Raw genomic sequence first — 54,977 nt, forward strand, 5'->3', positions numbered from 1 at the left:
GGCCGGCTACCCGTCGTCGCCTTGGTAGGCCATCACCCCACCAACAAGCTGATAGGCCGCGGGCTCATCCTGCACCGCCGGAGCTTTCAACCCACTAAGATGCCCCAGTAGGTATTATCCGGTATTAGACCCCGTTTCCAGGGCTTGTCCCAGAGTGCAGGGCAGATTGCCCACGTGTTACTCACCCGTTCGCCACTAATCCACCCGAAGGCTTCATCGTTCGACTTGCATGTGTTAAGCACGCCGCCAGCGTTCGTCCTGAGCCAGGATCAAACTCTCCGTGAATGCCACCGGGATATCCCGGAACAACACGCAAGAGCGGCGCGACCGGGAGGAATAATCCCAATCGCGCACAGCGTCCTCGCTGTGTTTTTGTTCTTCAAAGGAACCACGCCCCACGAACCACAATCGGTCCGCGAAGACGGGGTATCAACATATCTGGCGTTGACTTTTGGCACGCTGTTGAGTTCTCAAGGAACAGAAGCTTCCTTCAGACCGTTTCACCGGCCCTCCGGGCTTTCCCTTCGTGTTTCCAACCCTACCAGATCCGCTGTGCGTTTCCGGCCCCTGATTGGATCGGGGTTTGTTTCCCGCCTTTCGGCGTGTCCACTACGTTAGCCCATTTCCCGGGCGACTCATAATCGAGTCCATCGAATTGGATTTTGGCGCACCAAAATACGGCCCGATGATCGGGAAGACGTAGGTAGTGAGTGGCCGCCCGGTGCGGTAGGGGCTGATGTGAACCATCCCCACCGTTTTGGCGGCTTGGACTACGTTACGCACGAGCGGCGACCGAGTCAAGCTCGGCCGCCGCTCAAACGTAGATTTCCAGCCGTGTCAAGCGAGTTCGACCGCTCCGAGGTTCTTCTTGCCCCGGCGCAGCACCAGCCAACGACCGTGGATCAGATCGGAGTCGGCGGGAACCGCGTCCTCGCTGGTCACCTTGGTGTTGTTGAGGTACGCGCCGCCCTCCTTGATGGTGCGGCGGGCGGCGGACTTGCTCGGGACCAGCTCGATCAGGGCCAACAGGTCGGCCACCGAGGCCAGTTCACTGACCTGTGCCTTCGGGAGTTCGCTGAGCGCGGCGGCCAGGGTGGCCTCATCCAGGTCGGCGAGTTCGCCCTGGCCGAAAAGTGCCTTGGAAGCGGCGATCACGGCGGCGCACTGGTCGGCGCCGTGCACCAGCGTCGTCAGCTCCTCGGCGAGGGCGCGCTGGGCCGCGCGGGCCTGCGGGCGTTCCTCGGTCGAGCGCTCCAGCTCCTCGATCTCCGCCCGCGAGGCGAAGCTGAAGATGCGCAGGAAGGTGGCGATGTCACGGTCGTCGGCGTTCAGCCAGAACTGGTAGAAGGCGTACGGCGTGGTCATCTCCGCGTCGAGCCAGATGGCGCCGCCCTCGGTCTTGCCGAACTTGGTGCCGTCCGCCTTGGTGATCAGCGGGGTGGCCAGCGCGTGCACCGAGGCGCCCTCGACGCGGTGGATGAGGTCGATGCCCGCCGTGAGGTTGCCCCACTGGTCGCTGCCGCCGGTCTGGAGCGTGCAGCCGTACCGCCGGTACAGCTCCAGGAAGTCCATGCCCTGGAGGATCTGGTAGCTGAACTCCGTGTAGCTGATGCCCTGGTCGGAGTTGAGTCGGCGGGCCACGGCCTCCTTGCTGATCATCTTGTTCACCCGGAAGTGCTTGCCGATGTCGCGCAGGAACTCGATGGCCGACAGGCCCGACGTCCAGTCCAGGTTGTTCACCATGGTCGCGGCGTTGGGCCCCTCGAAGGAGAGGTAGGGCTCGATCTGGGCGCGTACCCGCTCGACCCACTCCGCGACGACCTCGGGCGCGTTCAGCGTGCGCTCGGCCGACGGCTTGGGGTCGCCGATCAGACCGGTGGCACCGCCGACCAGTCCGAGCGGGCGGTGGCCGGCGAGCTGGAGGCGGCGGATGGTCAGGATCTGGACCAGGTTGCCGAGGTGCAGGCTGGGCGCGGTCGGGTCGAAGCCGCAATAGACCGTGACAGGGCCGTCCGCGAACGCCTTGCGCAGTGCGTCCTCGTCAGTGGAAACGGCGATCAGCCCTCGCCACCGCAGCTCGTCGACGATGTCCGTCACGGGTCTCGTGTCTCCCTCTTGTGGGTGCTGGGGGTCGGATACGGCTTCGCGTACCCGGTGCGTGAAGCGTGTCCGAGGGTACGCGGTTCCGGCCAGTCGTTTATCGACGCTTGCGCGGGGCGTGGGCGCGGTAGGGGCTGACGGTGGGGTCGCCGTCGATCCAGTAGCGCCAGGGGTGGTCGGCGCCCGCGCCGCCGACGCCGGTGCGCGGGCCGGTGCGGACCAGGGCGGGCGGGGGCGGGGTCCCGGTGAGGACGCGCAGCGGTCCGCCGGGGCCGCAGGCGTCGGCTCCGTTGAGCGAGCGGTCGACGGACAGTGCGGTGGCGAGCCGGGCGGGGCCCTGGGCGAGGTCGCTGTCCTTGCGGGAGGTGGGGCGGTGGGCGCGGGCGAGGTCGGCGCCGGTGGTGATCTCGCCGCCGCGCAGCAGGACTCCGCTGGGGGTGCCTTCGGGGCCGCAGACCAGGTTGAGGCAGAACCACATGCCGTAGGTGAAGTAGACGTAGGTGTGTCCGGGCGGGCCGAACATCACGGCGTTGCGGTCGGTGCGGCCCCGGTAGGCGTGGGAGCCGGGGTCGTTGGGGCCGTCGTACGCCTCGACTTCGGTGAGGCGCAGGGTGACCGGTCCTTGGTCGGTGGTGCGGACCAGGGTGCGGCCGAGCAGGTCGGGGGCGATGTCCAGGACCGGCCGGTCGAAGAACGCCCGGTCGAGCGGGACCTGTTCGGGTGGCGTGATCACGGTTCAGGAGCGTAGTGGAACCGGACGGGGCGTCCCGGCGTTCGTAGAGTTCGCACAGCGTGAGCCAGTGGATGCGGTCAGGGAGAGTGCGTATGGGGTTCAGGAAGATGATGGCGAGTCTCGGGGCCGGCGGGGCGTCGGTGGAGACGGAGCTGCACCAGGCCGATGTGGTGCCCGGCGGGGTGGTCGAGGGTTCGGTGCGGGTGCAGGGCGGTTCGGTCGAGCAGCGGATACAGGGGCTGACGGTCGGGTTGCAGGCGCGCGTCGAGGTGGAGCGCAGGGACGCGCAGGGCAATGAGACGGAGTCCTTGCAGAACATCGAGTTCCATACGCAGCAGATCGCCGGCGAGTTCATGGTGCGGGCGGGGGCGGTGCACGATGTGCCGTTCTCGTTGGAGGTGCCGTGGGAGACGCCGGTGACGATGTTCATGGGGCGGCAGCTCACGGGGATGAACGTGGGGGTGACGACGGAGTTGCAGATCGCCCGCGCGGTGGACAAGGGGGATCTGGACCCGGTGAACGTCCACCCGCTGCCCGCGCAGGAGGCGCTGCTCGACGCGTTCGGGCGGCTGGGGTTCGCCTTCAAGAGCGCGGATCTGGAGAGGGGGACGATGCGGAACACGCGGCAGCGGCTGCCGTTCTACCAGGAGATCGAGTTCCGTACGCCGGAGCAGTACCGGGGGCTCAAGGAGGTCGAGCTGACGTTCGTCGCGGACGGCGAGGAGATGGATGTCGTCCTGGAGATGGACAAGAAGCCGGGGCTGTTCGGCGGCGGCAGTGACACGTACCGCTCCTTCACGATGAGCATGCACTCCTTCGAGGAGACGGACTGGGCGGCCTATCTGCACCAGTGGCTCGCCGAGGTGGGCGGCAAGCGGAACTGGTTCTGACCGGGGCCCTAGGCTCGGGGCGGAATCAATCGTGTGCGATCAGGAGGTGTCGAGGTGACCGAGCAAGCGCGACGGCCGCTCCCCCATGACTTCCACCCGCAGGTGCCGGAGTTCACCGTGGTGAGCGACGACGTGGTACCGGGCGGGGTACTCAAGGACGATCAGGTGTACGCGGCGGGCAATGTCTCGCCGCAGCTTCGGTGGGAGGGGTTCCCGGCCGGGACGAAGAGCTTCGCCGTCACGTGCTACGACCCGGACGCGCCGACCGGCAGCGGTTTCTGGCACTGGGTGCTGTTCGACATCCCCGCGTCGGTGACGGAGCTGCCGCGCGGTGCGGGTTCCAGTGCTTTCCCGGGGCTGCCCGCGGGCGCGACGCACGCGCGGAACGACTACGGGACGCGGGATTTCGGTGGCGCGGCGCCGCCGCCCGGTGACGGGTCGCACCGGTATGTGTTCACGGTCTACGCGGTGGACACCGAGAAGCTGGGCCCGGACGCGGACGCCTCGCCCGCGTTCGTCGGGTTCAATCTGCGCTTCCACACGCTGGGCAGGGCGCAGTTGATCGGTGAGTACGAGGTGCGGGCCGGAGGCTGAGCCCGCCGGGTCTGTCGCGCTGAGCGCTCGGGATATTACGTTGCGCTCCGCCGTTCCCCGTCGCACAGTGGTGCGTGCCTGACGACGTGACCACCGTCCTCAGGCTGTCGGCACCGCGGTGGCGGGGGCGGCCGGGCGTCTGCGTCCGCCGTCTGCCGGAGTTCGGTCTGCGGGCCGGGCGTCCACGCCGACGGACGCGCTCCGGGTGCCCGTTCTACACGGGGGACGGCACCCGGAGCGCAGACCTTTCCCCGGGACGAGCCCCCGGCCGAGCCCGGAGGGACGCGGGGACGTGCCCCGGCGCGGAATCCGGGATGAACAGGACCTTTCCACCTGCCGATCTTCCGGTTGCGGCCGTGAAATTGCGTTGTCGGCGGCCGTGTCCCGGGGCCACAGTGGATCCACTTCGCCATGGGGGCGGGGCAGGGCCCGGGAGGTGGGCGGGATGCGTGAGACGCTGGTGCTGAATGCGAGCTTCGAGCCGCTGTCGACGGTGTCGCTGCGGCGTGCTGTCGTGCTGGTGATGCAGGACAAGGCCGTCGTGGAGCAGGCGCATCCCGGGCTGCGCATCCGTGCCGCCGCGGTGGAGGTTCCGGTGCCGCAGGTGATCAGGCTCTGCCGGTACGTGCGGGTGCCGTTCCGACAACGGGCCCCGTGGTCGCGGCGCGGTGTGCTGGTACGTGACCGGCACCGGTGCGCGTACTGCGGGCGCAGGGCCACCACGGTCGACCACGTGCAGCCGAAGTCGCGCGGGGGCGGTGACACCTGGCTGAACACGGTGGCCGCGTGCGGCGAGGACAATCAGCGCAAGGCGGACCGTACTCCCGAGCAGGCGGGGATGCGGCTGCTGGTCCGGCCGTTCGAGCCGACGCCGGCGGACACGCTGCTGTTGGCGCTGGGGGTGCGGGACGGGTTCGGGCTGCCGGAGTGGCTGCCCGTTCCGGCGTCGGCCTGAGCGCCCCTTCGCGTGCGGGGAATCGAGGTCGTGGGGCCGTGAGGTCCCGACGGGGCGGGGCCCTTCCCTTCGGGGAGGGGCCCTATTTCAGCAGGAGTTGGACGATCGCGGCGGTGCCGACGACGACGATGAGTCCGCGCAGGGCGGCGGGCGGGAGGCGGCGGCCGACGCGGGCGCCGATCAGGCCGCCGATGACGGCGCCGCCCGCGATGAGGCCGACGGCGGTCCAGTTCATGTGGGCGACGATGATGAAGAAGAGGGCCGCCACGCCGTTGACGACGGCGGCGAGGACGTTCTTCATGCCGTTGACGCGTTGCAGGGACTCGTTGAGCACCAGGCCCATCAGGGAGAGGTACAGCACGCCCTGGGCGGCGCCGAAGTAGCCGCCGTACATGCTGGCGAGCAGCATGCCGACGACGAGGGCGGTGCCGCCGTGGGCGGGGGCCTGGGTGCCGGTACGGTCGCGGCGGGCCTGGACGGCGCGGGCCAGGCAGGGTTGCAGCACGACCAGGACGAGTGCGATGGCGATGAGGACGGGGACGATCGCCTTGAACGCCGTGGACGGCAGGGTGACGAGTAGGACGGCGCCGATGAGTCCGCCGACGAGGGCGACGGCGCCGAGCCGCAGCAGGCGCGGTCGCTGGCCCTGGAGTTCACCGCGGTAGCCGATGGCGCCGGTGATCGAACCGGGCACCAGGCCCAGTGAGTTGGACACGTTGGCCGTGACGGGCGGCAGTCCGACGGCGAGCAGGACGGGGAAGGTGATCAGTGTCCCCGAGCCGACGATGGTGTTGATGGTGCCCGCGCCGATTCCGGCCGCGAACACGGCGAGGGCTTCCGGCAGAGTCATGCGTCGTCTCCATGATCTTCGCGCGTCCTCCCCGCCGTCGAGGTCGAGGGGTGCGCGGCGATCATGTCATAGGGGGCTGCGGCGGGCTTCCGGGCCGGGGCGGTCCTCGTCAGTGCTGGTCAGTGCTCGTCAGCGCTGGTCAGCGCTGGTCAGTCCTTGTCGAAGGGCGGGGACTCGCGGCGCGGGGCGGGCGCGGTGGCGGGCTCGCGTGAGCCGTTGCCGGGAGCGCCGGGGGCGCCCGGGAGGTTGACGATGCCGCCGAGGCCCTTGAGCGCGTCGTTCAGCTCGCTGGGGATGATCCACAGCTTGTTGGCGTCGCCCTCGGCTATCTTCGGCAGCATCTGGAGGTACTGGTAGGCGAGGAGCTTCTGGTCCGGGTCGCCCGCGTGGATCGACTCGAAGACCGTGCGGATCGCCTGGGCCTCACCTTCGGCGCGCAGCGCGGCGGCCTTGGCGTCACCTTCCGCGCGCAGGATCGAGGACTGCTTCTCGCCCTCCGCGGTGAGGATCTGGGACTGCCGGATGCCTTCCGCGGTGAGGATCGCGGCGCGCTTGTCACGGTCGGCGCGCATCTGCTTCTCCATCGAGTCCTGGATGGAGGTGGGCGGTTCGATCGCCTTCAGCTCGACGCGGTTGACGCGGATGCCCCACTTGCCGGTGGCCTCGTCCAGGACGCCGCGCAGTGCCGCGTTGATCTCCTCGCGGGAGGTCAGGGTCCGCTCCAGGTCCATGCCGCCGATGATGTTGCGGAGCGTGGTGACGGTGAGCTGCTCGATGGCCTGGATGTAGCTGGCGACCTCGTACGTCGCGGCGCGGGCGTCGGTCACCTGGTAGTAGATGACGGTGTCGATGTTGACCACCAGGTTGTCCTGGGTGATCACCGGCTGCGGCGGGAACGGCACGACCTGCTCGCGCAGGTCGATGCGGTTGCGGATGGTGTCGATGAACGGCACCACGATGTTGAGGCCGGCGCTGAGGGTCCGGGTATAGCGGCCGAAGCGCTCGACGATGGCGGCGCTGGCCTGCGGAATCACCTGGACCGTCTTGATCAGCGCGATGAAGACGAGCACCACCAGGATGATCAGGACGATGATGATGGGCTGCATGTCCACTCCCCGCGCGGGTCGGCTGCGGGAGTACGACGTACTCCGGCATGATCAATTCTGGCAGAACAGCCGCTTGTCGCGGGCGGGTTCGGTGATTTCCCGGCCCTCGTCGGCGACGTTCGGATGTCGGGTGTTCGGATGTCGGGTGTTCAGGTGTCCGGAGGCCGGGTGTTCAGATGACGACGGCGGTCGCTCCGTCGATCTCCACCACGTCCACCTGCTGCCCCGGGTCGTAGACCCGGCCGTGCTCCAGGGCGCGGGCCGACCAGACCTCTCCGCCGAGTTTGATCCGTCCGTTGGCACCGCCGTCGACACGTTCCAGGACGACGGCCTGCTTGCCCTTGAGGGCGTCGACACCGCTGCGCTGTTCCGGGCGTTGCCGGTTGCGATACGCGATAGGCCGTACGAAGACCAGCAGCGCGACCGAGACGACGACGAAGACGATCACCTGGGCGACGATCCCGCCGCCCATTCCGGCCGTGACCGACCCGGCCACCGCTCCGACGGCGAACATCCCGAATTCGGGCATCGCCGTGATCACCAGCGGTATCCCGAGACCCACTGCCGCTATCAGCCACCACACCCATGCGTCCACGTCGCCAATCGTAGGCGTGCGGAGGGCAGTTGCGGCAGTACGCAATGGAAACCCGGACGAAAACCCTTCAGGACAGCGGCAGTCCGGCGGCCGTCCAGCGGTCGCCGCGGCGCTCGACGACCAGCGGGAGGCCGAAGCAGCGGGACAGGTTGCGGGAGGTGAGTTCGAGGTCGATCGGTCCCGCGGCGACGACCTTGCCCTGCTGGATCATCAGGACGTGGGTGAAGCCGGGGGCGATCTCCTCGACGTGGTGGGTGACCATGATCATCGAGGGGGCGATGGGGTCGCGGGCCAGCCGGCCGAGGCGGCGGACCAGGTCCTCGCGTCCGCCGAGGTCGAGGCCGGCGGCGGGCTCGTCGAGCAGCAGCAGTTCGGGGTCGGTCATCATCGCGCGGGCGATCAGGGTGCGCTTGCGCTCGCCCTCGGACAGGGTGCCGAACTTGCGGCCGAGGTACTCGCTCATCCCGAGCCGGTCGAGGAACGCGCGGGCGCGGTCCTCGTCGACCTGCTCGTACCCCTCGTTCCAGGTGGCGGTCATGCCGTACGCGGCGGTGAGGACGGTCTCCAGGACCGTCTGCCTGCGCGGCATCTTCTCGGCCATGGCGGCGCCCGCCATGCCGATCCGCGGCCGGAGTTCGAACACGTCCACGTTGCCGAGCTTGTCGCCGAGGATCTGGACGGTGCCGGTGGTGGGGAAGAGATAGCTGGACGCGACATTGAGCAGGGTGGTCTTGCCCGCCCCGTTGGGTCCGAGGATGACCCAGCGTTCCCCCTCGGCGACCGACCACGACACATGGTCCACCAGAGCCCGTCCGTCGCGGACCACGGATACGTCCACCAGCTCCAGCACATCGCTCATGAGCGCGTTGTCTCCCATTGCAGTCTCGGCTGTCTGCCGTGTGCGCGGGTAGGCACCGGCAGAAGGATCCCCCGGGGAAAACTTACGCCACCGCGCGACGGGTCCGTTCCATAGGCTGGGGGCATGCTTGATGAACCTCGCTCAGGGCGGCTGACCGCGTGGGGAAATGCCCTGCTTGCCGGACTTGCCGCCCCCGATGACGTCGCACAGGAGATCACGGCGGACGACGCCGTGCACCGGATCTCGGGGCTGCCGGGTGAGCATGTCCCGGTGGGGCTGACGCTGGGGCTGGGCAGGCTGCGCGCGCTGGGCGTGACGGGGCTGCGGCTCGCGCTGCCGGTGGCCGGGCATCCGCTGGGGCTGAGCGGGCCGCCGGAGTTCAACGCGCGGGCGCTGGCCGCGGGCGAGGCGGTGGTCACCGTCGGCGGCGCGGCGCTCGGTCTGGTGCCCGAGGTCCGCGAGGCGGGCCCGGCCGGCGATGTGCACGTCGAGGTCGAGTGGCGGTGCCTGCCGGTACGGGACGCGCCGCCCGCCGACGTACCGTCGCTGAGCGAGGCCGAGCGGGAGCTGGCCGAGGCGCTGCGGGACGCCACGAACGCGCTGGCGCGGCTGGACGTGGCGGGCGCGGGTCCGTCCGCGCACGCGGCGCTCGAGGCGTACCGGGCGCGCGCCGAGCGCGGCGGCGAGGTGCTCGCGCCGGGGTATCCGCCGCGCGCGGTACGGGTGCTGGCGCTGGCGCAGCGGGTCGCGGCGCTGGTGGAGATCGCCTCCGACGGGCACGGCGCGGCGGTGAGCGCCTCGCAGATCGCGGCGCGGGCGGAGCTGCTGCGGCCGGTGGAGCGTACGGCGCGCAGGGCGCAGGTGGCGGCGTACAACGCGTATGTCGAGGAGGCGGAGCGGCGCAGGACCTGACATCCCGCGCGGGGCGCGGCACGGGACCTGACGTCCCCACGGCGCGGCGCGGCGGCGCGTGGGGAGGCCCCGCGGCTACGGGGAGGGATCCCGTGCCGCGGGGCCTTCCGCGAGGCGGGCCGGAAGTCCGCGTCGTCCGTGGTTACTTGTTGACGGCGACGTTGCCGAACGCCGGGTTCAGCAGGCCGATCACGTTCACCGAGTTGCCGCTGAGGTTGACCGGGATGTGCACCGGAACCTGCACCAGGTTACCGGAGCCCACGCCCGGGGACTTCACGGCGGTGCCGCACGCGTCGGCGCCGCTGGCGGCGGAGGCCACACCGGTACCGGCGACGGCCAGGCCGCCCGCCACGAGGGTGACGGTCGCGGCCTTCTTGAGGTTCATCACTTCGAACTTCCTCTTTGCTGGGGGCACCTCCCAGCCGTGGCTGGGGGTGCACCGCGGCAATCCGCCGCGGTACGCCCTGCAGAACGGGTCAGCGTGGATCAGGTTGCGCCGTTCGGACGACATACACCCGACAGTATGAATCTCACTCCGCCGAACGGATGCCCGCACGGACAGGTGGACGGCGGCCCGCACGGGCACGTGGTGGTCGGCCCGCACGGACAGGTGGACACGGTGGCGCCGCGAGCGGTCCCGTCAGTTCCCCACGCCGTTGCGCACCGCCCACAGCGCGGCCTGGGTGCGGTCGGCGAGGTCGAGCTTCATGAGGATGTTGGAGACGTGGGTCTTGACCGTCTTCTCGGAGAGCACCAGCGCGCGGGCGATCTCCCGGTTGGAGCGGCCGTCGGCGATCAGGCCGAGGACTTCGCGCTCCCGCTCGGTCAGCGCGTTGCCCCGGCCCTGGCCGGTGCCGCCCTGCTCCTGGGAGAGCAGCGCGCCCGCGACCTCGGGCTGGAGCAGGACGTGCCCGGCGTGCACGGAGCGGATGGCGTCGGCGAGCGCGACCGGGTCCACGTCCTTGTAGACGTATCCGGCGGCGCCCGCCCGCAGCGCGGGCACGACGGTGCGCTGTTCGGTGAAGCTGGTCACGATCAGCACCCGTGCCGGATTCTCGGCGTCGCGCAGCAGCCGCAGCGCCTCGATGCCGTCGACACCGGGCATCTTGACGTCCATGAGGATCACGTCGGGCCGCAGTTCCTGGGCGCGGGCCACGCCTTCCTCTCCGTCGCCCGCCTCGCCGACCACCTCGATGTCGCCCTGCACCTCGAGGAAGGTGCGCAGCCCCCTGCGGACGACCTGGTGGTCGTCGACCAGCAGCACGCGGATGGTGTTCTCAGCCACCGGGCACCTCCATCTCGATGACGGTGCCCTTGCCGGGCTCCGATTGCACGGTGAGCCGGCCGCCGACGCCGCCGGCCCGGTCCCGCATGGAGACCAGTCCGAGGTGTCGTCCGGCCCGGCGGACCGCGGTGGGGTCGAAGCCGCGGCCGTCGTCGCGGATCCGCAGCAGCGCGCCCTTTCCGTGGCCTTCCAGGATGACGTCCACGGCGTCGGCGTGCGCGTGCCGCAGGGCGTTGTGCATCGCTTCCTGGGCGACCCGCAGCAGCGCCTCCTCCTGCGCGGCGGGCAGCGCCCGCACCCGGACGGCGTGGAAGGTGACGTCGGCGGAGTGGACGCGGTCCAGGACGTCGGCCTGGGTGCGCAGGGTGGCGACGAGGCCGTCCTCGTCCAGGGCGGCCGGGCGCAGTTCCACCACGACGGCGCGCAGTTCGTCGGCGGCCTCGGCGGCGAGCGCCGCGACCTGCTTCAGCTCACCCTTGGCGCGCGCCGGGTCGCAGTCGACCAGCGCGGCGGCGGCCTGGGCGGTCAGCCGCAGCGAGAAGAGTTTCTGCGAGACGGCGTCGTGCAGTTCGTGCGCGATCCTGGCCCGCTCCCCCGCCAGCGTCAGCTCGCGGCTGCGCTCGTAGAGCCGGGCGTTGGTCAGGGCGATCGCGGCGTGGTCGGCGAGAATCCGCAGCAGGTCCTCGTCGTCCTCGGTGAAGCCGCAGGTGCCGTCGGCGCCGCGGGTCCCGCCGGGGCCGCACTTCTTGTTGGCGAGGAAGAGCGCGCCGAGGATCTCGTCGCCGTCGACCACCGGCATGCCGATGAAGTCGCGCATGTCGGGGTGGTGCTTGGGCCAGCCCTGGAAGTCCTCGAAGGTGCGGACGTCGGCGAGCCGCAGCGGGGTCGCCTCGTGCAGGATCGCGGCGAGGATGCCGTGCTGCCGGGGCAGCGGGCCGATGGCCTTCCACTCCTCGTCGCTGACGCCGTCGACCACGAACTGCGCGAAGCCGCCGTGGTCGTCGGGCACGCCCAGGGCCGCGTATTCGGCGTCGAGCAGCTCGCGGGCGGACGCGACGATCGTCTGGAGGACGTCGCGCACCTCCACCTGGCGGCTCATCGCCAGGACCGCGGCGCTGACCGCTTCGATTCCGCCTCGTGGCGGCCGGATGGGCATGTCTCCACCGTACCGGCGCCGGGTGACGGTCCGTATGCGCCGCCGGACCGACCGTCCTCGGTCGTGTGGCCTAGTTCCAAGTGACCGTGAGGCGTGCGGCGGCCGGCCGAGGCGTGTGCGGCCGGGGCGTTCCTACGGTGAGGGCACGAGGTGGTCCGGCGGACGGCCGGGCCCCGGTGCGGAGGGCTGGATCATGCCGGTAGCGATCATCACGGGAGCGTCGCGCGGACTGGGGCGGGCGCTGGCCGCCGAGCTGGCGGGGCGCGGCTGGGACCTCGTACTGGACGGGCGGAACGCGGACGCGCTGCGGTCGGCCGCGGCGGACCTGGAACGGTACGGCCCGGATCACGCCGGGGGCGCGGCGGTACGGCCACGGGTGCGGGCAGTGCCGGGCGACGTGACGGCGGCGGGGCACCGGGCGGAGCTGGTGGCGGCGGCGCGCGAGCTGGGCGGGGTGGATCTGCTGGTGAACAACGCGAGCGCGCTGGGCGCTGAGCCGCTGGTGCCGCTGGCCGAGCTGCCGGTGGCGGGGCTGCGGGAGGCGCTGGAGACGAATGTGACGGCGCCCTTCGCGCTGGTGCGGGAGGCGCTGCCGCTGCTGCGGGCGGCGGGCGGCGCGGTGCTGAACGTCAGCTCGGACGCGGCGGTGGAGGCGTATCCGACCTGGGGCGGGTACGGGGCGAGCAAGGCGGCGCTCGACCATTTGTCGGCGGTGCTGGCCGAGGAGGAGCCGGGGCTGCGGGTGTGGTGGGTGGACCCGGGCGATCTGCGGACCGGGCTGTACGCGGCGGCCGTGCCCGACGACGCGGACTTCGCCGCCCGGCCGCTGCCGGAGTCGGTGGTCCCGGCCTTCCTGCGGCTGCTCGACGAGGCCGCGCCCAGCGGGCGCTACAGCGCCCCGGTGCTGCTGGAGGCGCGATGAGTGCGGTACGGGAGGGCGCGCAGGCGGCGCGGCCCGCGAAGGACTCCGGGCGGGGGTCCGCGAAGGACCCCTATATAAAGAGGACAGGAGCGGGCAATAAGGACATCGGGCGGGGTAGGGGCCCGGCCGGGGCTCCGCGGGCCGGGCTGGCGGGGCTGCGCGTCCCGGACTCGCTGCTCGCGACGGCCCCGGCCGCCCGCCGGGACACGGTACGGCTGCTGGTCGGCGAGCAGCGCACCGGCGCGGTCACCCACCACGGCTTCCGCGACCTGCCGAAGCTGCTGCGGGCCGGTGACGTCCTGGTGGTGAACACCTCGCGGACGCTGCCCGCGGCCGTGGACGGGCGGCTCGACGGACGGCCGGTGGTGGTGCACTGGTCCACCCGCCGGGACGACGGCCGCTGGGTGGTGGAGGTCCGCGACCCGGACGGGCACGGCTCGACGGTCCGCAGGGCCGGCGGTCCCGCGGGCGCGGTGGTCGAGTTGCGCGCCGGGGCCCGGCTGGTGCTGGAGGAGCCGCTCGACCCGGCCGGGGACCGGCTGTGGGTGGCCGCGCCCTCACTGCCGGACCCGGTCGCGTACATGCGGCGGTACGGGCGGCCGATCCGGTACGGCTACACCGACCGGGACCAGCCGCTGGCGGCGTACCAGACGGTGTTCTCCGCCCGGTCGACGGACGGCCTCGGCTCCGCGGAGATGCCGAGCGCCGGGCGGCCCTTCACCACGGCGCTGGTGACGGAGCTGGTCTGCCGGGGCGTGCAGGTCGCGCCGATCACGCTGCACACCGGGGTGGCGTCGGTCGAGGCGCACGAGCCGCCGTACGCCGAGCCGTACACCGTGTCGGCGGCGACGGCCTGGCAGGTGAACGCGGCGCGCGCGGCGGGCGGCCGTGTGGTGGCGGTGGGGACGACGGCGGTACGGGCGCTGGAGTCGGTGGCGGACGAGCGCGGTGTGGTGCGGCCGGGCGGCGGCTGGACGGAGCTGGTGGTCACCCCGGAGCGCGGGGTGCGCGCGGTGGACGGGCTGCTGACCGGACTGCACGAGCCGGAGGCCACGCACCTGTTGATGCTGCGGGCGCTGTCGGGCGACCGGCTGCTGGAGCGGGTCTACGCCGAGGCGCTGCGCGGCGGTTACCTCTGGCACGAATTCGGCGACGTCAATCTCCTGCTGCCATAAACGTCACATAAAGCACCCCCTCCGTCACCTTGGGCGACGGAGGGGGCGACGGCGTGTGAGGTGACCTATAGGACGTACGTCACATACTAAGTCGCCTAGTGGAAAGGGCGCCTCACGCCACTGTCCGGGGGAATGCCGATTCCGATTTGTCCCTCGACCGTCTACGAAAGGAGTTCGTAGGAAGGCTCGTTGACCTCCGTTTTCCGACCCTCTAAGAATTCTCGGGTCCGCAAACGGAAGAGGTTAATTCCTATGCAGCTCCCCACGATCCCGAAGATCGGCCGGCTTACCAAGACCCACAAGATCACGGCGGCCGGCGCCGTCGCCGCGACCGCTGTCGTCCTGGCCGTCACCGGTCTCCAGGGGACCGGCGGGACTGCCTCCGCCGCGGTCGGTGACCCCACCGGCTTCCAGGTCTCCACCGGCGACCAGGTCAAGAGCATCGAAGCGCAGGCCGGCATCGCCTCGGAGCGCGCGATCACCGAGGCCGCGGCGAAGAAGAAGGCCGCGGACGAGGCGGCCAAGAAGAAGGCGGCCGACGAGGCCGCCGCGAAGAAGAAGGCCGCGGCCGACGCCGCGGCGCGGAAGAAGGCGGCAGCGGACGCCGCCGCCAAGAAGGCCGCCGCCGACGCGGCCGCCAAGAAGAAGGCCGCGGCCGACGCCGCCGCGCAGCGCGCCAAGGACACGGCCGCCGCGAACCGCTCCACGACGCGTACCGCCGTGCAGGCCGCCCCGCAGGCCAGCACCGCCGCCACGACCACGTACACCAACGACCTGGACGGCTGGATCAAGCAGTCGCTGGCGATCATGGCCCAGAAGGGCATCCCCGGCAGCTACGACGGCATCTACCGCAACATCATGCGCGAGTCGAGCGGCAACCCGCAGGCGATCAACCTGTACGACTCCAACGCCGCCGCCGGCATTCCGTCCAAGGGCCTGCTCCAGGTCATCGACCCGACCTTCCAGGCGTACCACGTCGACGGAACCTCGTGGGACATCTACGACCCGGTCGCGAACATCACCGCCGCCTGCAACTACGCCGCGGCGAACTACGGTTCCATGGACAACGTGAACTCCGCGTACTGATCCGCGCGTTCGGCTCCCACAGCCGCAGCGTGAAAGGGCGGCGGGACCTTTCGGGCCCGCCGCCCTTTCGGCGTATTCGGATTCGCTACTTCCGTTTCACTACTTCCGCATGACTTCCGGCTCGTGGCGGCGCAGCAGCCGCGAGACCACGATGCCGCACACGACGCCGAGCAGCACCAGGACGACCATGTCGATCGTCCACTGGCTCGCGGTGTGCTTCCACAGCGCGTCGGGGTTGCCCGGGTCCCACGGCATGATCACGTTGAGATTCGCCGTCGTGCCGAGCGCGGCCACCGCCCACCTGGCGGGCATCAGCCAGGCGAACTGCTCGATGCCGGGCGAGTCGTAGAGCTGGAAGAGCACGCCGGTGAACACCACCTGGACGATGGCGAACATGACCAGCAGCGGCATCGTCTTCTCCGCGGTCTTCACCAGCGAGGAGATGATCAGGCCGAACATCATCGAGGTGAAGCCGAGGCCGATGATGGCCAGGGTCATCTCGACCGCGGGCTGACTCTTCATGATGACGCCCTCGGTGGGCATCGCGCGCGGCGCGAACCCGATGCCGCAGATGACGGCGCCCTGCACCGCGGTGATCAGGCCGAGCACGATGACCTTGGACATCAGATACGCCGAACGCGACAGGCCGGTGGCCCGTTCCCGTTCGTAGATGACCCGTTCCTTGATCAGCTCGCGGACGGAGTTGGCGGCGCCGGAGAAGCAGGCGCCCACCGCGAGGATCAGCAGGATCGTGCCCGCGTCCTTGTTGACGCCGTGCGCCTTGGCCGGTCCTGGGCCCAGGCCGCTGGCCGCCGGGATGACGATGCTGACCACACCGAGCACCGCGGGCAGGATGAACATCAGGGCGATGAAGCCCCGGTCGGAGGCGATCACCGACATGTAGCGGCGGATCAGGGTGACGAGCTGCGGCAGCCACGCCTGCGGCTTGGGCGGCCTGGCCACCTGGTGCGGGATGACCGGCGCCTGCTGCGGGGCCGCCTGGTCCAGGTCCGCGGCGTACATCTGGTAGTGCTGCGAGCCGTGCCAGCGGCCCGACCAGTCGTAGTCGCGGTAGTTCTCGAAGGCGGAGAAGACATCGGCCCAGGTTTCGTAGCCGAAGAAGTTCAGCGCCTCGTCCGGCGGGCCGAAGTAGGCGACCGAGCCGCCGGGGGCCATCACCAGCAGCTTGTCGCAGAGCGCCAGTTCGGCGACGGAGTGGGTGACGACCAGTACCGTACGGCCGTCGTCGGCCAGGCCGCGCAGCAGCTTCATGACGTCGCGGTCCATGCCCGGGTCGAGGCCGGAGGTCGGCTCGTCCAGGAATATCAGCGAGGGTTTGGTGAGCAGTTCGAGGGCGACCGAGACGCGCTTGCGCTGGCCGCCGGAGAGCGAGGTGATGCGCTTGTCGGCGTGGATGTCGAGCTTCAGCTCGCGCAGTACCTCGTTGATCCGCGCCTCGCGCTCCGCGGACGCGGTGTCACCGGGGAAGCGGAGCTTGGCCGCGTACCGCAGTGCCGTCCTGACCTGGAGTTCCTTGTGCAGGATGTCGTCCTGCGGGACCAGGCCGATGCGCTGCCGCAGCTCGGCGAACTGCTTGTACAGATTGCGGTTGTCGTACAGCACCTCGCCCTGGTCGGCGGGGCGGTAGCCGGTGAGCGCGCGCAGCAGCGTGGACTTGCCGGAGCCGGACGGGCCGATCACGCCGATCAGCGACTTCTCCGGTACGCCGAAGGAGACGTCCTTGAGGATCTGCTTGGTCACCTTGCCGTGCGGCACGGTGACGGTCAGGCGGCGGGCGGAGAAGGAGACCTCGCCGGTGTCGACGAACTCCTCGAGGCGGTCGCCGACCAGCCGGAAGGTGGAGTGGCCGACGCCGACGATGTCGTTGGGGCCGAGCAGATGGCGCTGGATCGGCTGGCCGTTGACGTACGTGCCGTTGTGGCTGCCGAGGTCGACGATCTCGTAGCGGCCGTCGGGGTGCGCGCGGAACTCCGCGTGGTACCGGGAGACCTGGAGGTCGGAGACGACCAGTTCGTTCTCCAGCGCGCGGCCGATCTTCATGACCCGGCCGAGGGCGAGCTGGTGGAAGGTGGTGGGGCTGCGGACGCCCTGCGGGTGTCCGCCGACGGGCTGCTGGGGCTGCGCGCGCGGGGCGGGCGGCTGCTGGACCGGCGGCTGACCCCAGCCGCCCTGGCCGCCCTGGCCCTGCTGGGGAGGCTGCGGCTGCCGCGCGTACTGCTGCGGCGGCACCTGCGCGGGCGGCTGTCCCCAGCCGCCGGGCTGCTGCTGACGCGGCGGGGCGGCGGGCGCCTGCGCGTGTATCTGCGCCTGCGGCTGGGCCTGGGCGGGCGGCTGGACGTGCTGCGGGGCCGGGGCCTGCGGGGCCCCGGCCTGTCCGACGGGTGCCGCGGGGGCCGCGGCCCGCGCCTGCGGGTAGCGCTGCTGCGGCGTCGCGTGCGCGGTCTCCGCGCTGTACACATCGGCGCCGGCCTGCGCGCCCGCGGTGAAGTTCAGCCGGGGTCCGTCCGTGGCGTTGCCGAGGTGGACGGTCGAACCGGCCCCCACCTCGGTCTGCTGGACCCGCTGCCCCTGTACATAGGTGCCGTTGGTGCTGCCGAGGTCCTCGATCACCCAACCGCGTTCCGCACGGCGGATGGTGGCGTGCCGCCACGACACCCTGGCGTCGTCGAGTACCAGATCCCCCGACGGATCGCGCCCCAGGCTGTACGAGCGGGACGCGTCCAGCGTCCAGGTCCGTCCGTTCAATTCGAGTACGAGTTCAGGCACCCCAAGCCCCATGTGTTGTCCCCCGAGTAGTCCCCCATGGGGGGAGTCTAGAGATAGCGAAGTTCGGGAGGAACTATTGCAGGCTCCTGTCTCGTAACAGAAAACAAGCCCGATGTACGTGTTCCGCAACGGACGTTGACGCGGCACCCGTCCGCGCCCGAGAGTGGGGCGCATTGGGTGCATGGGGGGACGAACGGCCTCGGGGGTCGGGATGAGTGCACGGACCACGCCCTGGACGAGCGTCATGCTCGCCGCTGTGGCGTCGGTGAGTTGGGCGTTCCTGGCGATGGCGGGCACCGCCGCTCTCGCCTTACATCTATTGGGCGCGGACACCGCCGGATCACTGGGGCCGATGACGGCAGCCGTGGTCGCGATGGCGGTGGGCGGCAAGGTGCGGCCGGGCGGTGACGTCGGCGCGTTCGGACTGAGCGGATCGCAGACCCAGGGCGCGATCGGTATCGCGCCGCTGGGTGTGGCACTGGTCGGCGCGCTGCTGCTGTCGTGGGTGTTCCTGCGCTCGCTGCGCAGGGCCGGTCCGACGGTCGGTGTCGGCGAACTGGCGGCGCGGGTCGTGACGACCGCCGTGCTGTTCCTGGCGGTCCTCGGCGGTCTCGCCTGGGCGGGGCAGGACACGGTGGCCATCGACGGCGCCGCGCTCGGCCCGTCCAAGGGCACCACGGACGACCTGCTGAGCAAGCTGCCCGGCGTGGGCAAGATCAGCGGCGGCCTCACCGACGGGTTGCAGGGGCTGATCCAGACCAAGGCGTCGATCACCTTCGAGGTCGCCACCGGGCGGACCCTGGCGGGCGGCCTGGTGTGGGTGCTCGGCGTGCTGCTGATCGCGCTGCTCGCCTCGCGCAGGACACCGCTGCCGGCCGGATGGGAGGGCGTGCACCGCGCGGTGCGGCCCGCCGTGTCCGCGCTGACCGTCGTCATGGTGGTCGCGGTGCTCGCGGGTGACGCGGCGGCCTGTTACGCGGCGCTGACCGGCGACGAACCGGGCCGGATCATGGGCGCGGCGCTGCTCGGCGCGCCCAACGGCGTATGGCTCGCGGTACCGCTCGGCCTGTTCGTGCCGTGGAAGGGGCAGGCGTCGGGGCCGCTGACGTCGTTCCTGCCCGATCCCGTCGACAAGCTGCTGGCGGGCGGGTCCGGCAAGACGATCACACCGGGCGCGCTGGCCGAACTCGACAGCCGGGTCTGGCTGCTGCCGGTCGCCATCGCGGTGATGATGCTGCTCGCGGGCGCGCTCACCGCCACCCGCACTCCGCTCGACGGTGCCGCCAAGGGCGGTTTCGTCGCACGGTGCGCGGTGCGGCTCGGCCTGGTCACGGCCGTGGCGCTGCCGCTGCTGTCGCATCTGAGCAAGGTGAAGGTCAACGCGAATCTGTCGGTCTTCGGCTTCGACGCCGTCGGCGCCGGGGTCGACCTGCACGGCAGCCTCCCGCTGGGACTGCTGCTCGGCGCCGTCTGGGGCGCGGGCATGGGCGCGGTGGGCGCGCTGCTCGCGCTGGCCACCGGGGCGGCGGGACAGCAGGTCGCGGCGCTGGCCCGGCCGGGCGGGGGCGCGCTTCCCGATACGGGGGACGGCGCCTACGACAGCGGCGGTCCGGCGCCGGGCGCCGAGGAGGGCGTGCACGTGTCCGGCTCCGCCGGGGGCGACGACGCGGGCCGTACGTATCCGGAGCTGGCCTATCGGGCGGGACCGTATCTGCCGAGCCCGGTCTACCGTCCGGAGGACGGTGAGGAGCCCAACCCGTACGCCGGGGGCGGCGGCGAGCCCAATCCCTACGCGGGGGGCGGTGCCGAGACCAATCCTTACGCGGGGGGTGGCGGCGAGCCCAATCCTTACGCCGGGCCGCGGCCCGGTGACGAGCCGAATCCGTACAAGGCCCCGCAGGCTGGCGGGGTGGACGCCGCGCCGACCATCGCGGGGCCGCCGCCGCCCGGTTTCCGTCGGCCGCGAGGCGGCTCCGGCGGGGCCGGGGCTTCGGGTCGGGCCGGGGCTTCGGGCCGGCCGGAGGAGAAGTGGCCGGAGCCGCCGCCTCCCCCGCCGCCTGCCGCGCCGCGCGGGCCCCGCTGAGCCGGCGTCCGCCGGGGGTGCGGGGATCTGCGGGGCCCGCACCCCTCGGGCTCACGGCCCGAACGCGAACATCGTCTGCCCCATGAGGGCGGCGTTCACAGCTCGCCACCGCGAGCGCTGGTCGCGCAGTTCCCCGCGCCCCTGAAAAGCCCGGTCCCGCGCAGCGCCACCGCGCCACCTGAAAAACCTGGTCCCGCGCAGTGCCACCGCGCCGCACCCCCGCTCCTGAAGGCGAGGCCCGCGGTCTTAGGGCGGTCCGCCAACCGAGACGGCCGATCATCGGGCCGGGCGGGGCGGCTACGGTGGGAGCACCATGAACGACGTCTCGCAGACCGCGCCTGTCGCCGCCGTTCCGCCGGCGGACGCGCCCACCATTCTGGTCAAGATCTTCGGCAAGGACCGTCCCGGCATCACCGCGGGGCTCTTCGACACGCTCGCCGCCTTCCGGGTGGACGTGGTGGACATCGAGCAGGTCGTCACGCGGGGCCGGATAGTGCTGTGCGCCCTGGTGACGGCGCCCTCCCCCGGCCTCGAAGGCGAACTGCGCTCCACCGTGCACAGTTGGGCCGAGTCCATCGGCATGGAGGCGGAGATCATCTCCGGCACCGGCGACAACAGGCCGCGCGGCGAGGGCCGTTCGCATGTCACCGTGCTCGGCCGCCCGCTGACCGCCGAGTCGACCGCGGCCACCGCCGCCCTGATCACCAACGCGGGCGGCAACATCGACCGCATCTTCCGGCTGGCCAAGTACCCGGTGACAGCGGTGGAGTTCGCCGTCTCCGGCGCCGAGCCCGGTGTGCTGCGCTCGGTGCTCTCGGTCGAGGCGGCGGCGCTCGGCATCGACGTGGCCGTGGTCCCCGCCGGTCTCCAGCGCAGGGCGCAGCGGCTGGTCGTGATGGACGTGGACTCCACCGTCATCCAGGACGAGGTGATCGAGCTCTTCGCCGCCCACGCGGGCTGCGAGGCCGAGGTCGCCGCGGTGACGGCCGCCGCGATGCGCGGCGAGCTGGACTTCGAACAGTCGCTGCACGCGCGGGTGGCGCTGCTGGCCGGTCTCGACGCGTCCGTGGTCGACAAGGTCCGCTCCGAGGTGCGGCTCACGCCCGGCGCGCGCACCCTGATCCGTACGCTCAAGCGGCTCGGCTACCAGGTCGGCGTGGTCTCCGGCGGCTTCACCCAGGTCACGGACGACCTGAAGGTGCGGCTCGGCCTGGACTTCGCGGCGGCCAACACCCTCGAAGTGGTGGACGGCCGCTTCACCGGCAAGGTCGTCGGCCCGATCGTGGACCGGGCGGGCAAGGCGCGCCTGCTGCGCAGCTTCGCCGAGCAGGCCGGGGTGCCGCTCAGCCAGACCGTCGCGATCGGCGACGGCGCGAACGACCTGGACATGCTGAACGCGGCCGGGCTCGGCGTCGCCTTCAACGCCAAGCCCGTCGTACGCCAGGCGGCCGACACCGCCGTGACCGTACCTTTCCTCGACACCGTGCTGTATCTGCTGGGCATCACCCGCGAGGAGATCGAGGCCGCCGACGCGCTGGACGGCGTGCCGACGCTCTGACCGCGACAATTCCCGCGCGGGGCCGGGCGCCGATACGTATCCGTACGCACGCGCACCGGTTCGCGCCGTCCCGTAGCGGCTACGGCGCTCGTACCGGCCGCGCGGGCCTCGTACCGGTCAGTCGTGCGGCGCCCAGAAGGCGGTCAGGCGGCCGACGCCGTGTTCGACGGACTTCCAGGAGCCCGAGAAGGTGACGACGGCGAAGGCGGCGGTGGGGAAGCCGCGGGTCATCCGGGCCGCGGTGTCGCCTTCGGCGGTGCCCGCGAGCGCGTCGGCGAGGGCGTGCATGCCGGGGTTGTGGCCGATCAGCAGCAGCGAGCCGACCTCGTCCGAGGTCTCGGTGAGCAGCGCGAGCAGATCGCCGAGCGAGGCTTCGTAGAGCCGCTCCTCGTAGACGGTCTTGGGGCGGTGCGGCATTTCGTGGGCGGCGAGCTTCCAGGTCTCGCGGGTGCGGACCGAGGTGGAGCACAGCGCCACGTCGGGGGTGATGCCGTCGTCGGCGAAACGGAGGCCCGCCGCAGCGGCGTCCAGCCGGCCGCGGTCGGCCAGTGGCCGCTCGTGGTCGGCGACCGACGGCCAGTCGGCCTTGGCGTGGCGGAGAAGGACGATCGTGCGGGTCGAATCGACGGTCATGTCCTTCAGCTTTCCAGAAAACCCGCTGTCAGGCGCGGGATGGCGCATCTCCACCGCCGCGGGGGCCGCCGGGGGCGCAGGTCAGAGGCCGTACGGGGGGCGGCGGGGCGGGAACGGCGGAAGGTCAGGGGTGAGGCTCACAGCAGGCGCTGGACGAGGTCCGGCAGCGAGGAGGCGATGTGGCCGAGCAGGTCGCCGGAGGAGGCCGCGGTCGAGGCGTCCGCGGTGCCGCCGCTGAGGAGGGCGAGCAGTGCGGCGAAGGCGAGCGCGGGCAGGGCGACGGCCCACCACGGCAGGCTCGTCTGCACGTTCCCGGACGACGCGTTCGCGGACGACGCGTTCCCGGACGACGCGTTTCCGCGTCCGGGCTTCTCGGCCCCGGCGGACCCCGCGGCCGTGGCGGACTCGACGGTGGGCCGGGCCTGCCGGGACTGCCGGGAGTAGAGGTGCGGGGACTGCGTGGTCACGGTGACCGCCTCCGTGGAAAACCGTCGAAGTGCCGTTGTCTGCTTGCACTTCGACGCTACGGGCGGGCGCCGTGCGGTCCCATCCGGCCGTCCACCCACTTGACCCTGACCCTGGCCCCCTAGGGAAGGTGGGGTTGTCCCCACCTCCGGACTCGGGGTCGTGGCCCGAACGGGCCGGTGGGCGGGGCGGTCAGCCCATCCGGGCGGCGAAGGTGGCGACGATGGCGACCAGCGCGGGCACGCCGAGCATGAGGCCGAAGACGATCAGCAGGCGCCGCTGGCTCTGCGGGGGATTCGGTTCGAGTACGGGCATGCGTTCAGTCTCGCACCGGGCCGCCGGGCCGCCGCACCGGGGTCACAGTTCGTCCTCGATGTGTCGCCGCCGCCCGGCGAGCACCCCGCAGACGATCTGCGGCACCATCAGCGCGATCATGAAGGCGATCGGCAGCCCCCAGCCGCCGCTGGCCTGGTTGAGGGTGCCGACGAGGATCGGTCCGGGGATCGAGATCAGATAGCCGGTGCTCTGCGCGAAGGCGGACAGCCGGACGACTCCCGCGCCGGTCCGCGACCGCATCCCGATCATCGTCAGGGCCAGCGGGAAGGCGCAGTTGGCGATGCCGAGCAGCAGCGCCCACACCCACGGCGCGGCGGCCGGGGCGGCCCACAGGCCCGCGTAACCGACCAATCCGAAGGCGCCGAGCAGGACGACCAGCGGGCCCTGCGCCCGCATCCGGGCGGCGAGCGGCGGCAGTACGAAGGACAGCGGCACGCCCATCACCATGGTGACCGCGAGCAGCAGCCCCGCCTTGCCCGCGGACAGTCCGGCGTCCCGGAAGATCTGCGGCATCCAGCCCATGGTGATGTACGCGGCGGTGGCCTGGAGTCCGAAGAAGCAGGCGAGCGCCCAGGCGGTACGGCTGCCGGTGATACGGCCGTGGCCGCCGTCCGCGGCGCGCGCCGCGTCACTCTTCCGGGCCGCGTCGGTGTTGACGGCCGCGGCGTCCTTCCGGGAGCCGGTGGCGGGCGGTGCGCCCGTACGGTCGCGGACCAGCGCGAGCCAGGGCACCACGGCGACGGCGGCCAGCGCGGCCCACACGCCGAGGCCGAGCCGCCAGCCGTGGCCCATGGCGTGGGTCATGGGGACGGTGACGGCGGCGGCGAGGGCGGTGCCGAGGGAGAGGGCCATGGAGTACAGGCCGGTCATCGCGCCGACCCGGTCGGGGAAGTAGCGCTTGACGATCACCGGCATCAGCACGTTGGAGACGGCGATGCCGCCGAGGGCGAGGGCGCTGAGGGCCAGGAAGACCGCGGTGTTTCCGGCCAGCGGGCGCAGCGCGAGCCCGGCGGTGATGGCGGCCATGCCGACGCAGATCACGGCGCCGGGGCCGTGGCGGCGGGCCAGCCTCGGGGCGGCGAAGCCGAAGAGCGCGAAGCACGCGGAGGGCACGGAGGTGAGCAGGCCCGCCATGGTGCCGCTCATGCCGAGGCCGTCGCGGACCTCCTTGAGCAGGGCGCCGAGGCTGGTGATGCCGGGGCGGAGGTTGAGCGCGGCCAGGACGAGACCGGCGACGACGAGGCGGCGCAGCCAGGGGTTCCCGGCGAGACCGGCGGCGGGTGCGAGCGCGGGTGCGGTGCCGGTACGGTCCCGGGCCGGGGCGGCGGTCGGGCCGGTGGCCGGGACCAGGCCGGAGCCCGTGTCCCGTACGCGTTCCGCGGCCGTCACGGGGGCCGTCGTTCGTGCCGTCGTCTGGGCCATCGGTTGTGCCGTCGGCGGGGCCGTCGGCGGCGTCCGGGCGGGGTCGAGGGCGAGGGATTCGTCGTCACGCATTTCCCCATCATAGAATGATGGGATGAATCTCGGTCCAGTGCCCAGGCACACCACGCTCGCCGACCGTACGATCGGCAGCCTCCGCGCCCAGATCACCTCGGGCGCCTGGCCGGTCGGCTCCCGTATCCCCACCGAACCGGAGCTGGTGGAGCAACTGGGGGTGGCGCGCAACACCGTCCGCGAGGCGGTGCGGGCGCTCGCCCACAACGGTCTGCTCGACATCCGGCAGGGCTCCGGCACCTATGTGGTGGCCACCAGCGAACTGGCCGGGGTGATGCGGGCGCGCTTCGCCGACTCCGACCCGCTGCACGTGGCCGAGCTGCGCGGCTCGCTGGAGGGGACGGCCGCGGGTCTGGCGGCGCAGCGCCGTACCGACGCCGACCTGGCGCAGCTCGACGCGGCGCTCGACCGGCGCGAACGGGCCTGGGAGTCGGGCGACGCGGAGTCCTTCGTCGAGGCCGACGCGACCATGCACCTGGCGGTGGTGGCCGCCTCGCACAATGACGTGCTCACCGCGCTCTACGCCGACCTCGGCGAGGTGCTGCGGGACTTCCTGCGGGCCGACGTCGGCACCGACCTGCGGCCCGAGGACCATCTCGACCACGCGCGGCTGGTCGACGCGATCCGCGCGGCCGACCCGGAGCGCGCCGCGGCCGAGGCCCGCGACCACGCCTTCCACTGCCGCTTCGGCACGACGCTGGCCTGACCCGCCCTGACCCGCATGGCCTTCCTGACCCGCCTCACCCGCCTGACCTGGCGGGGCCGCACACGGCGGAGCCCCCGCACCGGTCGGTACGGGGGCCCTGCCACAGTCCTCGGGGTGGTCAGCCGCCGACGGCGTGCAGGCCGCCGTCCACGTGGATGATCTCGCCGGTCGTCTTCGGGAACCAGTCGGAGAGCAGCGCCACGACACCGCGCCCGGCGGGCTCGGGGTCGGCGGTGTTCCACTCCAGCGGGGAGAGGTGGTTCCAGGTGTCCGACAGCTCGCCGAAGCTCGGGATGGACTTGGCGGCCATCGAGCCGATCGGCCCGGCCGAGACCAGATTGCAGCGCACATTGCGCGGGCCGAGGTCACGGGCGAGGTAGCGGGAGGTGGCCTCGAGTGCCGCCTTGGCCGGGCCCATCCAGTCGTAACCGGTCCAGGTGTACTGCGCGTCGAAGGTGAGGCCGACGACCGAGCCGCCGCCCGCGCCGGTGGCGCTGTCGTACGCGGGCATGAGCGGCATGCACGCCATGGTGAGCGACTTCAGCGAGAACGCGGAGACGTGCATGGCCGTCGCGACGGACTCGAACGACGTGTTGAGGAAGTTGCCGCCCATGGCGTCCTGGGGGGCGAACCCGATGGAGTGCACGACACCGTCGAGGCCGCCCAGCTCCTCGCGGACCACCTTCTCAAGACGCTCCAGGTGCTCGGTGTTGGTCACGTCCAGCTCGATGACCTTGACCGGCTTGGGCAGCTTCTTGGCGACGCGCTCGGTGAGGGTGGGCCGGGGGAAGGCGGTCAGGATGATCTCGGCACCCTGCTCCTGGGCCAGCTTGGCGGCGTGGAAGGCGATGGAGGACTCCATCAGCACACCCGTGATGAGGATGCGCTTACCGTCGAGGATTCCGCTCATGTTCTCAGTGACCCATGCCCAATCCGCCGTCAACGGGGATGACGGCTCCAGTGATGTACGAGGCGTCGTCCGAGGTGAGGAACCGCACCGTCGCGGCGATCTCCTCGGGCTTCGCGTAGCGGCCGAGGGGCACCTGCGCCACGATGCCCTCGCGCTGCTCGTCGGTGAGCGCCTGGGTCATGTCGGTGTCGACGAAACCGGGCGCCACGACGTTGAAGGTGATGTTGCGCGAGCCCAGTTCACGGGCGAGCGAGCGGGCGAATCCGACCAGCCCCGCCTTGGAGGCCGCGTAGTTGGCCTGCCCCGCGGAGCCCAGCAGCCCGACCACGGAGGAGATCAGGACGACGCGGCCCTTCTTGGCCCGCAGCATGCCGCGGTTCGCGCGCTTCACGACCCGGAAGGTTCCGGTGAGGTTGGTGTCGAGGACGGACGTGAAGTCCTCCTCCGACATCCGCATGAGGAGCTGGTCCTTGGTGATGCCGGCGTTGGCGACCAGCACCTCCACGTTCCCGTGCTTCTCCTCGATCTCCTTGTAAGCCTGTTCCACCTGCTCGGGGTCGGTGATGTCGCAGCGGACGGCCAGGCAGCCGAGCGCCACCAGTTCGGCGGGCGGCTCACCCGAGCGGTAGGTGATGGCGACCTTGTCGCCCGCGTCGGCGAAGGCACGCGCGATGGCGAGGCCGATGCCCCGGTTGCCTCCGGTGACGAGAACCGAGCGGCTCAACGGATCACTCCCTCAGTCGTGAGTTTCTCCGTGAAAAGCTATCGGTCCTCGCACCGATCCGGGGAATCGGCCCCGACAGGCTGCTCCCGTGGTCCCTGTGGGTTTCCTACAGAACCATGGGTCAGCCGTTCGCGCGGGCGGCGGCCCTGCGGCGGCTCCAGAGCAGCAGTCCCACGGCGCCCGACGCCAGAACGGCGCTGCCGGACAGGGCGGTCTCCAGGGTGCCGGTGGCCGCGCGGTTGTCGGTCACGTCGCTGGTCGCGAGCTTCGCCGTGGTGGATGTCACGGCGACGTCGCCGCCGTGACCGTGGTGGCTGACGGTGGACTTGGACGCCCCGGCCGCGATCTGCCGGTCGGTCGGCGCCTGGGGCGCGGCGACCGCCGCCGCTTGTACCCCCTGGCCGAAGACGACATCGGAGCAGCCGTAGAAGGCCTCGGGGCTGTCACTGCGCTGCCACACCTGGTAGATGAGCTGCCTGCCGGTGCGGCTGGGCAGGGTGGCGTTGAAGGTGTAGTAGCCGTTCGTCGCGGAGGCGACGGTGTTGTAGACGGCGATCGGGGTGGCGTCCAGGTCGGACCACTTGAGCGGCTTGGTCGGGTCGTATCCGGCCTTGGTGATGTAGAGCGTCATCGTGCCCTTGTGCGGCGCGGTGACACGGAAGTTGACGGTGGTGGTGCCCGCCGAGACCGCGGTGGCGGGCCAGTCGGTGCGGGCCCAGTCCAGCGCCCGGTACTTGTCGCGGTTGGCCGAGCAGAGGTGGCCGTCGGGGATGATCGTGCGGCTCTGGCCGTTGGCGTTGGCGATGTTCACCTCGTTCCAGTCGTACAGCGGCTGGGTGCCGCTGTCGGCGACCAGGTCCTTGCAGACCTGCGACTGGGGGTGTTCGGGGCCTTCGGCGAAGCAGCCGGAGATCCGGCTGACCGGTGCGCTGAGCGCGCCGTGGGCGCTGGCGGTCACCGGCGTGAGCGCGGCGATCGTCAAGGCGGCGGCGCCGACCGCGCCGACCGCGGCTGCATTACGGCGTACTGACATGTGGGGGGCTCCTCGTCGTGCGGAGTGTGGTGCAGCGGACAGGAGTGAGGGCGGCGTCATGAGCATAGAGATTGGTCTGGACCAACCTCAAGGTCTCGGCACGGATTGGCATCTGACGATTCGCCGGCCGCCCGCCCCGGCACACGCCGCGTCCTGCGGAAAAGCACGCGCTGGCGGTCGGCGGGACATGATTCACTGCGGATACCTGTCGAACGGTCGAAGGGGAAGTTCGTCGTGCCTCATGAGGTCGATCAGTCATTCCTGGCGCTGCCCCTGCGGGCACTCGCCGACGCCGCACTGGCCCGCGCCCGCGCGCTGGGCGCGGACCACGCCGATTTCCGGCTGGAGCGGGTGCGCGGCGCGACCTGGCGGCTGCGCGACGCGCGCCCGTCGGGCACCTCCGACACCACCGATCTGGGGTACGCGGTACGGGTGGTGCACGGCGGCGCCTGGGGCTTCGCCTCCGGGGTCGACCTGACGATGGACGCGGCGGCCAAGGTCGCCTCGCAGGCGGTCGCGATGGCCAAGCTGTCCGCGAAGGTGATCGCGGCGGCGGGGTCGCGGGAGCGGGTGGAGCTGGCCGACGAGCCGGTGCACGCGGACCGGGTGTGGGTGTCGGCGTACGACATCAACCCGTTCGACGTGCCGGACGCGGAGAAGACGGCGCTGCTCGCGGAGTGGAGCGCCCGGCTGCTGGCGGCCGACGGGGTCGACCACGCGGACGCCTCGCTGATGACCGTGCAGGAGAACAAGTTCTACGCGGACACCGCGGGCACCACGACCACGCAGCAGCGCGTCCGCCTCCATTCGCAGCTCACCGCTGTCGCCGTCGACGGCGACAGCGGCGACTTCGACTCGATGCGCACGCTCGCGCCGCCGGTCGGCCGCGGCTGGGAGTATCTGACCGGCGCGGACCACGGCTGGGACTGGGACGCGGAGCTGGCCCGTATCCCGGAGCTGCTGGCCGAGAAGATGCGCGCGCCCTCGGTCGAGGCGGGCGCGTACGACCTGGTGGTCGACCCGTCCAACCTGTGGCTGACGATCCACGAATCGATCGGCCACGCCACGGAGTTGGACCGCGCGCTGGGGTACGAGGCGGCGTACGCGGGCACCTCCTTCGCCACCTTCGACCAGCTCGGCACGCTCAAGTACGGCTCGCCGCTGATGAATGTGACCGGTGACCGTACGGCGGAGCACGGCCTGGCCACCGTCGGCTTCGACGACGAGGGCGTGGCGGGACAGTCCTGGGACCTGATCAAGGACGGCACGCTCGTCGGCTACCAGCTCGACCGGCGGATCGCGAAGCTCACCGGCTTCGAGCGGTCCAACGGCTGCGCGTACGCCGACTCCCCCGGCCATGTCCCGGTGCAGCGGATGGCGAACGTCTCGCTGCGGCCCGCGCCCGACGGTCCTTCGACCGAGGAGCTGATCGGCGGCGTCGAACGCGGCATCTACGTGGTCGGCGACCGCTCGTGGTCCATCGACATGCAGCGCTACAACTTCCAGTTCACCGGGCAGCGGTTCTTCCGGATCGAGAACGGGCGGCTCGCGGGCCAGCTCAAGGACGTCGCCTACCAGGCCACCACCACCGACTTCTGGGGCTCGATGGACGCCGTCGGCGGCCCGCAGACGTATGTGCTCGGCGGTGCCTTCAACTGCGGCAAGGCCCAGCCGGGCCAGGTCGCGGCCGTCAGCCACGGCTGCCCGGCCGCCCTCTTCCGGGGCGTCAGCATTCTCAACACCACCCAGGAGGCCGGACGATGAGCAGCGTGACGACCAAGCCGCACGAGATCGTCGAACGGGCGCTTGAGCTGTCGAACGCGGACGGCTGCGTGGTGATCGCCCAGGAGGAGTCCAGCGCGAATCTGCGCTGGGCGGCCAACTCCCTGACCACCAACGGCGTCACGCGCGGCCGTACCCTCACCGTGATCGCCACCGTGGACGGCGCCGAGGGCACCGCGTCCGGTGTGGTGTCCCGCTCGGCCGTGACCGCCGACGAGCTGGAGCCGCTGGTACGGGCGGCCGAGGCGGCGGCCCGCGAGGCCGGTCCCGCCGAGGACGCGCAGCCGCTGGTGACGGGCGTGCCGCACTCGGCGGCCTTCACCGACGGGCCCGCCGAGACCAACTCCGACGTCTTCGCGTCCTTCGCGCCCGCGCTCGGCGAGGCGTTCGCGACGGCGCGGGCGGGCGGCCGTGAGCTGTACGGCTTCGCCTTCCACTCGGTGACGTCGACGTATCTGGGCACCTCGGCCGGGCTGCGGCTGCGGCACGACCAGCCGACCGGCACCCTTGAGGTGAACGCGAAGTCCCCCGACCGCAGGCGCTCGGCGTGGGCGGGCGCGGCCACCCGCGACTTCACCGACGTGGACCCGCTGGCGATGGACGCCGACCTGGCCCGCCGGCTGGTCTGGGCCGAGCGCCGGATCGACCTGCCCGCGGGCCGGTACGAGACGCTGCTGCCGCCGTCGGCCGTCGCGGACCTGATGATCTACCAGTTCTGGTCGGCCGCGGCCCGGGACGCCGCCGAGGGCCGTACGGTCTTCAGCAAGCCCGGCGGCGGGACCCGGGTCGGCGAGAAGCTGTCGCCGCTGCCGCTGACCCTGCGCAGCGACCCGGCGGAACCCGGCCTGGAGGCGGCGCCGTTCGTGATCGCGCACTCCTCGGGCGACGACACCTCGGTGTTCGACAACGGGCTGCCGGTGGAGCCGGTGAACTGGATCCACGAGGGCTCGCTCGCCCGGCTCACCACCACCCGGCACAGCGCCGGGCTGACCGGCCTGCCGGTCGCGCCCGCCGCCGACAACCTGGTGCTGGACGGCGGCGGCGAGCGGTCGCTGGACGAGATGGTCGCGGCCACCGAGCGCGGTCTGCTGCTGACCTGCCTGTGGTACATCCGCGAGGTCGATCCGGCCACGCTGCTGCTGACCGGCCTCACCCGCGACGGCGTCTACCTGGTGGAGAACGGCGAGGTGACCGGCGAGGTCAACAACTTCCGTTTCAACGAGTCCCCGGTGGACCTGCTCGGCCGCGCCGCCGAGGCGGGCCGCACCGAGCGGACGCTGCCGCGCGAGTGGAGCGACTACTTCACCAGGGCCGCCGCCCCGGCCCTGCGGATTCCGGACTTCAACATGAGTTCGGTCAGCCAGGGGGTCTGACGCCCGTGCCCGACGAGAAGAAGACGGTCAGGATCTCCAGGTTCCTGTCGATGGTGCTGCGGCACCGGCCCGAGAGCGTCGGCCTCACTCTCGACGAGGCCGGATGGGTGGACGGGACGTGGAGACGGCCGTGCGCGTGGGATCACGGCACGGCCGTCCTGTGGTGCTCGCGCTGGACGCCAGGGGGCTGGCCGCCGAGGGCCATGTCTTCCGGATCAGCGCCAACGGCGTGTGGCTGACCGACCGGGTGCCGCCGCGGTGGCTGCGGCGGCACCCCACGGGCTGAGCGTCACCGCGGTGCGGGCGTCACCGCGGTGCGGCGGTCTTGCGCGTGCCCTTGAACATCGACCACAGGGCGTCGCCGATCGCCACGACGACGACGGCGCCGATGAGTTGCAGCACGTGCCGGGTCCAGTCGATGCCCTTGGTGTCGTTGACGCCGATCCAGGTCGACACGGCGTTGCCGAGAATGCTGCCGCCCATACCGCAGATCACGGTGAGCCACAGCGGCAGGGACTGCTTGCCGGGGAGGATCGCCTTGGCGATCAGACCCAGCACCAGACCGACGATGATCGCCCACAACCAACCCATGTCACTCGCCTCCTCGCGTCCGGACGGCGTACGCCCGGAACTCGTCCGGCCAGTCTGTGCCCGCTCCGGCTACGCCGCATGTCGAGTGGGCCGTCCGCCGTACGGCCCGACAGCGGCGCCGCACGGATGGTGCCCCCGCTATCGAAGGCGGGCGGTACGCGGCGTACCGTGGTGAGGCCGGGCCGGGCGCCGACCCGTGCTCAGGAGAGTCCGGCGGAGCGAGCGGGTGGTGGAGCGCGATGCGGAAGCAGGGCGGGCCTGAGGTCTTCCAGATCACGGGAGCGCGTACCGGTCTGACCGAGGACGTGGCCGGACGGCAGCGCAGGTACATCATCTCGATGTCGATCCGTACTCTCTCGGTGATCCTCACCGTCGTGCTCTGGGACGTGGAGCGGGTACTGGCCTGGGGGATGCTCGTGGTCGGGCTGCTGCTGCCGTACGTGGCGGTGGTGTTCGCGAACGCGGGCCGGGAGAACGTGCCCTCGCTGCCGTCGTCGTTCGTCCTTCCGCAGGCCAGGCCGATGCTCGAAATGGGCGATCCGTCCGATCCTGAGGGCTACGGCGAGCCGGTGCCGGTACCCGTGCCGCCGAACCTCAAGAAAAGCTCAGATCAATCGTGAAGTTCCACTCCACGGACGGTTGAGCGCGTGACATACTTCGTACGCGCTCCGCATCCCCCGTCGGAGCGACGGACCGACGCCGGGCGGCTCCCCCCGTGGCTGCCCGGCGTCGCCATGTCCAGCGGCGGTTCTGTTTACTGGGCGTCGTGAGCGATGCCGGGAACACTGTGAACGAGAACGAGAAGCCGATCTGTTCGGCCAAGGAATGCCGTACCCCCGCCGTGTGGGTGCTGGCCTGGAACAACCCCAAGATCCACACGCCGGAGCGGCGCAAGACGTGGCTGGCGTGCGACGAGCACCGCGAGCACCTGTCGCAGTTCCTGGGGATGCGCGGGTTCCTGAAGGACGTCGTGCCGCTGGCGGAGTGGGAGCGGGGAGAGCGGGAGCGGTAGCGGCGGGACGGGGCTCCTCGGGGCTCCGGGTGCGGCGGTTCTCCGAGCGGCCTCAGGGTGCGGCGGTTCAGCCGCCGATGGCCGACATGGGGCGGTCGGGCTGGAGGAAGGCCGGGTCGTCGAGGCCCGAGCCCGCCTTCTTGCCCCACATCGCCGCCCGCCACAGCTCCGCCATCCGCTCGTCGTCGGCACCGGAGCGCAGCGGGCCGCGCAGGTCGGACTCCTCGCGGGCGAACAGGCAGTTGCGGACCTGGCCGTCGGCGGTGAGCCGGGTGCGGTCGCAGGCGCGGCAGAACGGCCGGGTGACCGAGCCGATGACGCCGACCGTCGCCGGGCCGCCGTCGACCAGCCAGCGCTCGGCGGGCGCGGAGCCGCGGACCGTCTCGCCCTCGGGGGTCAGGGTGAAGCGGGTCCGCAGGCGGTCGAGTATCTCGTCGGCGGTGACCATGTCGGTGCGCTGCCAGCCGTGCTGCGCGTCCAGCGGCATCTGCTCGATGAACCGCAGCTCGTATCCCCGCTCGACGGCCCAGGCCAGCAGGTCGGGCGCCTCGTCGTCGTTGACACCGCGCATCAGCACCGTGTTGATCTTCACCGGGGTCAGGCCCGCGTCGGCCGCCGCCGCCATGCCCGCGACGACGTCGTGGTGCCGGTCGCGGCGGGTGAGGGTGTGGAAGACCTCGGGGCGCAGGGTGTCGAGGGAGACATTGACCCGGTCGAGACCCGCGGCGCGCAGCGCGTCGGCGGTGCGGCGCAGGCCGATGCCGTTGGTGGTCAGCGACAGCCGGGGGCGCGGCTCCAGGGCGGCGCAGCGCTCGACGATGCCGACCAGGCCGGGCCGCAGCAGCGGCTCGCCGCCGGTGAAGCGGACGTCGGTGACGCCCAGCTCGTGGACCGCGATCCCGACCATCCGGACGATCTCGTCGTCCGTGAGCAGGTCGGGCTTGGCCAGCCACTGGAGGCCCTCTTCCGGCATGCAGTAGGTGCAGCGCAGATTGCAGCGGTCGGTGAGGGAGACGCGCAGGTCGGTCGCCACTCGGCCGTAGGTGTCGATCAGCACGGGCTCCGCCTCCCTCCTGGACGCTCGCGCGCCGTCGCTCCTGCGGCGGGCGCTCGGCGCGCCGCCGTTCCTCCACCCTATGACGTCGCACGGACAACCCGGCGGGGCCGCCGGGCGGGTGGGGGCCTGTCGGTGCAGCGTACGCGACGGGCGCCAAATTACAACAGTTTGTTGAAACGGCTGCTCGGCGTCCCGTCCCGCTGGCTCGGCGTCCGGTCCCGTCGGCTCGCCGTCCGGCCCGGCGTCCGCCCGCCCGGCCGGCCCGCCCGTGTCCTGCGACCAGGTCACCGGGCGCCGCACACCGACACCGCGGCGCGGCCGGTTCGTTGGACAGCCCGGCGGCGCCCACCACGCCGTCACCGTCCCCCGCCGCTCCGCGGGCCGGGGACCGCCGCCCAGGACCGCCGAGGACTCGCCGCGATGACCCCACCTCCGCCCCCGCCCCCTCCTCCCCCGTCGCACCGGCCGCAGCTCCCGGCCCGCAGGCCGTACGGGAGCGTACGGCTGCCCGCCGACCTGCCCGCCGACCTGTTCACGGGACCTGCCGCCGCCCGGCCGGGAACCGGCGCCGCCGCGCCCACCGGCTGGTACGCGCGGCGGGTCCGGCTGCCGCCGCTGAGCATCGCCGCGCTGCGATCCGGCCGCCGGTATGGCTGAACCGCCGTCGGCCACGGGGAAATTCCGACCGATCCATGCAATTGCGCTTCTTTGACCGGCCGTTGGGCACTAGTTTCCTTCGTCATGCACACGTCGGACGGCAGACCCTGCCGTCCCACGGTTGATGGACGATTGGAGATCCCATGGTTCCGCTTCCCGGCCTCCCCCGGCGCCGCCGCGCGCTCGCGGCCGGTCTCGGTCTGGTGACGGCAGCCGCCCTCGCCGTACTCCCCGGAGCCGCCCCGGCCTCCGCTTCCTCCGCCTCCGGCGCCTCCTCCGCCGCGCACGGCTCTCAACCGCCGCGCACGGACGGCCCGTTGCTGTCGTACGTCGTCAACATCGACGGCGGGCGCGGCACGCAGCGGTCGGTGGAGCGCGCGATAGAGCGGGCGGGCGGCCAGGTGGTGATCGCGTACGACCGGATAGGCGTCATCGTCGTGCACTCGGCCAACCCGGACTTCAGCGCGACGCTGCGGCGCGTCCACGGCGTACGGAGCGCGGGCGCGACCAGGACCGCCGCCATCGAGCCGTCCGCGACGACGCAGGCGGGCGGGGTACGGACGCTGACCGCGGCCGAGGTGGCCGCCGCCTCGGCGCACCAGGCGCCCGGCCAGGAGCCGCTTGAGGCGGACCAGTGGGACCTGCGGGCGATCCGGGCCGACAAGGCGGCCGGGGTCAATCCGGGCAGTTCCAAGGTGACCGTCGGCATCATCGACACCGGCGTGGACGACACCCACCCCGACCTGGCGGCGAACTTCTCCGCCAAGCAGTCCGCGAGCTGTGTGGGCGGCGTCGCCGACACCTCACCGGGCGCCTGGCACCCCTGGGACCCGGCGGCCGACTACCACGGCACCCACGTGGCCGGTGAGATCGCCGCCGCGCGCAACGGGATCGGCGTGGCCGGGGTCGCGCCCGGCGTGAAGATCGCGGCGATCAAGGTCAGCGAGCCGGGCACCGCGCTGTTCTACCCGGAGAGCGTGGTCTGCGCCTTCGTCTTCGCCGCCGACCACGGCATCGCGGTCACCAACAACAGCTACTACATCGACCCGTGGCTCTACAACTGCCCGAGCGACCCCGACCAGCGGGCCATCGTGGACGCCGTGCGACGCGCCGCCGCGTACTCCGAGCGCAAGGGCGTACTGAACGTCGCCGCCGCGGGCAACAGCGACGACGACCTCAACTCCCACGCCCTGACCGACACATCGAGCCCGGACGACTCCACCGCGGTCACCCGCACCGTCGACCCGCACGTGTGCCTCGACCTCCCGACCCAACTGCCCGGCGTCGTGACGGTCTCCGCGACCGGCGCCCAGAACCTCAAGTCGTACTACTCCAGTTACGGCCTGACCGTGATCGACGTGGCCGCGCCCGGCGGCGACAGCAGGCAGATCCCCGACACCCCGTCCGGCAACGGCCGCATCCTGTCGACGCTGCCCGGCGGCAAGTACGGCTACCTCCAGGGCACTTCGATGGCCAGCCCGCACGTGGCGGCGGTCGCGGCGCTGATCAAGAGCCGTCACCCGCACGCCTCGCCCGCGCAGCTCCAGGCGCTGCTCAAGATCGAGGCGAACAACCCCGGCTGCCCGACCGGACCCGCGCAGGACGCCACCTGCACCGGGCCGAAGGCGTACAACAGCTTCTACGGTCACGGCATCGTGGACGCGCTGAACGCCGTCACCAGGTAACGCCCGCCAAGACGCCCCGCACGCACGGCCGTTACCGGCCGCGTACCGCCCTCAGGGCTTCACCAGCACCTTGAGGGCGGTGCGCTCGTCCATCGCGCGGTAGCCCTTCGGCACGTCCTCGAGACCGACCGTCAGGTCGAAGACCGGGGACGGGTCGACGGTGCCGTCCAGCACGTCGGGGAGCAGTTCCGGGATGTACGTGCGGACGGGCGCGACGCCGCCGCGCAGGGTGATGTTGCGGTCGAACATCTCGCCGAGGTCGAGACCGGTGCCGCTGCCGTGCGGGACGCCGACGTAGCCGATCGCGCCGCCGTCGCGGGTGATGCCGACGGCGGTGCGCATCGACTGCTCGGTGCCGACCGCCTCGATCACCGCGTGCGCGCCCTGGCCGCCGGTCAGTTGACGTACCGCCGCCACGGCCTCGTCGCCGCGCTCGGCGACCACGTCGGTGGCGCCGAAGTCCCGCGCGATGTCGGTGCGCGACGTGTGCCGTCCGAGCGCGATGATCCGCTCGGCGCCCAGCCGCTTCGCGGCCAGGACCCCGCACAGGCCGACCGCGCCGTCCCCGACCACCGCCACCGTCGCGCCGGGCCGCACGCCCGCGCCGACCGCCGCGTGGTGGCCGGTGCCCAGCACGTCGGACAGCGACAGCAGGGCGGTCAGCAGCCGCTCGTCGCTGAGCGCCGCCGCGGGCAGCTTCACCAGCGTGGCGTCGGCGTACGGCACCCGGACGGCCTCGCCCTGGCCGCCGTCGGACTGCCCCTCCTCGCCGATCGAGCCCCAGAAGCCGCCGTGCGCGCACGACGTGGTCAGGCCCTCGACGCAGTACGCGCACACGCCGTCCGACCACACGAAGGGCGCCACCACCAGGTCGCCGGGGCGCAGCCCCGCCACCTCGGCGCCGGTCTCCTCGACCACCCCGAGGAATTCGTGGCCGATCCGCTGGCCGGGCTTACGGGCCGACTCGCCGCGGTACGCCCACAGGTCGCTTCCGCAGATGCAGGCGCGCACCACGCGGACCACCGCGTCGCCGGGCCGCCGGATCCTCGCGTCCGGCACCTCCTCCACCCTGAGGTCGTGGGGTGCCTGGATCACGGTGGCGCGCATGGCGGTGTCCTCGCTGGTCAGCTCGTTGTCGGTGGGGCGTCTCCACGGTACGCCAGAGGGCCCGCGGTCCTCACATCCCGGACGGGCTGGACGCGAGGTCGGGCGCGGCGGGCGTCAGGGCCGGCCCGGCCGCGTCCGCGGGGCGCCAGCCGGGGCCGCGGAAGAGGTAGCCGGCGCGGGCGCGCCAGGTGGGGGCGGCGCGGAGGTCGCGGGCGAGGGCGGCGTACTCGTGGGTGGCGACCCGCAGGGGGTTGTAGGTGGCGATGTTCTTGGTGAGGCCGTAGACGGGGGCGTCGGTCTCGGGGGTGAAGGAGCGGAAGAGGCGGTCCCAGACGATGAGGATGCCGCCGAAGTTGCGGTCGAGGTAGCCGCCCTGCGAGGCGTGGTGGACGCGGTGGTGCGAGGGGGTGTTGAGGGTGAACTCCAGCGGGGCGGGCAGCTTGCCGACGCGTTCGGTGTGGATCCAGAACTGGTAGACGAGACTGACGGCGGTGCAGAACGCGAGGGCGGCCGGGTGCACGCCGAGGGCGATCAGCGGGAGGTAGAACGGCCAGGAGGTGAGGCTGGTCCAGGGCTGCCGCAGCGCCGTGGAGAGGTTGAACTTCCGGCTGGAGTGGTGCACGACATGGCAGGCCCACAGGACGCGGATCATGTGGTGGCCGCGGTGCGACCAGTAGTAGAAGAAGTCCTGCGCGAGCAGTATCAGGGGCAGCGTCCACCACTCGACGGGCACCCGCAGCGGGGTCACCGCGTAGAGCCCGGAGTAGACCGCCACGATCGGGATCTTCCACAGCGCGTCGGTGACCAGACTGCCGAGACCCATCGACAGGCTCGCGGCGGTGTCCTTGGTGCCGTATCCGGCGGAGTCCTCGTCGGGGTGAAAGCGGTAGCTCACCATCTCGACGACGGTGAGCAGTACGAAGGCGGGTATCGACCACAGCACGACATCGGGGAGTTGGGGCATGAGCGCACCATAAAGGCGCGTACAGGGCACCCGCCAGACCTTGTTACCGACAAGTAAGGAAAGCGGGTGGCGGTAGCTGTCAGTGGCGAGCCGTATTCTCTGTGACCATGCTCGACAACCTGGCCGCCCAGACACCGCCGCCGTCCCCGTGGCCTCCCGCCTATCCGGACGGTTACGCCGTGGTCGACGTCGAGACCACGGGGCTCGGCCGGGACGACCGGATAGTGTCCGCGGCGGTGTACCGGCTGGACGCCCGCGGCGAGGTGCAGGACCACTGGTATTCGCCCGTCAACCCGCTGCGCGATCCCGGCCCGGTGTGGATCCACGGACTCACCAGCGCGATGCTCGCCGACGCCCCGCTCTTCCCCGAGATCGCCGACCAGCTCGCCGAACGCCTCGCGGGGCGCGTCCTGGTGGCGCACAACGCGGTCTTCGACTGGTCGATGCTCGCCCGCGAGTACGCGCGCGCCCGGTCCGTCGCGCCCGTCGAGCAGCGGCTGTGCACCATCGTCCTGGCCAAGGAGCTGCGGCTGCCCCTGGCCAACCACAAGCTGGAGTCGCTGGCCGCGCACTACGGGGTCGAGCAGCGGCGCGCCCACCACGCCCTCGACGACGCGCGCGTCCTGGCCGAGGCGTTCCGCCCGAGCCTGCACCTGGCCGCAGCGGCCGGTCTCCCCCTGCCGCTGCACACCTGCCGCCCGCTGACCGAGTGGGTCGACGGCTCCGACACGGTCCCCTCGCCGCGCCCCGGCGCCTCCTACGGGCCCGGCTCGTACCGCGCCACCGGCTGGCGCCCGGCCCGCAAACGGCCCGCGTGCCCGTATCCCAACCCCGGCCGCCTCGCTCCCGACGGGCCCCTGGTCCAGGGGATGCGGGTCGCCTTCTCCGGTGACACCGGCATCGACCGCGAGCTGCTGGAGGACCGCGCCACCGACGCCGGGCTCCACGTCGCCTCCAGCGTCAGCCGCCTCACCAGCCTGCTGGTCACGAACGACCCGGACTCCCCCACCTCGAAGGCCGTCAAGGCCCGCCAGTTCGCCACCCCGGTCATCGACGAGGCCCGCTTCACCGAACTCCTGAAGGCCGTCACTCCTGCGGCGGGCGTGCACGGCTAGCGGGCCGGGCGGACCGGGCGAGCGCGTCGAACGCGTCGAGCGGGCACGGTTAGCGCGTCGGGCGGGCCGGGCGGGGCTCCATCCAGGTGACTCTCGCGCGACGCGGGGCCTCCCGCGTTGCCCCGGCGCGCTCACGGCAGCAGCCTGGGCACATGGCCCGATGCGAGGTTTGCGGAAACGACTACGTCATGAGCTTCGAGGTGCACGCCCAAGGCGCGGTGCACGTCTTCGACAGCTTCGAGTGCGCCATCCACCGTATGGCGCCGATCTGCGAGCACTGCCGGGTGCGGATCGTCGGCCACGGCGTGGAGGTGGACGGCCACTGGTACTGCGGCGGGCACTGCGCGAAGGCGGAGGGCGCGGCCGGGATCGTGGACAAGGTCGGCTCGATCGCCTGAGCCCGGCCGACCGTCCCGCACCCCGTCCGACCACGGCCGCCCCCGCCTGAGGCCCCCCTCCGGAAGCCCCGCCCCGACCGAGTTGTACCGTCGTGGGGTGTACCGCTTCCTCTGGTCCCGCCAATGGGTGATCCTCACCCTCCTCGGTCTGGTCATGATGCCCACCATGGTCAGACTGGGCTTCTGGCAGCTCCATCGGCACGAGCACCGGGTGGCGAACAACAAGATCATCGCGGCGAGCCTGAAGGCCGCCCCGGTCGAGGTCGAGTCGGTGACACATCCGGGTGCCGTGCTGCCGAAGACCGATCTGTACAAGTCGGTGACGGCGACCGGGCACTTCGACACGGCGCACGAGGTGGTGGCCCGGCACCGGACGGCGGGCAACGACGGCTCGGACGACACGTCGGGCGGCGGCCAGGAGGTCGGCTACCACGTGATCACCCCGCTGGTGCTGGCCGACGGCCGCGCGGTGCTGGTGAACCGGGGCTGGATCTCGCCGGGCAACGACCCGACCGCGTTCCCGAAGATCACGCCGCCGCCGTCCGGCGAAGTGACGGTCACCGGGCGGCTGCGCCCCGACGAGACGACGTCGTCGACGGGCATCCGCAACCGCTCGGGCCTGCCGGACCGGCAGATCATGCTGATCAGCAGCACCGTGGACGCGAAGTACATGCCGCAGACGCTGCTTTCGGGCTACATGGAGCTGGTGTCCATCACGCCGAAGCCCGGTCCGCACCAGCCCGCGCTCATCCCCGAGCCCGACCACAGCAGCATCGGCCCGCACATGGCGTACGCGATCCAGTGGTGGCTGTTCACGGGCATGGTGCCGGTCGGCTGGGTGGTGCTGCTGCGCCGCGAGCGCGCCGAACGGCTCGCGGCCCGCGAGAAGCAGGACAATCCGGAGAGCCCGCAGGAACCCGAGGGCAGCGTTCCGGTAGCGGTCTGACGCCCCGCCCGCGCACGCTACGGAGACGAGGGCCCGGCGCACACCGTGTCCGGGCGAGGCGAGGACCACCGGAAGGCGGCGAGGCGGCACCGTGCCAGGACGTATCGAGGATTACGCGCTCATCGGCGATCTCCAGACCGCCGCGCTGGTGGGCAGGGACGGTTCCATCGACTGGCTGTGCCTGCCCCGCTTCGACTCGGCCGCCTGCTTCGCCGCGCTGCTCGGCGACGAGGGCAACGGCCGCTGGCTGCTGGCGCCGACGGGCGCGCGGACCTGTTCGCACCGCTCGTACCGGGGCGACACGCTGGTGCTCGACACCTTCTGGGAGACCCCGACCGGGACCGTCAAGGTCACCGACTTCATGCCGCAGCGCGACCGGGCGCCCGATGTGATCAGGATCGTCGAGGGCGTGTCGGGCCAGGTCGACATGCGGGCCGAGCTGACGCTGCGGTTCGACTACGGCGCGGTCGTGCCGTGGATGCGGCGCGCCGACGGGCACCGGGTGGCCGTCGCGGGCCCCGACTCGGTCTGGCTGCGCAGCGACCCGCCGGTCCGGGCGTACGGCAAGGACATGCGCACGTACTCCGACTTCACCGTCGCCGAGGGCGACCGGGTCGCGTTCATACTGACCTGGCACCCCTCGCACGAGAAGCGCCCGCGCCGGTTCGACCCGTACGAGGCGCTGGACCACAGCCTGGCCGACTGGGACGAGTGGTCGGCCCGCTGCCGTTACCAGGGGCCGTGGCGGTCGGCCGTGGTGCGGTCGCTGATCACGCTCAAGGCGCTGACGTACGCGCCCACCGGTGGCATCGCCGCCGCCGCGACCACGTCGCTGCCCGAGGAGATCGGCGGGGTCCGCAACTGGGACTACCGCTACTGCTGGCTGCGTGACGCGGCGCTGACCCTCAACGCCCTGGTGGAGGGCGGCTATCTCCAGGAGGCGGGCGCCTGGCGCGACTGGCTGCTGCGCGCGGTGGCGGGCAACCCGGCCGACCTCCAGATCATGTACGGCATCGGCGGCGAGCGGCGGCTGACGGAGTACGAGGTGCCGTGGCTGCGCGGCTATGAGGGCTCGGCGCCGGTCCGGATCGGCAACGCCGCCGCGGGACAGCTCCAACTCGACGTGTACGGCGAGGTGTTGGACTCGCTGTTCCTGGCACGGGCGGCCGGGATGCGCGACGAGCCGCACGCCTGGAATCTGCAACGCGCCCTGATGGACTTCCTGGAGTCCGCGTGGCACCAGCCGGACGAGGGCATCTGGGAAGTCCGCGGCCCGCGCCGCCACTTCGTGCACTCCAAGGTGATGGCCTGGGTCGCCGCCGACCGCGCGGTGCGGACCGTGGAGGCGCTGCCGCGGCTCAAGGGCGATGTGGGGCTGTGGCGTTCGATGCGCGCCCAGGTGCACGCGGAGGTCTGCGAGAAGGGCTACGACGCGCGGCGCAACACCTTCACGCAGTCCTACGGCTCCGAGGAGCTGGACGCGGCGACGCTGCTCATCCCGCAGGTGGGATTCCTGCCGCCCACCGACCGCCGCGTGATCGGCACGGTGGAGGCGGTCCGCCGCGAACTGGACCTCGGCGGTTTCGTCCGCCGCTACACCCCGGACGCGGTCGGCGTGGACGGGCTGCCCGGCTCCGAAGGGGCCTTCCTGGCCTGCTCGTTCTGGCTCGCGGACGCGCTGTACGCGATCGGCCGCCAGGACGAGGCGACCGAACTGTTCGAGCGGCTGCTGACGTTGCGCAACGATGTCGGGCTGCTCGCCGAGGAGTGGGACCCGGTCGCCGGTCGGCTGCTGGGCAATTTCCCGCAGGCGTTCAGCCACGTCGGACTCGTCAACACCGCGCTCGCCCTGTCGGGCGTGCCTGCCATAAGGGACTGCTGACCATGGATCTCGGACTCGACGGACGGGTGTACGTCCTCACCGGCGCCAGCCGCGGCCTGGGCTTCGCCACGGCCCGCGAACTGGTCGCCGACGGCGCGAAGGTGGTGGTCTCCGGGCGCACCGCCGAGGCGGTGGCCGCCGCGGCCGGGCAACTGGGCGGCCAGGAAACGGCGTTGGGCGTCGCGGCCGACAACTCCGCCCCGGACACGGCGCAGCGGCTGCTGACGGCGGCCCGCGAGCGCTTCGGCCGGGTCGACGGGGTGCTGATCAGCGTCGGCGGACCGCCGGCCGGCGCCGCCGCCGACAGCACCGACGAGCAGTGGCTGCGGTCCTTCGAGACGGTGTTCCTGGGCGCGGTGCGGCTGGCCCGCGCCGCCGCGGCCGAGCTGTCGGACGGCGGTGTCATCGGCTTCGTGCTCTCCGGTTCGGTCCGCGAGCCGATCCCCGGCCTCGCCATGTCGAACGGTCTGCGGCCCGGCCTCGCGGGCTTCGCCAAGACCCTCGCCGCCGAGCTGGGGCCGCGCGGCATCCGGGTGGTCGGCCTGCTGCCGTCGCGGATCGACACCGACCGGGTACGGGAGCTGGACGCGCTCGGCGGCGACGAGGCGGCGGCCAGGGCCAGGGCGAGCGCGACGATCCCGCTGCGGCGCTACGGCACGCCCGAGGAGTTCGGCCGGGCCGCGGCCTTCCTGCTCTCGCCCGCCGCGTCGTATCTGACCGGTGTGCTGCTGCCGGTGGACGGCGGCGCCCAGCGCGCCCTGTGACGGGACGCGAAGAGCCCCCACCGACGGCTCGGTGGGGGCTCCGCGAGAGCGGGGCGGGCGGCCGGGTCAGCTGACCCGCGCCGCGCGGTGCCTGACCGCGCGCAGCCGCGCCTCGGCGGGCAGCTTGTCCAGACCGGCCGACGTACGGGCGCGGTGGAGCACCGCGCTGTCGAGACCGGCGACCACCTCGTCCGGGGTGGCGTCGGCCGCCAGGCCCAGCACTATCCGGGCGACCGGTGCGCCGCGCTTGCCGCGCAGCGCCGCTCTGGCCCACTCCACGCCGTCGTACGCCTCGGTCTCCGAGGTCAGCACGTTCTCCACGGCCCGGCCGCGCAGCAGCGCGCCCTGTCCGTCGCCGCTGTCGACCCGGAGCTGGCGCAGCCGCCGGGTGCGGGCCTGGGCGAGCAGCCACCACAGGGCGGCGAGCACGAGCACGCCGAGCACGGCGATGACCACCGGCCACCACCAGCCGTCGGAGCGGTAGCGGGTCCTGTCGTGCGCGGTGAGCAGCACGTCCTTGGGGCCGGTGAAGGGCCACCAGTGCGGCATCGTGAAATTCCACCGGCGTTGCAGGTCGAGCCCGCCGAGCAGCACGGACAGGCCCACGACCAGCAGGACGAGTCCGGTCAGCGCGAGCAGGACCCGGTTCAGTACGGTACGCATCCGCCCGGTCACCCCTTCTTCTCTGCGCGCTGGACATGGACGTGGAGCTGTGGCGGCTTGGCGAGGCCGAGCTGGCGTACGGCGTTGCCCAGCGCGGTCGTCAGGTCCGTGCGCACCGCGTCGAGTTCGCGGAAGTGCGAGGAGCCGTGCGCCGTGATCCGGCGGCGGCCGACCTTGACCCGTACCCAGCGGATGCCCGGTACCTCCATCGCCCGGTCGCGCAGCACCAGTTCGGCCGCGTGCCGGTCGAGTCCGGCGCGGACGCCGTTCTCGCCGCGCCGGGTCATCGGCAGCAGTCCGCGCTCGCCCGGTGTGAGGGCGAGCAGGATCAGCCAGAGGCCGAGCACGGCGGCCACGGCGGCGCCGACGATCACCCAGACGTTGTCCAGGTGGCGGGTGGCCAGCTCGTCGGCGAGCCGGGTCCGCCAGGCCATCGCGCGCCGGTCGGCGCGGACGGCGGCGATGTCGTACAGGAAGAGACCGGCGATCCCGAGGAGCACCGCGGCGGTGATCGCCGCGGGCACCCGGCGTCCGGCCCAGAACCGGCGCGCCTTGACCGGGGTCTGATCCGCGGTCAGGGCGTACGGCTCAAGGGTGCGGGTGGCGGGGTCCGTGAGCGTGTCGCCTCCGGCGAGGACGCCGGGGGTACCGCTCGCGGGGGACGATCCCGGACCGGACGCCGGGCCGTACCCCGCGCCCGGCCCCTGCTCGGCCGCCGCGTATCCGGACTCCGAGCCGTGTTCGGCGCCGCCGTCGTCCCCTTCGGAAGCCTGCCCGTAAGCCTGCTCGGAGCCGTACTCGGAGGCCCCGTATTCCTGGTCCTGAGCGTGTTCCGAGCCGTGCTCGGGAGTCCGCCGGGAGCGGTCGTCGTCGGGACCCTGCTCGGGGCCCCGCCGCTCCCCCTGCCCCGGCTCAGCGCCGGCGTTCGGCTTCTTCCAGGGACTCTCGCTGTCGCTCACTGGACCCTTCCCTCGTCCTTGCGGCGGTCGGCGGCCGAGTGCAACCGCTCCACCTCGACCGCGACCTCGGGAACCGACATGCCGGTCAACGCCTCGACGCGGGAGGTGACATGGCTGCGCACCGAGCCGCACACCGAGCCGATGTCGGTGGGGTAGCCCAGTTCAAGGGTGAGCCGCAGCCGCGCGCTGTCCTTGCGGACCGAGACCGAGGCGTGCGGGGAGTGGTCCTTCGGCACCAGTGCGGCGCCCGGCGCGTCCGTCAGGACCTCGCCGGCCGCCTGGGCGGCGATCTTCGCGACCACCCGGTCCGCGATCCGCAGTGCCCCGCGGTCGGCCGCGGGCAGCGGTGCGGGGACGGCTGTCCCCATCAGCGCCGCCGGTCGCGGTCGCGGCCACGGTCACGCGAGCGGAAGAACTCCCCCGGTTCCAGGTCGCCGTCGAGGAATTTGCCCGCCACGAAACCGACCGCGCCGAGCGCCGCCACCAGCAGAAAAGCACCGAACCCGCCGAAATACCCGGCGAATCCGAGCGCCATTCCGACGGCCAGGCCGATCACCGCCATGCTCATCGTCCGCACTCCGTCCCATTGGTCGTGTTGACCATCTCCGTCTGCACTGGCTTGGACCCTTACTGGACCCGTTGCTCACGCTCGTCGTCGTCATCTTCGTCGGGAAGTTTCACGTCGCCCACGGCGACGTTGACCTCGACGACCTCGAGACCGGTCATCCGCTCCACGGCGTTGACCACGTTCTCCCGTACGGCGCGGGCCACTTCGACGATCGACACGCCGTATTCGACGACGATGTCCAGGTCGAGCGCGGTCTGCACCTCACCGACCTCGGCCTTCACGCCGCGCGACACCGACTTGGTGCCGCCGGGGACGCGGTCGCGGACCGCGCCGAAGGTGCGCGACAGGCCGGTGCCCATCGCGTGCACGCCGACCACGTCACGGGCGGCGAGTCCGGCGATCTTCTCCACCACGCCGTCGGCGATCGTCGTGCGGCCGCGCGTGGCCGGGTCGCCGAGCGCTTTGCGCCCGCCCGCGCTGCCCTTGTCCAGGGTCCTGCCCTCGGCCGCTGACGAGCCCTCGGGCTCCGGCCGGTCGTACTGTGCGGTGTCCGTCATCGCGAGTCGTCCCTTCGTATGGGCTGCTCCGTGCCCCACACTATGTGCGCATGCCCCCGCGCGCTGCGGGGAACCGGCGAGAGGGCTGTTCCGACCCCCCAAGAGAGTGGTCGGCCTGCGGAAGGCGATATCTGGTGACCATGGACCGACTGGCCCGGACCGTACGGGAGCAGGTCGCGCTGGGCCGCCTGCTCCCGCTCGGCACCCCCGACGACAACGCCTGGATGACCGAGCGCGCGGCCGTACGCGCGCTGCGGTGGACGACCGCGGGGCTGTCCGGGGTACGGCTGGGCGGGGTGTCCCTGGCGCTGGCGGAAAGCGGGGGCGAGGCGCCGGAGTCCGGTCCGGTGGGCGCGCTGCCGCACCTGCCGGTACGGATCGAGGCGTCGTTCGAGGCGACCGCCGACGAGCCGCTGCCGCAGGCCGCCGACCGGCTGCGCGACGTGCTGTGGACGACCGCGCGCGACGGGCTCGGCATCGCCGTGACGGAGGTGGACCTCCAGGTCACCGGGTTGCTGGACGGCGACGACGCGCCCGTGAGCGAGCTGGCGGGCGCCGAGGACGCGGAGCCGGACGGCGACGAGGCTCCCGTACCGCTCGACCCCAGTGGCCTCGCGGAAGCCGTGGCAACCGCGGCGCTGACCGTGCCCGGTGTCGTACGGCTGAGCAGGCGGCCGGTCGGCCTCGGCTCCGGTGTGCGGATCCAGGACACGGCAGCGGACCCGGCCGGGGATTCGGCGGGCTCCGACGAGGCGCCGGGCCGCCGCGTCCAGGTGCAGATCGCGGTGTCGCCGGGCCACCGGCCGCTGGAGGTGGCCCGGTCGGTGGCCGCCGCCGTCGCGGTCGCGGCGGCCGAGGGCGCGCCCGGTCCGGTGCGTACCGCCATCGTGGTGACGGACGCGGGCTGATCCCTCCCGCGCCCCGTGAAACGTTCGGCGCGGACGGGCGGCTACTCGCCCACGCCCGCCAGATCGCGCAGGCGGCGGCCCTGGGCGGCGCGTTCGGCCGCGTACTGCTCCTTCTCGGTGTGGGCGGCGGCGCCGCGCAGCAGGCCCTTGGTCTCGACGACCGCGTCGCGCGGCGGCGCGAGCAGGGCGCCGACCAGGTCGGTGACGGCGGCGTCGAGTTCGGCGGCGGGCACGACGAGGTTGGCCAGGCCGGTGCGCTCGGCCTCGTCGGCGTGCACGAAGCGGCCGGTGGCGCAGATCTCCAGGGCGCGGCCGTATCCGACCAGTTCGACCAGCGGCTTGGTGCCGGTGAGGTCGGGGACCAGGCCCAGACCGGTCTCGCGCATGGCGAACTGCACGTCGTCCGCGCAGACGCGCAGATCGCAGGCGAGGGCGAGCTGGAAGCCCGCGCCGATGGCGTGGCCCTGGACCGCGGCGACCGTGATCACGTCGGTCCGCCGCCACCAGGTGAAGGCGTCCTGGTACGTGGCGATGGCAGCGTCGAGTCCGGCCTCCGAGCCACGCGCGAGGTCGAGGAACGACGGCTCACCGTCGAAGCCCTCGGGCGTGAACGCCTGGCGGTCGAGGCCCGCGGAGAAGGACACGCCCTCACCGCGCAGCACGACGACGCGTACCTGTCCCGGCAGCAACTGGCCCGCCTCGGTCAGGGCACGCCACAGGGCGGGCGACTGAGCGTTGCGCTTGGCCGGATTGCACAGGGTGATGTGCGCGACGGAGTCGTCGACGGCTAGCCGGACTCCGTCACGTTCGAGCAGGATCTTGGCGTCGGGCACTGGGCACCTCCGAGCGGACCGGACTGGATTACCGAAGAGTAACCAACCGGACCCGCCGGACCGCCCCCGGCCCTTGATACTCGCGGAGCCCTCAGGCCGTGGCGGCCTTCTTGCCCCGTGTGGCACCGCCGCGACCGCGCAGGGTCACGCCGGACTCGCTGAGCATCCGGTGCACGAATCCATAGGAGCGGCCGGTCTCTTCGGCCAGCGCCCGGATGCTCGCACCGGAGTCGTACTTCTTCTTCAGGTCTGCCGCGAGCTTCTCGCGCGCGGCGCCGGTCACCCGGCTGCCCTTCTTCAGAGTCTCGGCCACCCGTGCCTCCTCCAGGGAAGTGCGCTATGGACTCTCATGATCACCCCTAAGGGCGTTCCTGGCCACCCATTCGACAAGGTCCATCACGGGACATTCACCGGAGGAATGCCTGGATACGCCGGTGCGAAGGGGCCGGGAGCGGCTTTTCCGGGGCGGCAATTCCGTACGGAGAAGGGTGTGCGGGCAATAGCGGCAGGTCAGCCGTGGTCGGTAAGGAGTTCTCCGACGTCACACCACTGATCACGGCGGCGGTCGCCCGTACCGCGCCCCGTGGGCGCGCGGTACGAGCCGGACTCACGCAGATGAAGGATGATCAGTGGGCCGAATGATCGAATCGACATGATCACTTCGTGCGGGTGCGGGCCTCTGAGCCGCCCGCGCCCCGCGCGGGGCGGCGCCCGGCCGGGCGCCGCCGGGGCTCAGGCCAGCGAGACCAGGTCCTTGTAGTCCTGGCCCCACAGGTCCTCCACGCCGTCCGGCAGCAGGATGATCCGCTCCGGCTGGAGCGCGTCCACGGCGCCCTCGTCGTGGGTGACCAGGACGACCGCGCCGGTGAAGGTGTGCAGCGCGCCCAGGATCTCCTCGCGGCTGGCGGGGTCGAGGTTGTTGGTGGGCTCGTCGAGCAGCAGCACATTGGCGCTGGAGACGACGAGCGAGGCGAGCGCGAGCCGGGTCTTCTCGCCGCCGGAGAGCACCCCGGCGGGCTTGTCGACGTCGTCGCCGGAGAAGAGGAACGAGCCGAGGATCTTGCGGATCTCCACCAGATCGGTGTCGGGCGCGGCCGACCGCATGTTCTCCAGCACGGTGCGGTCCGGGTCGAGCGTCTCGTGCTCCTGCGCGTAGTAGCCGAGCTTGAGGCCGTGTCCTGGCGTCACCTGGCCGGTGTCGGCCTGCTCGACACCGGCCAGCAGGCGCAGCAGCGTGGTCTTGCCCGCGCCGTTCAGACCGAGGATGACGACCCGCGAGCCGCGGTCGATCGCGAGGTCGACGTCGGTGAAGATCTCCAGCGACCCGTACGACTTGGACAGGCCCTCGGCCATCAGCGGGGTCTTGCCGCACGGGGCGGGGTCGGGGAAGCGCAGCTTGGCGACCTTGTCGGAGGCGCGTACCGCCTCCAGGCCGGACAGCAGCTTCTCCGCGCGGCGCGCCATGTTCTGCGCGGCGACCGTCTTGGTGGCCTTGGCACGCATCTTGTCGGCCTGTGAATTCAGGGCGGCGGCTTTCTTCTCCGCATTGGCCCGCTCGCGCTTACGGCGCTTCTCGTCGGCCTCGCGCTGTTGCTGGTAGAGCTTCCAGCCCATGTTGTACACATCGATTTGCGACCGGTTGGCGTCCAGGTAGAAGACCTTGTTCACCACGGTCTCGATGAGGGTGGCATCGTGCGAGATCACGATGAATCCACCGCGGTACGTCTTCAGGTAGTCGCGCAGCCAGGCGATGGAGTCGGCGTCGAGGTGGTTGGTGGGCTCGTCCAGGAGCAGGGTGTCGGCGTCCGAGAAGAGGATCCTGGCCAGTTCGACGCGGCGGCGCTGACCGCCGGAGAGGGTGTGGAGCTGCTGCCCGAGGATGCGGTCGGGCAGTCCGAGCGCGGCGGCGATGGTGGCGGCCTCGGCCTCGGCGGCGTATCCGCCCTTGGTGAGGAATTCCGTCTCCAGACGCGAGTACTTCTTCATCGCGTTCTCGCGGGTGGCGCCCTTTCCGTTGGCCATCCGCTCCTCGTTCTCCCGCATCTTGCGCAGGACGGTGTCGAGGTCGCGGGCGGACAGGATGCGGTCGCTGGCGAGGGTGTCGAGGTCCCCGGTGCGCGGGTCCTGCGGGAGATAGCCGACCTCGCCGCTGCGGGTGACGGTGCCGGCGGCGGGCTGGCCCTCCCCCGCGAGCACCTTGGTCAGGGTGGTCTTGCCCGCTCCGTTGCGGCCGACCAGGCCGATGCGGTCGCCCTTGGCGACACGGAAGGAGGCGGACTCGATGAGGATGCGGGCGCCGGCGCGCAGCTCAAGGCCGGTGGCAGTGATCACGGGAAAAGCTCCAGGACAGGACGGACGACGGAAACGGGCGCGAGGTCGTACGCCGTGGCTAATCGAGGAATAGAACTGCCATGGGGCTCAGTCTACCGGCGGCCGGCAAACGGTTTACCGCGCCGGGGGGCGCGGGCATTGCGGGGCCGACTGCCCCCGCCCCCGGTCAGGGGCGCGCCGGTACCCGGCCACCGGTGCGCCGAAGTGGGGCACATCACACATAATCGGCACATGCGGTTCGACGACGACACTCCGCTCGACACCTCGCAGGTCCAGGACCGGCGGGGCGGTTCGGGCGGCGGCCCCGGCGGGAAGATGGTGGGCGGCGGAATCGCCGGGCTGCTCGCGGTCGTGATCGGCCTGGTGCTGGGCATCAGCCCCGACCAACTCGGCCTCAGCGGCGGCTCCGACACCGTCTCGGACACGCGCGCGGCCGGCGCCGGTCTGGCGCGGAGCTGTTCGACCGGGCGGGACGCCAACGCGCAGGAGCAGTGCCGGATCGTGGCCGTGGTCAACAGCGTGCAGGCGTACTGGACCGCCGAGTTCAGCCGCCGCGGCGCCGCGTACCGGACCGCGCCGACGGTGTTCTTCGACGCTCCGGTGAGCACCGGCTGCGGTCCGGCCGACCCGCGGACCGGGCCGTTCTACTGCCCCGCGGACCGCAAGGTCTATATCGACTTGAATTTCTTCCAGACGTTGCAGACCCAATTCGGCGCCAAAGGCGGGCCGTTCGCAGAAAGCTATGTCGTCGCGCACGAATACGGCCACCATGTGCAGAATCTGACGGGTGTTCTGAGCGCGGCCCAGGACGGCCGCAGCGGGGCCGACAGCGCCTCCGTACGCGTGGAGTTGCAGGCCGACTGCTATGCCGGGCTGTGGGCGAAGAACGCCACCAGGACCCTCAATCCGGCCACCGGCACCTCGTTGATCACGGCGGTGACGCCCGACGACATCGCGCGCGGTCTCGACGCGGCGGCGGCCGTCGGCGACGACACGATCCAGTCGCGGGCGCAGGGGCGGGTGACGCCGGACGCCTGGACGCACGGGTCCGCGGCGCAGCGTCAGCAGTGGTTCACCACCGGGCTGAGGACCGGGGACCTGGCGGCCTGCGACACCTTCGGCTGAGGACCGGCGGGCGGTACGGGTCCCCGCGCGCTGTACGGCGCGGGGGTCGCGTACCGCTCGCGGCGGCTCAGGTCTCGCCGGTGTGGACCTGGAAGGCGGCCCTGCGCATCGCCTTGGCCAGGGCGGGGTCCGGGTGCGCGGCGGCGAGCGCCACGAGCACCTGGACGGTCCTGGGGTGGCCGACATTGCGGACCTCTTCGAGCAGCCCGGGCACCGAGCCCTGGACCGCGGTCTCCAGGTGGCTGACGAGCAGGTGGTCCTCGCCGTGGTCGGCGACGGCCGCGGCCGTGTCGATCCACAGCCAGGTGGCCTCCTCGCGGGTCAGCAGGCCGGTCGCGGTGTCCGGGTCGCCGCCGTCCAACTCCGCCAGCCACAGCACCGCGTAGGGGCGCAGCGTCGGCTCCTCGACCACGCCGCGGACGGCCGGCTCCGCGGGGTCGCCGACCACGCGCAGCGCCTCGAAGGCGAGGCCGCGCAGCAGGGCGTCGTCGCCGCGCGCGGTGTCCAGCAACTCGCCGACGGCCAGCGCGACCGGGCGGGCGGCCAGCCAGGCGCGGTACTCGGCGCGGGCCGGACCCGGCGAGAGGCGGGCGCTGGCCCGCAGCATGGTCTCGGCGGACTGCTCCATGTGTCCCGCGGGGCCCTGCGCGGCCACGCAGATCTGCTCCAGCTTGACCCACACCGCCCAGGAACCGATCGCGGTGAGCGTGACCTCGTCGGGGCGCTTGGGGTCGCGGGGGCGCAGCGCGCCGACCCGGGCGACGGCGTCCAGCGTCCAGTCGAGCAGCGCGGGCAGCGGATCGGGGGCGTCGCCCGCGCCGTCGGCGGGCGGTTCGTGCCGCTCGGCGCGCAGCTCCGCGACGCGCTGCCGCAGCAGGTCGAGCAGGGTGTCGATCGGCACCGGCTCGTTGGACAGGTGCAGGAAGGACAGCAACTGCGGTGCGGCCTCGATGACTTCGGCGACCAGCGCCGGATCGGGGCCGGCCTGCGGGCCCGGCAGGAAGGGGTGGGCCAGCGACCAGGCGTCGAAGAGCGCGACCCAGCCGCGCAGCACGGCGGTGTCGTCGGTGTCCCAGGCCCGCAGCCGCCAGCCGGGCCGTGCGGTGCCGCCGTGCAGTTCGATCAGCCCCGACAGCCGCGCCCGGTCCCATGCGGTACGGATCTGCGGCCGGGTCAGGTCGAGCGCCGCTGCGGCCTGCGCGGCGGCGTCGTCGGGCAGTATGCCGGTCGGTCCCGCGGTGCCGGGGCCGGTGCCGGCCCAGCGCGCGAGCCGTGCGGCGTCGGCCAGTTCGGCGCGGGCCAGCCGGGCGAGCTGCGGCAGCGGCGGCGTGCCCTCGGGCGGCCGCGGGGGTCTGGACCGGCGCGTCGTTGCGGTCCGGCGGGCGGCGGTGAGCGGCCGTCGGGGGACAAGGCGGAGCGGAGTGTCTCGCGGGCTACGGGACGTCACTGGAGAAGTCTCTCCGGTGAGCGCCCATAATCCCAAACGGAACCCGGCCCGATGATCTACAAGGGTGCCCCGGGGGCGCTCTTCCGGGCCCCTTCGCGCTCGCGTTATCGCAGCTCAGCGGGGGTTTCCGGGACGGCTCTCACCCTGATGGGGCGGTCTTGACACCGGTCACATCAGTGGTGTGAGGAATCGCCGCAACGTCTCCTCGTAGTCCGCCGGGTTGACGTTCCACATCGCCGCGTGCGGCGCGTCGGGCACGGTGTGGAGGGTCACCAAGTCGGCTCGGAGGGCCGCGAGTTCGCGGGAGGCGGCCCACGGGGCGAGGGTGTCGCCCGGTCCGTGCACGAGCAGGGTGGGGACGGTCAGCCGCGCCGGGTCCGCCGCGGCGGCGACCGGCTCGGGGAGCAGGCCGGTCCGGCCCTCGGCGGCGCGGACGGCGAGCGGCATCAGCGCGTCGGGGACGCCGTTGGACTCGGCGGCGGCGCGGACGGTGGCCTCCCAGTCGAGCACCGGCGAGTCCAGCACCAGGCCGCTGACCCGGTCGCGTACCGGGGACCCGGCCAGCGCGTGCAGGGCCATCGTGGCGCCGGTGGACCAGCCGAAGAGCACCAGCCGCTGGGCGCCGTACTCGACCGCGTACCGCATCGCCGCGTCGAGGTCGCGCCATTCGGTGGCGCCGAGGTGGCCGATGCCGTCGGGGGACGCGGGGGCGCCGGGGTCGTTGCGGTAGGCGAGCAGGAGCTGCGGGAGGCCGTGGGCGTGCAGGGCGGTCGCCACGTTCAGCGGGTGCTCGCGGGTGGCGCCGAGGCCGTGCACCGCGATCACCCAGGTGTCGCGGGCGCCGGGCACGAACCAGGCGGGCAGCGGGCCGAGTTCGCCGCGCAGCAGGACCTCGGTGTGGTCCAGGCCGAGGGCGCTGCCGGGGTCGCCCGCGCACGCCTGCGGGGTCAGCCGGACCCGGGCGCCGGGGGTGAGGGCGCCGCGCTGGACGCTCAGCAGCCGCCGGGTCGCCGAGTACGGGGTCAGGTCGAGCACGTCGCCGACGGCGGCGTGCAGATCGTCGCCGGTCAGGCCCCAGACGCCGGGGCGGGCCGAGGACAGGGTGCGGGTGAGCACCACCTGGTCCGCGGTCACGCTGTGCAGCGTCACGTCGCCCTCGGGCACCGGGCCTCTCAGCGACGGCCTCAGGGCGAAGCGGGATCCGTACCGGCCGGCCGCCAGCGCGGCCGTTCCGGCACCCAGCACGGTGGTGGCTGCCATGGCCACCGCGGTTCGGGTACGCATCTCTTCCAGTGTGAGCGGGTCGGCCGAAAGCGGCCAGGCGACGGCGGCGGCCGGGTGACGGACGGGCGAGGGACGGCGGCCGGGTGACGTACGGGGGCCGGGTGACGTACGGGCGAGTGGCGTACGGGGGCGGACGGCGGGTGCGGGGCGGCCGGGCGCGGCGGGCGCGGGGAGAAGCGTGTGTGGAGACGGTGGAGAAGCGGCGGCCCGAGTCGTCTAGTCGGCGGGCTCCGGCGCGCCCTGCCCGTAGCCGCGCAGCTTTTCCGCGACTTTGGCCAGCTCGCGGCGGGGGAGCGTACGGGGCTCGTGGCCGTTGGCCGATCCGGCCAGCAGCCAGACGCGGCACATCCACTCCAGCTGGGCGGTGTTGTCGTACGCCTTGTCGAGGGTGTCGGCGTACACGAGGGTGCCGTGGTTGCGCATCAGGCAGCCGGTGCGGTCGCGGAGCGCCTTGAGGACTGCGGCGGCCAGCCTCTCACTGCCGTAGGTGGCGTAGTCCGCGACCCTGACCTGGCCGCCGAGGGCCGCCGCCATGTAGTGGATGACGGGCAGCTTGTCGACGAGGGTGGAGACGGCGGTGGCGTGCGCGGCGTGGGTGTGCACGATCGCGCGGGCGTCGGTGGCGCGGTAGACGGCCAGGTGCATGGGCAGTTCGCTGGTCGGCCGCAGCTCCCCCATGAGCCGGCGGCCGGTGAGATCCACCACTACGGCGTCCGCCGGGCCGAGCCGGTCGTAAGGGACGCCGGTCGGGGTGACCAGCACGAGATCGCCGACGCGGGCCGAGACATTGCCCGAGGTGCCGACCACCAGCCCGTCGGCGACCGTGCGCCGGGCGGTGTCCACCACGTCCGACCAAGCCTTCTCCAAGGAGTCCTGCACACGGGCATTATCACCGCCCGGCCCCCGGCGGGCGCGGATCGCCTCCCCGAGGGGTCCGATCGGCCGGATCGGCTTGATACTGACTGAGGCCGCCCGACCGCTCCGGCACCACAAAGCCGCCGTCAGTTCATCTTCCGTTCATC

54 protein-coding genes, 1 rRNA gene and 2 pseudogenes are annotated in these 54,977 nt (G+C 72.2%); 24 read left to right on the plus strand and 33 right to left on the minus strand.

Translation table 11 applies throughout. The annotated features are described in order from the left end of the window. The 3 genes from ACIO6U_RS00005 to ACIO6U_RS00015 form a co-directional block, all read right to left on the minus strand. A 16S ribosomal RNA gene (locus ACIO6U_RS00005) occupies positions 1 to 285 on the minus strand; the annotation flags it as partial. A gap of 552 nt (positions 286 to 837) precedes the next feature. Continuing rightward, positions 838 to 2,097 carry a tyrosine--tRNA ligase gene (tyrS, locus tag ACIO6U_RS00010; protein WP_401714533.1) on the minus strand — a complete coding sequence of 420 codons (1,260 nt, stop codon included), beginning with the start codon at positions 2,095 to 2,097 and terminating at the stop codon, positions 838 to 840. A 100-nt stretch (positions 2,098 to 2,197) separates the two neighbouring features. After that, positions 2,198 to 2,833 carry a DNA-3-methyladenine glycosylase gene (locus tag ACIO6U_RS00015; RefSeq protein ID WP_391044243.1) on the minus strand — a complete coding sequence of 212 codons (636 nt, stop codon included), beginning with the start codon at positions 2,831 to 2,833 and terminating at the stop codon, positions 2,198 to 2,200. Between the two features lie 92 nt (positions 2,834 to 2,925). Between ACIO6U_RS00015 and ACIO6U_RS00020 the strand changes: the two genes are divergently transcribed. The 3 genes from ACIO6U_RS00020 to ACIO6U_RS00030 all read left to right on the plus strand — a co-directional run bounded on the left by ACIO6U_RS00020 (position 2,926) and on the right by ACIO6U_RS00030 (position 5,272). Further along, positions 2,926 to 3,723, plus strand: coding sequence for a sporulation protein (locus tag ACIO6U_RS00020; RefSeq protein ID WP_401714535.1), 798 nt, complete (start codon positions 2,926 to 2,928; stop codon positions 3,721 to 3,723). A gap of 54 nt (positions 3,724 to 3,777) precedes the next feature. Continuing rightward, the gene (locus ACIO6U_RS00025) at positions 3,778 to 4,317 is read left to right on the plus strand and encodes a YbhB/YbcL family Raf kinase inhibitor-like protein (RefSeq protein ID WP_391044239.1); all 540 of its coding nucleotides are present in this window, start codon (positions 3,778 to 3,780) and stop codon (positions 4,315 to 4,317) included. A 445-nt stretch (positions 4,318 to 4,762) separates the two neighbouring features. Further along, positions 4,763 to 5,272, plus strand: a complete 510-nt coding sequence (locus tag ACIO6U_RS00030; protein ID WP_188279862.1) for an HNH endonuclease — start codon at positions 4,763 to 4,765, stop codon at positions 5,270 to 5,272. A gap of 82 nt (positions 5,273 to 5,354) precedes the next feature. Here ACIO6U_RS00030 and ACIO6U_RS00035 read toward each other — a convergent pair whose 3' ends face one another. From ACIO6U_RS00035 to ACIO6U_RS00050, 4 genes are all read right to left on the minus strand, one after another. Further along, the gene (locus tag ACIO6U_RS00035; RefSeq protein ID WP_401714538.1) at positions 5,355 to 6,122 is read right to left on the minus strand and encodes a sulfite exporter TauE/SafE family protein; all 768 of its coding nucleotides are present in this window, start codon (positions 6,120 to 6,122) and stop codon (positions 5,355 to 5,357) included. A gap of 149 nt (positions 6,123 to 6,271) precedes the next feature. After that, the gene (locus ACIO6U_RS00040) at positions 6,272 to 7,228 is read right to left on the minus strand and encodes an SPFH domain-containing protein (RefSeq protein ID WP_355333636.1); all 957 of its coding nucleotides are present in this window, start codon (positions 7,226 to 7,228) and stop codon (positions 6,272 to 6,274) included. Positions 7,229 to 7,400: 172 nt separating this feature from the next. Then, a complete protein-coding gene (locus tag ACIO6U_RS00045) occupies positions 7,401 to 7,832 on the minus strand; it encodes an NfeD family protein (protein WP_317452506.1) in 432 nt (143 codons plus the stop codon). A 58-nt stretch (positions 7,833 to 7,890) separates the two neighbouring features. Continuing rightward, positions 7,891 to 8,682 carry an ABC transporter ATP-binding protein gene (locus ACIO6U_RS00050; RefSeq protein WP_355333638.1) on the minus strand — a complete coding sequence of 264 codons (792 nt, stop codon included), beginning with the start codon at positions 8,680 to 8,682 and terminating at the stop codon, positions 7,891 to 7,893. Positions 8,683 to 8,805: 123 nt separating this feature from the next. On the opposite strand from ACIO6U_RS00050, the gene ACIO6U_RS00055 reads away from it, so the two are divergent. Further along, complete coding sequence (locus ACIO6U_RS00055; RefSeq protein WP_391044235.1) at positions 8,806 to 9,594, plus strand: hypothetical protein; 789 nt, start codon at positions 8,806 to 8,808, stop codon at positions 9,592 to 9,594. A 142-nt stretch (positions 9,595 to 9,736) separates the two neighbouring features. On the opposite strand, the gene ACIO6U_RS00060 is transcribed toward ACIO6U_RS00055, so the two are convergent. The 3 genes from ACIO6U_RS00060 to ACIO6U_RS00070 form a co-directional block, all read right to left on the minus strand. Further along, positions 9,737 to 9,982, minus strand: a complete 246-nt coding sequence (locus ACIO6U_RS00060; RefSeq protein WP_188279867.1) for a chaplin — start codon at positions 9,980 to 9,982, stop codon at positions 9,737 to 9,739. Between the two features lie 252 nt (positions 9,983 to 10,234). Continuing rightward, positions 10,235 to 10,879, minus strand: coding sequence for a response regulator transcription factor (locus ACIO6U_RS00065; protein WP_093714340.1), 645 nt, complete (start codon positions 10,877 to 10,879; stop codon positions 10,235 to 10,237). Continuing rightward, positions 10,872 to 12,035, minus strand: a complete 1,164-nt coding sequence (locus ACIO6U_RS00070; protein WP_355333645.1) for a GAF domain-containing sensor histidine kinase — start codon at positions 12,033 to 12,035, stop codon at positions 10,872 to 10,874. The genes ACIO6U_RS00065 and ACIO6U_RS00070 overlap by 8 nt, the downstream gene beginning before the upstream one ends. Positions 12,036 to 12,228: 193 nt before the next feature. Between ACIO6U_RS00070 and ACIO6U_RS00075 the strand changes: the two genes are divergently transcribed. From ACIO6U_RS00075 to ACIO6U_RS00085, 3 genes are all read left to right on the plus strand, one after another. Then, the gene (locus tag ACIO6U_RS00075; RefSeq protein ID WP_401714541.1) at positions 12,229 to 12,957 is read left to right on the plus strand and encodes an SDR family NAD(P)-dependent oxidoreductase; all 729 of its coding nucleotides are present in this window, start codon (positions 12,229 to 12,231) and stop codon (positions 12,955 to 12,957) included. Beyond that, entirely contained in the window at positions 12,954 to 14,132 is a 1,179-nt protein-coding gene (locus ACIO6U_RS00080) for an S-adenosylmethionine:tRNA ribosyltransferase-isomerase (protein ID WP_401714543.1), read from the plus strand. The genes ACIO6U_RS00075 and ACIO6U_RS00080 overlap by 4 nt, the downstream gene beginning before the upstream one ends. A 252-nt stretch (positions 14,133 to 14,384) precedes the next feature. Then, positions 14,385 to 15,218, plus strand: a complete 834-nt coding sequence (locus tag ACIO6U_RS00085) for a lytic transglycosylase (protein ID WP_355333654.1) — start codon at positions 14,385 to 14,387, stop codon at positions 15,216 to 15,218. Between the two features lie 99 nt (positions 15,219 to 15,317). Here ACIO6U_RS00085 and ACIO6U_RS00090 read toward each other — a convergent pair whose 3' ends face one another. Beyond that, a complete protein-coding gene (locus ACIO6U_RS00090) occupies positions 15,318 to 18,017 on the minus strand; it encodes an FHA domain-containing protein (RefSeq protein ID WP_401714545.1) in 2,700 nt (899 codons plus the stop codon). Positions 18,018 to 18,216: 199 nt separating this feature from the next. Here ACIO6U_RS00090 and ACIO6U_RS00095 point away from each other — a divergent pair, with 199 nt between their 5' ends. Continuing rightward, on the plus strand, positions 18,217 to 20,088 hold the full coding sequence (locus ACIO6U_RS00095; RefSeq protein WP_391159620.1) for a streptophobe family protein: 1,872 nt from the start codon (positions 18,217 to 18,219) through the stop codon (positions 20,086 to 20,088). 313 nt (positions 20,089 to 20,401) lie between these two features. Then, on the plus strand, positions 20,402 to 21,646 hold the full coding sequence (gene serB, locus ACIO6U_RS00100) for a phosphoserine phosphatase SerB (RefSeq protein WP_355333662.1): 1,245 nt from the start codon (positions 20,402 to 20,404) through the stop codon (positions 21,644 to 21,646). A 117-nt stretch (positions 21,647 to 21,763) separates the two neighbouring features. On the opposite strand, the gene ACIO6U_RS00105 is transcribed toward serB, so the two are convergent. The 4 genes from ACIO6U_RS00105 to ACIO6U_RS00120 all read right to left on the minus strand — a co-directional run bounded on the left by ACIO6U_RS00105 (position 21,764) and on the right by ACIO6U_RS00120 (position 24,574). Beyond that, complete coding sequence (locus ACIO6U_RS00105; protein ID WP_355333665.1) at positions 21,764 to 22,279, minus strand: histidine phosphatase family protein; 516 nt, start codon at positions 22,277 to 22,279, stop codon at positions 21,764 to 21,766. A gap of 137 nt (positions 22,280 to 22,416) precedes the next feature. Then, positions 22,417 to 22,746, minus strand: a complete 330-nt coding sequence (locus ACIO6U_RS00110; protein WP_401714548.1) for a hypothetical protein — start codon at positions 22,744 to 22,746, stop codon at positions 22,417 to 22,419. Positions 22,747 to 22,936: 190 nt separating this feature from the next. Further along, entirely contained in the window at positions 22,937 to 23,059 is a 123-nt protein-coding gene (locus tag ACIO6U_RS00115; protein ID WP_262928365.1) for an SGM_5486 family transporter-associated protein, read from the minus strand. Between the two features lie 42 nt (positions 23,060 to 23,101). Continuing rightward, a complete protein-coding gene (locus tag ACIO6U_RS00120) occupies positions 23,102 to 24,574 on the minus strand; it encodes a CynX/NimT family MFS transporter (protein ID WP_401714550.1) in 1,473 nt (490 codons plus the stop codon). 22 nt (positions 24,575 to 24,596) lie between these two features. Here ACIO6U_RS00120 and ACIO6U_RS00125 point away from each other — a divergent pair, with 22 nt between their 5' ends. Beyond that, the gene (locus tag ACIO6U_RS00125; RefSeq protein WP_391044216.1) at positions 24,597 to 25,280 is read left to right on the plus strand and encodes an FCD domain-containing protein; all 684 of its coding nucleotides are present in this window, start codon (positions 24,597 to 24,599) and stop codon (positions 25,278 to 25,280) included. 118 nt (positions 25,281 to 25,398) lie between these two features. Here ACIO6U_RS00125 and fabI read toward each other — a convergent pair whose 3' ends face one another. The 3 genes from fabI to ACIO6U_RS00140 all read right to left on the minus strand — a co-directional run bounded on the left by fabI (position 25,399) and on the right by ACIO6U_RS00140 (position 27,947). Then, on the minus strand, positions 25,399 to 26,190 hold the full coding sequence (gene fabI / locus ACIO6U_RS00130; protein ID WP_355333673.1) for an enoyl-ACP reductase FabI: 792 nt from the start codon (positions 26,188 to 26,190) through the stop codon (positions 25,399 to 25,401). 4 nt (positions 26,191 to 26,194) lie between these two features. Then, positions 26,195 to 26,914: a 3-oxoacyl-[acyl-carrier-protein] reductase gene (gene fabG / locus ACIO6U_RS00135; protein ID WP_188281889.1), complete on the minus strand. Its 720-nt coding sequence runs from the start codon at positions 26,912 to 26,914 to the stop codon at positions 26,195 to 26,197. A gap of 121 nt (positions 26,915 to 27,035) precedes the next feature. After that, on the minus strand, positions 27,036 to 27,947 hold the full coding sequence (locus ACIO6U_RS00140) for a lytic polysaccharide monooxygenase (protein WP_355333676.1): 912 nt from the start codon (positions 27,945 to 27,947) through the stop codon (positions 27,036 to 27,038). Between the two features lie 234 nt (positions 27,948 to 28,181). On the opposite strand from ACIO6U_RS00140, the gene ACIO6U_RS00145 reads away from it, so the two are divergent. The 3 genes and pseudogenes from ACIO6U_RS00145 (at position 28,182) to ACIO6U_RS00155 (ending at position 31,388) form a co-directional block, all read left to right on the plus strand. After that, positions 28,182 to 29,711, plus strand: coding sequence for a TldD/PmbA family protein (locus ACIO6U_RS00145; RefSeq protein ID WP_355333678.1), 1,530 nt, complete (start codon positions 28,182 to 28,184; stop codon positions 29,709 to 29,711). After that, on the plus strand, positions 29,708 to 31,102 hold the full coding sequence (locus tag ACIO6U_RS00150; RefSeq protein WP_355333681.1) for a metallopeptidase TldD-related protein: 1,395 nt from the start codon (positions 29,708 to 29,710) through the stop codon (positions 31,100 to 31,102). Before ACIO6U_RS00145 ends, ACIO6U_RS00150 begins: the two co-directional genes overlap by 4 nt. A gap of 50 nt (positions 31,103 to 31,152) precedes the next feature. Beyond that, a pseudogene (locus ACIO6U_RS00155) lies at positions 31,153 to 31,388 on the plus strand (RNA 2'-phosphotransferase). 20 nt (positions 31,389 to 31,408) lie between these two features. Here ACIO6U_RS00155 and ACIO6U_RS00160 read toward each other — a convergent pair. After that, positions 31,409 to 31,693 (minus strand): GlsB/YeaQ/YmgE family stress response membrane protein, encoded by a 285-nt coding sequence (locus ACIO6U_RS00160; protein WP_355333683.1) that lies wholly within the window; start codon positions 31,691 to 31,693, stop codon positions 31,409 to 31,411. A gap of 239 nt (positions 31,694 to 31,932) precedes the next feature. Between ACIO6U_RS00160 and ACIO6U_RS00165 the strand changes: the two genes are divergently transcribed. Together ACIO6U_RS00165 and ACIO6U_RS00170 are read left to right on the plus strand one after the other, a co-directional pair. After that, entirely contained in the window at positions 31,933 to 32,313 is a 381-nt protein-coding gene (locus ACIO6U_RS00165) for a DUF3099 domain-containing protein (RefSeq protein ID WP_355333686.1), read from the plus strand. Positions 32,314 to 32,459: 146 nt separating this feature from the next. After that, positions 32,460 to 32,705, plus strand: a complete 246-nt coding sequence (locus tag ACIO6U_RS00170; protein WP_401714554.1) for a hypothetical protein — start codon at positions 32,460 to 32,462, stop codon at positions 32,703 to 32,705. Between the two features lie 67 nt (positions 32,706 to 32,772). Here ACIO6U_RS00170 and moaA read toward each other — a convergent pair whose 3' ends face one another. Further along, a complete protein-coding gene (gene moaA / locus ACIO6U_RS00175) occupies positions 32,773 to 33,762 on the minus strand; it encodes a GTP 3',8-cyclase MoaA (protein WP_355333688.1) in 990 nt (329 codons plus the stop codon). Positions 33,763 to 34,182: 420 nt separating this feature from the next. Here moaA and ACIO6U_RS00180 point away from each other — a divergent pair, with 420 nt between their 5' ends. Continuing rightward, complete coding sequence (locus ACIO6U_RS00180) at positions 34,183 to 34,419, plus strand: hypothetical protein (protein ID WP_355333691.1); 237 nt, start codon at positions 34,183 to 34,185, stop codon at positions 34,417 to 34,419. Between the two features lie 143 nt (positions 34,420 to 34,562). Next, positions 34,563 to 36,104 (plus strand): S8 family peptidase, encoded by a 1,542-nt coding sequence (locus tag ACIO6U_RS00185; protein ID WP_401714557.1) that lies wholly within the window; start codon positions 34,563 to 34,565, stop codon positions 36,102 to 36,104. A 51-nt stretch (positions 36,105 to 36,155) separates the two neighbouring features. Here the strand turns inward: ACIO6U_RS00185 and ACIO6U_RS00190 are convergent, their stop codons facing one another. Both ACIO6U_RS00190 and ACIO6U_RS00195 read right to left on the minus strand, forming a co-directional pair. Beyond that, positions 36,156 to 37,211 (minus strand): zinc-dependent alcohol dehydrogenase family protein, encoded by a 1,056-nt coding sequence (locus ACIO6U_RS00190; RefSeq protein WP_355333695.1) that lies wholly within the window; start codon positions 37,209 to 37,211, stop codon positions 36,156 to 36,158. Positions 37,212 to 37,281: 70 nt separating this feature from the next. Further along, positions 37,282 to 38,175, minus strand: a complete 894-nt coding sequence (locus ACIO6U_RS00195; RefSeq protein WP_391044203.1) for a sterol desaturase family protein — start codon at positions 38,173 to 38,175, stop codon at positions 37,282 to 37,284. 107 nt (positions 38,176 to 38,282) lie between these two features. Here ACIO6U_RS00195 and ACIO6U_RS00200 point away from each other — a divergent pair, with 107 nt between their 5' ends. The 5 genes from ACIO6U_RS00200 to ACIO6U_RS00220 all read left to right on the plus strand — a co-directional run bounded on the left by ACIO6U_RS00200 (position 38,283) and on the right by ACIO6U_RS00220 (position 43,280). Beyond that, on the plus strand, positions 38,283 to 39,290 hold the full coding sequence (locus tag ACIO6U_RS00200) for a DEDDh family exonuclease (RefSeq protein WP_391044202.1): 1,008 nt from the start codon (positions 38,283 to 38,285) through the stop codon (positions 39,288 to 39,290). 152 nt (positions 39,291 to 39,442) lie between these two features. After that, positions 39,443 to 39,688, plus strand: a complete 246-nt coding sequence (locus ACIO6U_RS00205; protein ID WP_188281880.1) for a hypothetical protein — start codon at positions 39,443 to 39,445, stop codon at positions 39,686 to 39,688. A 97-nt stretch (positions 39,689 to 39,785) separates the two neighbouring features. Then, the gene (locus ACIO6U_RS00210) at positions 39,786 to 40,634 is read left to right on the plus strand and encodes an SURF1 family protein (protein ID WP_355333702.1); all 849 of its coding nucleotides are present in this window, start codon (positions 39,786 to 39,788) and stop codon (positions 40,632 to 40,634) included. 91 nt (positions 40,635 to 40,725) lie between these two features. Then, a complete protein-coding gene (locus ACIO6U_RS00215; protein ID WP_401714560.1) occupies positions 40,726 to 42,516 on the plus strand; it encodes a glycoside hydrolase family 15 protein in 1,791 nt (596 codons plus the stop codon). Positions 42,517 to 42,518: 2 nt separating this feature from the next. Beyond that, entirely contained in the window at positions 42,519 to 43,280 is a 762-nt protein-coding gene (locus tag ACIO6U_RS00220; protein ID WP_401714562.1) for an SDR family oxidoreductase, read from the plus strand. A 66-nt stretch (positions 43,281 to 43,346) separates the two neighbouring features. Here the strand turns inward: ACIO6U_RS00220 and amaP are convergent, their stop codons facing one another. From amaP to ACIO6U_RS00245, 5 genes and pseudogenes are all read right to left on the minus strand, one after another. After that, positions 43,347 to 43,943 carry an alkaline shock response membrane anchor protein AmaP gene (amaP, locus tag ACIO6U_RS00225; RefSeq protein WP_391159633.1) on the minus strand — a complete coding sequence of 199 codons (597 nt, stop codon included), beginning with the start codon at positions 43,941 to 43,943 and terminating at the stop codon, positions 43,347 to 43,349. 8 nt (positions 43,944 to 43,951) lie between these two features. Beyond that, positions 43,952 to 44,494 (minus strand): annotated as a pseudogene (locus ACIO6U_RS00230) (DUF6286 domain-containing protein); the annotation flags it as partial. Positions 44,495 to 44,898: 404 nt separating this feature from the next. After that, the gene (locus tag ACIO6U_RS00235) at positions 44,899 to 45,270 is read right to left on the minus strand and encodes an Asp23/Gls24 family envelope stress response protein (protein WP_355333713.1); all 372 of its coding nucleotides are present in this window, start codon (positions 45,268 to 45,270) and stop codon (positions 44,899 to 44,901) included. Beyond that, positions 45,270 to 45,470, minus strand: a complete 201-nt coding sequence (locus ACIO6U_RS00240) for a hypothetical protein (protein WP_188281874.1) — start codon at positions 45,468 to 45,470, stop codon at positions 45,270 to 45,272. Before ACIO6U_RS00240 ends, ACIO6U_RS00235 begins: the two co-directional genes overlap by 1 nt. A gap of 59 nt (positions 45,471 to 45,529) precedes the next feature. After that, positions 45,530 to 46,027: an Asp23/Gls24 family envelope stress response protein gene (locus tag ACIO6U_RS00245; protein ID WP_355333717.1), complete on the minus strand. Its 498-nt coding sequence runs from the start codon at positions 46,025 to 46,027 to the stop codon at positions 45,530 to 45,532. 140 nt (positions 46,028 to 46,167) lie between these two features. Here ACIO6U_RS00245 and ACIO6U_RS00250 point away from each other — a divergent pair, with 140 nt between their 5' ends. Continuing rightward, positions 46,168 to 46,935, plus strand: coding sequence for a nucleopolyhedrovirus P10 family protein (locus tag ACIO6U_RS00250; protein ID WP_401715782.1), 768 nt, complete (start codon positions 46,168 to 46,170; stop codon positions 46,933 to 46,935). 41 nt (positions 46,936 to 46,976) lie between these two features. On the opposite strand, the gene ACIO6U_RS00255 is transcribed toward ACIO6U_RS00250, so the two are convergent. From ACIO6U_RS00255 to ACIO6U_RS00265, 3 genes are all read right to left on the minus strand, one after another. Next, on the minus strand, positions 46,977 to 47,768 hold the full coding sequence (locus ACIO6U_RS00255; RefSeq protein WP_401714565.1) for an enoyl-CoA hydratase/isomerase family protein: 792 nt from the start codon (positions 47,766 to 47,768) through the stop codon (positions 46,977 to 46,979). Between the two features lie 91 nt (positions 47,769 to 47,859). Then, entirely contained in the window at positions 47,860 to 48,081 is a 222-nt protein-coding gene (locus ACIO6U_RS00260; protein WP_188281871.1) for a helix-turn-helix domain-containing protein, read from the minus strand. 419 nt (positions 48,082 to 48,500) lie between these two features. Then, a complete protein-coding gene (locus ACIO6U_RS00265; RefSeq protein WP_355333726.1) occupies positions 48,501 to 50,099 on the minus strand; it encodes an ABC-F family ATP-binding cassette domain-containing protein in 1,599 nt (532 codons plus the stop codon). A 231-nt stretch (positions 50,100 to 50,330) separates the two neighbouring features. Here ACIO6U_RS00265 and ACIO6U_RS00270 point away from each other — a divergent pair, with 231 nt between their 5' ends. Next, positions 50,331 to 51,224 (plus strand): neutral zinc metallopeptidase, encoded by an 894-nt coding sequence (locus tag ACIO6U_RS00270; protein ID WP_401714568.1) that lies wholly within the window; start codon positions 50,331 to 50,333, stop codon positions 51,222 to 51,224. A 67-nt stretch (positions 51,225 to 51,291) separates the two neighbouring features. Here ACIO6U_RS00270 and ACIO6U_RS00275 read toward each other — a convergent pair whose 3' ends face one another. The 3 genes from ACIO6U_RS00275 to ACIO6U_RS00285 form a co-directional block, all read right to left on the minus strand. Continuing rightward, complete coding sequence (locus ACIO6U_RS00275) at positions 51,292 to 52,671, minus strand: hypothetical protein (RefSeq protein ID WP_391044183.1); 1,380 nt, start codon at positions 52,669 to 52,671, stop codon at positions 51,292 to 51,294. A gap of 168 nt (positions 52,672 to 52,839) precedes the next feature. Next, positions 52,840 to 53,955: an alpha/beta hydrolase gene (locus ACIO6U_RS00280; RefSeq protein ID WP_401714570.1), complete on the minus strand. Its 1,116-nt coding sequence runs from the start codon at positions 53,953 to 53,955 to the stop codon at positions 52,840 to 52,842. A 216-nt stretch (positions 53,956 to 54,171) separates the two neighbouring features. Then, positions 54,172 to 54,834, minus strand: coding sequence for a class II aldolase/adducin family protein (locus ACIO6U_RS00285; RefSeq protein ID WP_401714572.1), 663 nt, complete (start codon positions 54,832 to 54,834; stop codon positions 54,172 to 54,174). Positions 54,835 to 54,977: the final 143 nt, after the last annotated feature.

It is taken from the genome of Streptomyces sp. NPDC087422 (genome assembly GCF_044744145.1).
GTDB lineage: Bacteria > Actinomycetota > Actinomycetes > Streptomycetales > Streptomycetaceae > Actinacidiphila.

Bases quoted from the DNA above. Each gene is read 5' to 3' on its own strand.
- ACIO6U_RS00150 (WP_355333681.1), top strand. From the start codon at position 29,708: ATGAGCAGCGTGACGACCAAGCCGCACGAGATCGTCGAACGGGCGCTT.
- fabI (WP_355333673.1), bottom strand. From the start codon at position 26,190: ATGAGCGGAATCCTCGACGGTAAGCGCATCCTCATCACGGGTGTGCTG.
- ACIO6U_RS00055 (WP_391044235.1), top strand. From the start codon at position 8,806: ATGCTTGATGAACCTCGCTCAGGGCGGCTGACCGCGTGGGGAAATGCC.
- ACIO6U_RS00080 (WP_401714543.1), top strand. From the start codon at position 12,954: ATGAGTGCGGTACGGGAGGGCGCGCAGGCGGCGCGGCCCGCGAAGGAC.
- ACIO6U_RS00095 (WP_391159620.1), top strand. From the start codon at position 18,217: ATGAGTGCACGGACCACGCCCTGGACGAGCGTCATGCTCGCCGCTGTG.
- ACIO6U_RS00115 (WP_262928365.1), bottom strand. From the start codon at position 23,059: ATGCCCGTACTCGAACCGAATCCCCCGCAGAGCCAGCGGCGCCTGCTG.
- ACIO6U_RS00270 (WP_401714568.1), top strand. From the start codon at position 50,331: ATGCGGTTCGACGACGACACTCCGCTCGACACCTCGCAGGTCCAGGAC.
- ACIO6U_RS00165 (WP_355333686.1), top strand. From the start codon at position 31,933: ATGCGGAAGCAGGGCGGGCCTGAGGTCTTCCAGATCACGGGAGCGCGT.
- ACIO6U_RS00075 (WP_401714541.1), top strand. From the start codon at position 12,229: ATGCCGGTAGCGATCATCACGGGAGCGTCGCGCGGACTGGGGCGGGCG.
- ACIO6U_RS00235 (WP_355333713.1), bottom strand. From the start codon at position 45,270: ATGGGGACAGCCGTCCCCGCACCGCTGCCCGCGGCCGACCGCGGGGCA.
- ACIO6U_RS00030 (WP_188279862.1), top strand. From the start codon at position 4,763: ATGCGTGAGACGCTGGTGCTGAATGCGAGCTTCGAGCCGCTGTCGACG.
- ACIO6U_RS00125 (WP_391044216.1), top strand. From the start codon at position 24,597: ATGAATCTCGGTCCAGTGCCCAGGCACACCACGCTCGCCGACCGTACG.
- serB (WP_355333662.1), top strand. From the start codon at position 20,402: ATGAACGACGTCTCGCAGACCGCGCCTGTCGCCGCCGTTCCGCCGGCG.
- ACIO6U_RS00140 (WP_355333676.1), bottom strand. From the start codon at position 27,947: ATGTCAGTACGCCGTAATGCAGCCGCGGTCGGCGCGGTCGGCGCCGCC.
- ACIO6U_RS00240 (WP_188281874.1), bottom strand. From the start codon at position 45,470: ATGAGCATGGCGGTGATCGGCCTGGCCGTCGGAATGGCGCTCGGATTC.
- ACIO6U_RS00220 (WP_401714562.1), top strand. From the start codon at position 42,519: ATGGATCTCGGACTCGACGGACGGGTGTACGTCCTCACCGGCGCCAGC.
- ACIO6U_RS00185 (WP_401714557.1), top strand. From the start codon at position 34,563: ATGGTTCCGCTTCCCGGCCTCCCCCGGCGCCGCCGCGCGCTCGCGGCC.
- ACIO6U_RS00250 (WP_401715782.1), top strand. From the start codon at position 46,168: ATGGACCGACTGGCCCGGACCGTACGGGAGCAGGTCGCGCTGGGCCGC.
- ACIO6U_RS00280 (WP_401714570.1), bottom strand. From the start codon at position 53,955: ATGCGTACCCGAACCGCGGTGGCCATGGCAGCCACCACCGTGCTGGGT.
- ACIO6U_RS00190 (WP_355333695.1), bottom strand. From the start codon at position 37,211: ATGCGCGCCACCGTGATCCAGGCACCCCACGACCTCAGGGTGGAGGAG.
- ACIO6U_RS00105 (WP_355333665.1), bottom strand. From the start codon at position 22,279: ATGACCGTCGATTCGACCCGCACGATCGTCCTTCTCCGCCACGCCAAG.
- ACIO6U_RS00205 (WP_188281880.1), top strand. From the start codon at position 39,443: ATGGCCCGATGCGAGGTTTGCGGAAACGACTACGTCATGAGCTTCGAG.
- ACIO6U_RS00085 (WP_355333654.1), top strand. From the start codon at position 14,385: ATGCAGCTCCCCACGATCCCGAAGATCGGCCGGCTTACCAAGACCCAC.
- ACIO6U_RS00180 (WP_355333691.1), top strand. From the start codon at position 34,183: ATGACCCCACCTCCGCCCCCGCCCCCTCCTCCCCCGTCGCACCGGCCG.
- ACIO6U_RS00195 (WP_391044203.1), bottom strand. From the start codon at position 38,175: ATGCCCCAACTCCCCGATGTCGTGCTGTGGTCGATACCCGCCTTCGTA.
- ACIO6U_RS00040 (WP_355333636.1), bottom strand. From the start codon at position 7,228: ATGCAGCCCATCATCATCGTCCTGATCATCCTGGTGGTGCTCGTCTTC.
- ACIO6U_RS00160 (WP_355333683.1), bottom strand. From the start codon at position 31,693: ATGGGTTGGTTGTGGGCGATCATCGTCGGTCTGGTGCTGGGTCTGATC.
- ACIO6U_RS00020 (WP_401714535.1), top strand. From the start codon at position 2,926: ATGGGGTTCAGGAAGATGATGGCGAGTCTCGGGGCCGGCGGGGCGTCG.
- ACIO6U_RS00050 (WP_355333638.1), bottom strand. From the start codon at position 8,682: ATGAGCGATGTGCTGGAGCTGGTGGACGTATCCGTGGTCCGCGACGGA.
- ACIO6U_RS00035 (WP_401714538.1), bottom strand. From the start codon at position 6,122: ATGACTCTGCCGGAAGCCCTCGCCGTGTTCGCGGCCGGAATCGGCGCG.
- ACIO6U_RS00070 (WP_355333645.1), bottom strand. From the start codon at position 12,035: ATGCCCATCCGGCCGCCACGAGGCGGAATCGAAGCGGTCAGCGCCGCG.
- ACIO6U_RS00120 (WP_401714550.1), bottom strand. From the start codon at position 24,574: ATGCGTGACGACGAATCCCTCGCCCTCGACCCCGCCCGGACGCCGCCG.
- amaP (WP_391159633.1), bottom strand. From the start codon at position 43,943: ATGCGTACCGTACTGAACCGGGTCCTGCTCGCGCTGACCGGACTCGTC.
- ACIO6U_RS00245 (WP_355333717.1), bottom strand. From the start codon at position 46,027: ATGACGGACACCGCACAGTACGACCGGCCGGAGCCCGAGGGCTCGTCA.
- ACIO6U_RS00090 (WP_401714545.1), bottom strand. From the start codon at position 18,017: ATGGGGCTTGGGGTGCCTGAACTCGTACTCGAATTGAACGGACGGACC.
- ACIO6U_RS00200 (WP_391044202.1), top strand. From the start codon at position 38,283: ATGCTCGACAACCTGGCCGCCCAGACACCGCCGCCGTCCCCGTGGCCT.